The following is a 57,671-nucleotide window of genomic DNA, read 5'->3' on the forward strand; positions in this document are numbered from 1 at the left end:
AGTGAAGCGGTTGGAATGAAACAGAATTTGCCTGGCGGCAATAGCGCGGTGGTCCCACCTGACCCCATGCCGAACTCAGAAGTGAAACGCCGTAGCGCCGATGGTAGTGTGGGGTCTCCCCATGCGAGAGTAGGACACTGCCAGGCATCAAATTAAGCGTGCTGATATGGCTCAGTTGGTAGAGCGCACCCTTGGTAAGGGTGAGGTCCCCAGTTCGACTCTGGGTATCAGCACCACTTTATTTAAAGTGGGTTTAGACGTTCGGCAGAAAAAAGAATTTGCTTGGCGGCAATAGCGCGGTGGTCCCACCTGACCCCATGCCGAACTCAGAAGTGAAACGCCGTAGCGCCGATGGTAGTGTGGGGTCTCCCCATGCGAGAGTAGGACACTGCCAAGCATCAAATAAGCCAAGAGGCCATCCGAAAGGATGGCCTTTTTGCTTTTCAGTCCTTTTACTCTCTCTACTCATATCTTGGCGCAGATCGCGCAATGAAACATTTTCACCTTTCCGCTGAATGCTCGACAGCGACGGAAAAAAAAGCTATCTTCGGGCATCTAGAAGTCTAAACGTATAAATGGATGTGTGAGGGTTAAGCAATGCCGATTCGTGTTCCTGATGAGTTACCTGCGGTCAATTTCTTGCGCGGTGAGAATGTCTTCGTGATGACATCCTCGCGGGCAAAAACACAGGAAATCAGGCCACTGAAAGTGCTGATCCTCAACCTGATGCCAAAGAAGATCGAAACGGAAAACCAGTTTCTGCGCCTGTTGTCCAACTCGCCGCTGCAGATTGATATCCAGCTGCTGCGTATCGACAGCCGCGAATCGAAGAACACGCCGGCCGAGCATCTGAATAACTTCTACTGCGACTTCGAGGATATCCAGAACGAGAACTTCGATGGTCTGATCGTCACCGGCGCGCCGCTGGGGCTGGTCGATTTCTGCGATGTTGCCTATTGGCCACAGATCGAACGGGTGATCGACTGGGCCAAGCACCACGTTACCTCCACGCTGTTCGTGTGCTGGGCGGTACAGGCGGCGTTGAATATTCTGTATGGCATTCCCAAGATGACGCGCGAAGTGAAGCTCTCCGGCGTTTACCCGCACCAAACGCTACAGCAGCATGCGTTGCTGACGCGCGGCTTCGACGAAAGTTTCCTGGCGCCGCATTCACGCTATGCCGATTTCCCGACCGAGGTGATTCGCCAATATACCGACCTGGATATTCTGGCCGAATCCGAACAGGCGGGCGCCTACCTGTTCGCCAGCAGGGATAAGCGCCTGGCGTTCGTCACCGGCCATCCGGAGTATGATGCGCTGACCCTGGCGGGGGAGTATTGTCGCGACCACGAAGCTGGCCTCGATCCCTCCGTTCCGCTCAACTACTTCCCCGATGACAACCCCGCACTGACACCGAAAGCCACCTGGCGCAGCCATGGCCATCTGCTGTTTTCCAACTGGCTCAACTATTACGTCTACCAGATCACGCCGTACGATCTGCGTCATATGAATCCGACGCTCGACTGATCTTTTCTGCCTGCCGGCGGCTGAATCGAGGCCGCCGCTCCGTTGATCCTCTGCAAGATCCTCTTTTTATCCGACACTTATCCAATAAATTCTTTGTTCAACAAGGCGTTATCGCGTCCTCATCAAATTACTGGAAGCGATTTCCTTACCTGTCATTATTGCTATTTTATCTAACCAATTGATAATAAAGTGTTAATAAAATATTTAATAATAAAATGGAAATGGTTTTTGATTTTTATTTTTTGTTGAGTATTCTTAGAGCTATCGGGATGAGATCTGACCAGTTGAGGATCGTTTCATCCGCCCTGATCCACAGTGATTTCTGATGAAAATGCGCCGGTCGCGCGGGCGCAACGATGGGAAGGAGCAAGGTCATGACGCAACAGATAGCAGGCACGGAGTTAAGGTTTACGCAGGGTTTCGCCGCAGCGGAACGCCAGGTGTTGACCGATGAAGCGGTTGAATTCCTGGCGGAACTGGTGGGGAAATTCACGCCGCGGCGCAACGAGCTGCTGGCGGCGCGTGTCCGCTGGCAGCAAAATATCGATCGCGGCGAACTGCCGGGGTTTATTTCGGAAACCACTTCCATTCGTGAAGGTGACTGGCAGATCCGCGGCATTCCGCAAGATCTGCGTGACCGCCGGGTCGAGATCACCGGGCCGGTTGAGCGCAAGATGGTGATCAATGCGCTTAATGCCAACGTAAAAGTGTTCATGGCGGACTTCGAAGACTCGCTGGCGCCAAGCTGGGACAAAGTTATCGACGGCCAAATTAACCTGCACGATGCGGTTAACGGCACCATTTCCTACACCAATGAAGCCGGCAAAATCTACCAGCTGAAACCGAACCCGGCGGTATTGATCGCTCGCGTGCGCGGCCTGCATCTGCCGGAGAAGCACGTACTGTGGCGTGATGAAGCCATTCCCGGCGGCCTGTTCGATTTCGCGCTGTACTTCTACCACAACTATCGCCAACTGTTGGCCAAGGGCAGCGGCCCGTATTTCTACCTGCCGAAAACCCAGTCCTGGGAAGAAGCGGCCTGGTGGAGCGATGTCTTCAGCTTTACCGAGGATCGTTTCGATCTGTCGCGCGGCACCATCAAAGCGACCGTGCTGATCGAAACCCTGCCGGCGGTGTTCCAGATGGACGAAATCCTCTACCACCTGCGCGATCACATCGTGGGTCTGAACTGCGGCCGCTGGGATTACATCTTCAGCTACATCAAAACGCTGAAGAATCACGGCGATCGCGTGCTGCCGGATCGTCAGTCGGTGACCATGGAGAAACCTTTCCTCAGCGCCTATTCGCGCCTGCTGATCAAAACCTGTCATAAGCGCGGCGCGTTCGCCATGGGCGGCATGGCAGCGTTTATCCCGAGCAAAGACGCCGAGAAAAACGCCTGGGTGCTGAACAAGGTACGGGCGGACAAAGAGCTGGAGGCCAGCAACGGCCACGACGGCACCTGGGTGGCGCACCCGGGGCTGGCGGACACGGTGATGGAAGTGTTCGGCAAAGCGCTGGGCGATCGCCAAAACCAGCTGGAGGTGCTGCGTGAGCAAGACGCGCCGATCAGCGCCGCACAGCTGCTGGAACCGTGCGATGGCGAGCGTACCGAAGCGGGGATGCGCGCCAATATTCGCGTGGCGGTGCAGTACATCGAAGCCTGGATCTCCGGCAACGGCTGCGTGCCGATTTACGGTTTGATGGAAGATGCGGCCACGGCGGAAATCTCCCGTACGTCTATCTGGCAGTGGATCCACCACGAGAAGAGCCTGAGCGACGGGCGCCCGGTCACCAAGGCGCTGTTCCGCCAGATGCTGCAAGAAGAGATGTTGGTGGTGCGTGAAGAAGTGGGGGAAGCGCGCTTTAACGCCGGCCGGTACGAAGAGGCGGCGCGCCTGATGGAGCGCATCACCACGCAAGATGAGTTAATCGATTTCCTGACGCTGCCCGGCTATGAGCTGCTGGCCTGAATTTTCCCAATCAACCCTACACGACTGAAAGGATAAAAATTATGTCTACCTCTCGCTCTCAACAGATCCAGCAGCTGGAACAGGAATGGAAATCGGCCCGTTGGGAAGGCATCACCCGCCCTTATAGCGCCGAAGACGTGATCAACCTGCGCGGTTCGGTCAACCCGGAATGCACTCTGGCGCAAAACGGTGCCGCCAAACTGTGGGCGTTGCTGAACGGCAAGGCGCGCAAAGGCTACGTGAACTGCCTGGGCGCGCTGACCGGCGGCCAGGCGCTGCAGCAGGCCAAAGCCGGCGTCGAGGCTATCTACCTGTCCGGTTGGCAGGTGGCGGCGGACGCCAACAGCGCGGCGGCCATGTACCCTGACCAGTCGCTGTATCCGGTGGACTCGGTGCCGAAGGTGGTCGAGCGCATCAACAATACCTTCCGCCGCGCCGATCAGATCCAATGGGCGAACCAGATTGAGCCGGGCAGCAAAGGCTATACCGATTACTTCCTGCCGATCGTCGCCGATGCGGAAGCCGGCTTCGGCGGCGTGCTGAACGCCTTCGAGCTGATGAAAGCGATGATCACCGCCGGTGCCGCCGGGGTGCACTTTGAAGATCAGCTGGCGGCGGTGAAGAAATGCGGCCATATGGGCGGCAAAGTGCTGGTGCCGACGCAGGAAGCGATTCAGAAGCTGGTCGCCGCGCGCCTGGCGGCCGACGTGCTCGGCGTGCCGACGCTGGTGATCGCCCGCACCGACGCCGATGCGGCCGACCTGCTGACCTCCGATTGCGATCCGTATGACAGCGCCTTCGTCACCGGCGAGCGCACGGCGGAAGGCTTCTTCCGCACCCATGCGGGCGTCGAGCAGGCGATCAGCCGCGGCCTGGCTTACGCCCCCTACGCAGATATGGTGTGGTGCGAAACCTCAACGCCGGATCTGGATGCCGCTCAGCGCTTCGCCGACGCCATCCACGCCAAATACCCGGGCAAGCTGCTGGCCTACAACTGCTCGCCGTCGTTCAACTGGAAGAAGAACCTCGACGACCAGACCATCGCCCGCTTCCAGCAGGCGCTGTCGGACATGGGCTACAAGTATCAGTTCATTACGCTGGCGGGCATCCACAGCATGTGGTTCAACATGTTCGACCTGGCGCACGCCTATGCGCAGGGCGAGGGCATGAAACACTACGTCGAGAAGGTGCAGCAGGCGGAGTTCGCCGCGGTGGATCGCGGTTACACCTTCGCGTCGCACCAGCAAGAGGTGGGCACCGGCTACTTCGACAAGGTCACCACCATCATTCAGGGCGGCGCTTCTTCGGTCACTGCGCTGACCGGTTCGACGGAAGAACAGCAGTTCTGATGCGGCAAGCTTGAAGACGTTTCATCCGGAGCCTGCATGCGCAGGCTTCTTTTTCTGGCGGGGGTAAGGATGGCGGCAAAACTGGAGTTGTTGATCGCACAGACGATCCTGCAAGGCTTCGATGCGCAGTACGGCCGCTTTCTGGAAGTGACCGCCGGCGCGCAGCAGCGCTTCGAGCAGGCGGACTGGCCGGCGGTGCAGCGGGCGATGAAAAAGCGCATCCATCTGTATGACCATCACGTCGGCCTGGTGGTGGAGCAGCTCAAATGCATCACCGGGCAGAAATACTTCGACGCCGACTTCCCCAGCCGGGTCAAAGCAGTCTATATCGACCTGCTGCCGGACTACCCGCGCTTCGAGATCGCCGAAAGCTTCTTTAACTCGGTCTACTGCCGGCTGTTCAAGCACCGCGATCTGACGCCGGACAAGCTGTTCGTCTTCAGTTCGCAGCCGGAGCGGCGCTTTCGCGACATTCCGCGTCCGCTGGCGCGCGATTTCACCCCCAATGGCGATCTGCCGGCGATGCTGCGCAGCGTGCTGAGCGATCTGCCGCTGCGGCTGCCGTGGGAGGATTTGACGCGCGATATTCACTACATCACTCAGGCGCTGCAACGCGCCTTCAGCGCACAGCAGTTGGCGGGGGCAACCTTCCAGATCGCCAACGAACTGTTCTATCGCAACAAGGCCGCCTGGCTGGTCGGCAAGCTGCGTCTGGCCGACGGCGTTTATCCGTTCTTGCTGCCTATCCACCACAGCGAGTCGGGCGCGCTGTTTATCGACGCCTGCCTGACCGGTAAGGCCGAGGCCAGCATCGTCTTCGGCTTCGCCCGATCTTATTTCATGGTCTATGCGCCGCTGCCGGCGGCGATGGTGGAGTGGCTGCGCGAGATCCTACCGGGCAAAACCACCGCCGAGCTGTACATGGCGATCGGCTGCCAGAAGCACGGCAAAACTGAATGCTATCGCGAATACCTGACCTTTATGGCGCAGTCGCAGGAGCAGTTCATTATCGCGCCGGGGGTGAAGGGCATGGTGATGCTGGTGTTCACCCTGCCATCCTTCGATCGGGTGTTTAAAGTGATTAAAGACGAATTCGCCCCGCAAAAAGAGGTGACGCAGGCGCAGGTGATGGCCTGCTATCAGCTGGTGAAAGAGCATGATCGCGTCGGGCGCATGGCGGATACCCAGGAGTACGAGAATTTCGTCGTCGACAAGGCGCGTCTCAGCCCGGCGCTGTTGGCGGAGCTGCAGCGCGAAGTGCCGGGCAAGCTGGAAGATCTCGGCGATCGCATCGTGATCAAACATCTGTATATGGAACGGCGCATGACGCCGCTGAACCTGTATCTGGAGCAGGCCAACGACCAGCAGATGCGCGATGCGATCGAAGAGTACGGCAATGCCATCAAGCAGCTGGCCGCCGCCAATATCTTCCCCGGCGACATGCTGTTCAAGAACTTCGGCGTGACGCGCCACGGGCGGGTGGTGTTCTACGACTACGACGAAATTTGCTACATGACTGAGGTCAACTTCCGCGACATTCCGCCGCCGCGCTATCCGGAGGACGAGCTGGCCAGCGAGCCGTGGTACAGCATCGCGCCCAACGACGTGTTCCCGGAGGAGTTCCGCCACTTCCTGTGCGGCGATCGGCGCATTCGGCAGGTGTTTGAAGAATTGCACAGCGATCTGTTTACCGCGGAGTATTGGCGCGGGTTACAGCAGCGCATCCGCGAGGGGCACGTGGAAGACGTGTTCGCTTACCGCAAGAAGCAGCGGTTCAGCCAGCGCAGCGGGGCGGCGCTGCCGGCCGCCACCGCTGCGATGTAAATCAGGCCTGGGCGCCCGCGACGGCGGCGCGCGCCAGTTCGGTGATGCGCGCGTAGTCGCCGCTTTCCAGCGCGTCCGCCGGCACCAGCCAGGAGCCGCCGATGCACAGCACGCTTTTCAGCGCCAGATAGCTGCGGTAGTTGTCCGGCGAGATGCCGCCGGTCGGGCAGAAGCGCACCTGCGGGAACGGGCCGCCGATCGCCTGCAGCGCTTTTACGCCGCCGTTGGCTTCCGCCGGGAAGAATTTAAACTCGCGCAGGCCGTAATCCATGCCCAGCATCAGTTCGGAAACGGTGCTGATGCCCGGAATAAGCGGAATGGACCCGGCGGTGGCTGCCTTGAGCAGCTCGTCGGTCAGCCCCGGGCTGATGGCGAACTGCGCGCCGGCCTCGGTCACTTCACGCAGCTGCTGCGGATTGATCACGGTACCGGCGCCGATGATCGCTTCCGGCACTTCTTGGGCGATGGCGCGAATGGCGTCCATGGCGCAGGCGGTGCGCAGCGTCACTTCCAGCACCCGCACGCCGCCGGCGACCAGCGCTTTCGCCAACGGCACCGCATGTTCCAGCTTGTTGATCACGATCACCGGCACCACCGGCCCCGCCGTCAGGATCTGCTCGGCGCTTGTTTTCCACTTGTTCATGATGACGTTCTCCTTTGTGGCCGCCGCCAGGCGGCGATGCGGCCAGGCTATCGATTAAAATGTGATGCAGCAGGCGCCCTGCTCGGCGCCGGACAGCTGGCTGCGCAGCGCGCCGAACAGCTCGCGGCCGCAGCCGATGTGTTCTGCGCTCAGATCGGGTTGGCACGGCGTGCGTTGGGCCAGTTCGTCGGCGTCGACCAGTACCTGCAGCTCGCCGCTGCGGCCGTTGACGCGGATCGGATCGCCGTCGCGCACTTTCGCCAGCAGGCCGCCGGTATAGGCTTCCGGGGTGACGTGGATGGCGGAAGGCACCTTGCCGGAGGCGCCTGACAGGCGGCCGTCGGTCACCAGCGCCACTTTGAAGCCGCGATCCATCAGCACGCCTAGCGGCGGCATCAGCTTGTGCAACTCCGGCATGCCGTTGGCCTGCGGCCCCTGGAAACGCACCACCACCACGCAATCGCGATCCAGCTTGCCGGCTTCAAACGCCGGCACGATGTCGTGCTGGCTGTCGAACACCACCGCCGGCGCTTCGATGATCTGGTTGTCGGCGGGCACCGCCGAGGTTTTCATCACCGCACGGCCCAGATTGCCGGCCATCACTTTGGTGCCGCCGTGATGTTCAAACGGCTGAGCGACGCTGGCGATCACGCTGGCGTCGAGCGAACCGGTTACGCCTTCACGCCACACCAGCTGGCCATTATCCAGCCAGGGTTCCTGGGTGTAGCGGTGCAGGCCGAAACCGGCCACGGTGTGCACGTCTTCGTGCAGCAGCCCGTGTTGCAACAGCTCACGCACCACCAGCGGCACGCCGCCGGCGGCCTGGAACTGGTTGATGTCGGCCGGGCCGTTCGGGTAGATGCGACACAGCAGCGGCACCGCCTCCGACAGCTCCGAGAAATCGTCCCAGGTGATGATGATGCCCGCTGCGCGCGCCATCGCCACCAGATGCATGGTCAGGTTGGTGGAGCCGCCGGTGGCCAGCAGCGAGACGATGCCGTTCACCACCACTTTCTCGTCCACCAGGCGGCCGATCGGCAGGTAGTTGCCGGCGGTGTCGGTCAGTCGCGTCACCTGGCGCGCAGCGGCGTCGTTCAGCGCGTCGCGCAGCGGCGTATCCGGATGCACGAAAGAGGCGCCCGGCAGGTGCAGGCCCATCACTTCCATCACCATCTGGTTGGTGTTGGCGGTGCCGTAGAAGGTGCAGGTGCCGATGCCGTGATAGGAGGCGGCCTCGGCTTCCAGCAGCGCCAGACGATCGGCCTTGCCCTCGGCGTACAGCTGGCGCACGCGCACCTTTTCCTTGTTCGGCAGGCCGCTGCTCATCGGGCCGGCCGGCACGAACAGCGCGGGCAGGTGGCCGAAGGAGAGGGCGGCCATCACCAGCCCCGGCACGATCTTGTCGCAGATGCCGAGGAACAGCGCGCCGTCGAACATATTGTGCGACAGGCCGACGGCGGCTGACATGGCGATCACGTCACGGCTCATCAGCGACAGCTCCATGCCGTCCTGCCCCTGTGTCACGCCGTCGCACATCGCCGGCACGCCGCCGGCCACCTGGCCCACGGCGCCCACCGCCTTCAGCGCCTGCTTCAGCCGCTGCGGGTAGTGTTCGTACGGCTGGTGGGCCGACAGCATGTCGTTGTAGGCGGTGATGATGGCGATATCGCTGCGCACCATGTTTTTCAGCGCCGTCTTGTCATCGGGCTGACAGGCGGCGAAGCCGTGGGCCAGGTTGCCGCAGGCCAGCTGCGCGCGGTGGACGGTTTGGGAACGGGCCGCCTCGATGCGCGCCAGATAGGCGGCGCGGCTGGCCTGGGAACGGTGGATGATGCGCTGCGTGACACGGGACAAGGTTGGGTTAATCATGCCTTCCTCACATTGCTGTTGTTATAGTCGCCGCCTGTGGCGGTGCCCCCGGGGATGATTTGCAGCCCTGGTGTGCAAGGCCGGGGGCGATTTAGGATTTAAAACATCGTGAATGCAATCATGCCGATAGCGCCGCCGACGCTGCCCAGAATCGTTTCCATCACCGTCCAGGTTTTCAGCGTTTGCAGTTCGTTGGCGCCGGTGAATTTGCCGAACAGCCAAAAACCGGCGTCGTTGACGTGGCTCAGCACGATGGAGCCGCCGGCGATGCAGATAGCCAGCGCGGCCAGCTGCCCGCCGTTCAGCCCGAGCTGGCTGGTGACCGGCAGCACCAGGCCGACGGTGGTCAGACAGGCGACGGTGGCCGAGCCCTGAATCACCCGCACCATGGCGGAGAGCGCAAAGGCGGCCACGGCGATCGGCAGGCCGGCGCCGATCATCGCGTCACCCAGCGCCGGCCCTACGCCGGAATCCACCAGGATCTGTTTGAACACCCCGCCGGCGCCGGTCATTAGCAGGATGATCCCGGCCGGTTGCACCGCGGCGGAGCAGATGGCCAGCGTCTGTTCGTTGCTCATGCCGCGCGGCTTCGCCAGGCCGTAAATCACGATCAGGCAGGCCAGCAGAATGGCGGTGAACGGGTGGCCGATAAACTCCAGCCACTGCTGCAGCTGCGAGCCGGGGGTGACCAGCCGCGCGCCGATGGTCTTCATGCCGACCAGCACCAGCGGGCACAGCACCAGCGCCAGGCTGAAGCCGAACGACGGCAAATTGCCCTTGGTCAACGTCGGCTCGTTCTCTTCCGGCGGCATCGGCCAGTTGACGAAGCGGCTGATAAAGCTGCCGTACAGCGGGCCGGCGATCAGCATGCCGATCACCGCCGCCACCAGGCCGATGGCGATCATCCAGCCGAAGTCGGCCTTCATCTGCGAAGCCAGCAGCATCGGCACCGGCCCCGGCAGCAGGAAGGAGGCGGCGGCGGCCACGCCGGCGAACAGCGGAATGGCCAGCTTGACGATATTGCCGTCGGTGCGGCGCGCCACGGCGAACACGATGCCGATCAGCAGCACCACCGCCACGTCGAAGAACAGCGGCAGCGCGCAGATCAGGCCGGCGATGCCGAGCGCGTAGTGCGCCTTGCTTTGTCCGAATCGTTTCAGCAATTGCGCCGCAATTTGATCGAGCGCGCCGACCTCATGCAGGATCTTGCCGAACATCGCCCCGAGCGCCACCACGATCGCCAGGAAGCCCAGCGTGTCGCCCATGCCTTTTTGCATGGTGTCGGCAATATGGTCCAGCGGCATGCCGGAGAAGATGCCGGCGGCGATGGATACCAGCATCAGCGCGACGAAGGCGTGCATGCGCGCCTTCATCACCAGGAATAACAGCAGTAAAACCGAGCCGACTGCGGTACCGACCAGCGTTACGGTACTCACGCGCACACGTCCTGCGGCAGGAAGCTCTGGATATGGCGCACGGTATCGGCGATCACCGCGTCCAGCGGCTGGTTGATGTCGATCGCCATCACGTCGTTCTCGTCGGCGCCCGGCTGCTCCAGCGCGGCGAACTGGGTGACCAGCATCTGCGGTTTGAAGAAGTGGCCGTTACGCGCCGCCAGGCGGGATTCGATCACCGGGAACTCGCCGTGCAGATAGATGAACGACAGGTTGCCGTTGCCGGCGCGCAGGCGGTCGCGATACTGCTTTTTCAGCGCCGAGCAGACGATGATCGACACGTTGTTGGTGCGCTGCATGGCGAAGGCGGCGTCGTTGAGCGCGGCCAGCCACGGGGCGCGATCGTCGTCGTTCAACGCTTCGCCGGCGGCCATCTTCAGGATGTTGCTGCGCGGATGCAGGAAGTCGCCGTCGAGGAAGCCGGCGGAGAGTTGGCGGGCCGCGGCGGCAGCGACGGCGGACTTGCCGCTGCCGGAAACGCCCATAACGACGTAAATGCGATTTTGATTGTTGGTCATGGCTTGGCTCCAAAACACCGGGTGACGTTACCTTCGTTCAGCTTGTTTGTTACCGGTAACATGTTATCGGTAACATTGTCGAAGGAAGTTTGAGCGGTTGCAATGGGCTTTCGCCGTGAGGATCGCTAACTGTGATCGGCTTCAAGCTTTTTTCCCGTGCGCTACACAGGATGCCGATAGCCTGTTACATGCTGACAACAGAGCAAGGAATCAGGAGAGAGGGCGCGCAGGGGCGCCCCTCGGAGGGGGGGGATCAGCGCACGCCGCCGTAGGCCAGGCTGATCTCTTTGGCCGCGTGGATCACCAGCGCCCCCAGCTCGATCACGCGATCGTCGGTGATGCGCGACACCGGGCCGGAGATGGAGATGGCGGCGAAGGCTTCGCGGTGCTCGTCGAAGATGCAGGCCGCCACGCAGCGCAGGCCGAGCGCGTGCTCTTCGTCGTCAAAGGAGAAGCCCTGTTTGCGGATCTGCGCCAGCCCCTCTTTCAGGTTGTGCGGCGTCAGGGTGTGCGGTGTGTAGGTGTGCATGCCTTTCTTGTGCAGCAGTTTGGTTACCTGATCGTCCGGCAGGGTGGCGAGGAACGCCTTGCCGGCGCCGGAGGCGTGCATCGGCAGTTTGCCGCCGATTGGCGCCGACATGCGCATCAGCGCCGTACACTGCACCTGATCGATGATGATCGCCTGGTACTCGCTGGTATCCAGCACCGCCAGGTTGACGGTTTCGCCGGACTCTTCCATCAGGCGGCGCAGCGTCGGGTGCACCATCGCCAGCAGGTTGCGGCTTTGCAGGAAGCTGCTGCCGACCACAAAGGCGTGCGAGCCGATGGTCCACAGGCCGAGATCGCCGACCTGGCGCACGAATCCCTGCTGCTGCATGGTGGTGAGCAGGCGGTGAGTGGTGGAGTTCGGCAGGCCGGCCTGCTGGGCCAGATCGGTCAGCGCCACGTTGCCCTGGGCTTCCGAAATGTACTCCAACAGCTTCAGGCCACGGGTCAACGATTGTACCTGGCCGGTCGCCGCACTGGCGGCCGGGGCTGCTGCGCGGGGCTTCTTGCCGCGTTTGGCGGGAGCAGGGGTGGCCATGGGTAAGATTCCTTTTTCCGTATGATGGAATTCATTTTCGTTTTTTGTCGATGAATTGCAAGTCGCCGTCAGCTCATCGGAGGTGTTGGCGCACAACCTGAAAAACTCTCAATTGTCGTCTGGCCCTTTGTCCTTACAAGCTGTGCTAGGATGACTCGTTGGTTTTTGCGGCAGTTGAGCAATGGGCTGGATGGCAATGGAAGGGGTTACAGTGACGAATCGAGTAGAACAACTGCGCCGCCAGTTAGCGCAGCGCATTTTGGTGTTGGACGGCGGCATGGGCACCATGATCCAGAGCTATCGTCTGGATGAGCGCGATTTCCGCGGTGAGCGTTTCGCCGACTGGCGCAGCGATCTGAAAGGCAATAACGATCTGCTGGTGCTGACCAAGCCGGAAGTGATCGCCGCCATTCATTACGCCTATCTCGAGGCGGGCGCCGATATCCTTGAAACCAATACCTTCAACTCCACCTCCATCGCCATGGCCGACTACCACATGGAGTCGCTGTCCGCCGAGATTAACTATCAGGCCGCCTGCCTGGCGCGCACCTGCGCCGACGAATGGACGGCGCGCACGCCGGAAAAACCGCGCTACGTAGCCGGGGTGTTGGGGCCGACCAACCGCACCGCGTCCATCTCGCCGAACGTCAACGATCCGGCGTTCCGCAACATCTCGTTCGACGAGCTGGTGACGGCTTACCGCGAATCGACCCGTGCGCTGGTGGAGGGCGGCGTCGATCTGATCATGATCGAAACCATCTTCGACACCCTGAATGCCAAGGCCGCCGCCTTTGCGGTGGAAACCGAATTCGAAGCGCTGGGGGTGGAACTGCCGATCATGATTTCCGGCACCATCACCGACGCCTCTGGCCGCACCCTGTCCGGCCAGACCACCGAGGCGTTTTACAATTCGCTGCGCCACGTCAAGCCGCTGACCTTCGGCCTGAACTGCGCTCTGGGCCCGGACGAACTGCGTCAGTACGTCGCCGAGCTGGCGCGCATCTCGGAGACCTACGTCACCGCGCACCCGAACGCCGGTTTGCCGAACGCCTTCGGCGAGTACGATCTGGATGCGGCCGAGATGGCGCGCCAGGTCGGGGAGTGGGCGCAGGCCGGCTTCCTCAATATCATCGGCGGCTGCTGCGGCACCACGCCGGAACATATCGCCGCGATGGCCAAGGCGGTCGAGGGCGTGCCGCCGCGTCGGCTGCCGGAGATCCCGGTCGCCTGCCGCCTGGCGGGCCTGGAGCCGCTGACCATCGATGCCAACACCCTGTTCGTCAACGTCGGCGAGCGCACCAACGTCACCGGTTCGGCACGATTCAAACGGCTGATCAAAGAAGAGAAATACAACGAGGCGCTCGACGTGGCGCGCCAGCAGGTCGAGAGCGGCGCGCAGATCATCGACATCAACATGGACGAGGGGATGCTCGACGCCGAAGCGGCGATGGTGCGCTTCCTTAACCTGATCGCCGGCGAGCCGGATATCGCCCGGGTGCCGATCATGATCGACTCCTCCAAGTGGTCCGTTATCGAGAAAGGCCTGAAATGCATCCAGGGCAAGGGCATCGTCAACTCGATCTCGATGAAGGAGGGCGAAGAGGCCTTTATCCATCACGCCAAACTGGTGCGCCGTTATGGCGCCGCGGTGGTGGTGATGGCGTTCGACGAAGTGGGGCAGGCGGACACCCGCGAGCGCAAGTTCGAGATCTGCCGCCGCGCCTATAACATTCTGACCGAGCGCGTCGGCTTCCCGCCGGAAGACATCATTTTCGACCCGAACATTTTCGCTGTCGCTACCGGTATCGAAGAGCACAACAACTACGCCGTCGACTTTATCGAAGCCTGTGCCGACATCAAAACCCACCTGCCGCACGCGATGATCTCCGGCGGCGTGTCCAACGTGTCGTTCTCGTTCCGCGGCAACGATCCGGTGCGTGAAGCGATCCACGCGGTGTTCCTGTATCACGCCATTCGCAACGGCATGGACATGGGCATCGTCAACGCCGGGCAACTGGCGATTTATGACGATTTAAGCGCCGAGCTGCGCGACGCGGTGGAGGACGTGATCCTCAACCGTCGCGAGGACGGCACCGAACGCCTGCTGGAGCTGGCGGAAAAGTACCGTGGCAGCAAAGATAATGACGTGGCGGTGCAGCAGGCGGAGTGGCGCGGCTGGCCGGTGGAGAAACGGCTGGAGTATTCGCTGGTGAAGGGCATCACCGAGTTTATCGAGCTGGACACCGAAGAAGCGCGGCAGCAGGCCGAACGCCCGATCGAAGTGATCGAAGGGCCGCTGATGGCGGGGATGAACGTGGTCGGCGATCTGTTCGGCGAGGGCAAGATGTTCCTGCCGCAGGTGGTGAAATCCGCCCGCGTGATGAAGCAGGCGGTGGCCTACCTGGAACCCTACATCGAGGCCAGCAAGCAGCAGGGCACCTCCGCGGGCAAAATCCTGTTGGCGACGGTGAAGGGCGACGTGCACGACATCGGCAAGAACATCGTCGGCGTGGTATTGCAGTGTAACAACTATGAAATCGTCGATCTGGGCGTGATGGTGCCGACGGAGAAAATCCTGCGCACCGCGCGCGAGGAGAACGTGGACATCATCGGCCTGTCGGGGCTGATCACGCCATCGCTGGACGAGATGGTCAACGTGGCCAAAGAGATGGAGCGCCAGGGCTTTACGCTGCCGCTGCTGATCGGCGGCGCCACCACCTCCAAGGCGCACACCGCGGTGAAGATCGAACAAAACTACAGCGGCCCGACCACCTACGTGCAGAATGCTTCGCGCACCGTGGGCGTGGTGTCGGCGCTGCTGTCCGCCACCCAGCGCGACGAGTTTGTGGCGCGCACCCGCAAAGAGTATGAAACGGTGCGCATTCAGCATGCGCGCAAAAAGCCGCGCACGCCGCCGGTCGATTTGCAGAAGGCGCGCGCCAACGCCATGGCGCTGGACTGGGCCGATTATCAGCCGCCGGCGCCGCGGCAGCTCGGCGTGTTCCCGGTGGCGGCCGGCATCGAGACGCTGCGCCACTATATCGACTGGACGCCGTTCTTCATGACCTGGTCGCTGGCGGGCAAATACCCGCGCATCCTGGAAGACGAGGTGGTGGGGGAAGAGGCCAAGCGCCTGTTCCACGACGCCAATCAGATGCTGGATCGGCTGGCCGCCGAGCGCAGCCTCAACCCGCGCGGCGTTTACGGTCTGTTCCCGGCCAACCGCGTCGGCGATGACGTGGAGGTGTACCGCGACGAACGGCGTGACGAGGTGCTGGCGGTGAGCCGCCATCTGCGCCAGCAGACGGAAAAAACCGACTTCCCGAACTACTGCCTGGCGGACTTTGTGGCGCCGAAAAGCAGCGGCAAGGCCGACTACTTCGGCGCCTTCGCGGTGACCGGCGGGCTGGAGGAGGACGCGCTGGCGGCGGCGTACGACGCGCAGCACGACGATTACAACAAAATCATGGTCAAGGCGCTGGCGGATCGCCTGGCGGAGGCCTTCGCCGAATACCTGCATGAGCAGGTGCGCAAGCTGCACTGGGGCTATGCCGCCGACGAGAGCCTGAGCAACGAGGAGCTGATCCGCGAAAACTATCAGGGCATCCGGCCGGCGCCGGGCTACCCGGCCTGCCCGGAACACACCGAAAAAGCGACCATCTGGCAGCTGCTGGACGTCAACCGCCACACCGGCATGGAGCTGACGGAGTCCTTCGCCATGTGGCCGGGGGCGGCGGTGTCCGGCTGGTACTTCAGCCATCCTGAAAGCAAGTACTTCGCGGTGGCGCAGATCCAGCGCGATCAGGTGGAAGACTACGCGGCGCGTAAAGGGATGAGCGTGAGCGAGGTCGAACGCTGGCTGGCGCCTAACCTAGGCTACGACGCCGACTGATTTCCTCTTTAAGGGCGCAGCGATGCGCCCTTGTCATTTACTGCGCTTCCACGTCGATGTGCAGCGCATCGTAACGCCAATACTCCAGATCGCAATCGATCACCCGGTCGTGCTGATCGCGGTTCACCCGCGTAATGAACAGCGCCGGGCTGCCGTAGGTCACCTTCAGCATGGCGGCGGCCTGCTGCGGCAGCAGGGTGGGCAGCATGTCGAAACGCACCCGGCCGTAGTGAATGCCGTAGCGCACGGCGTACAGCGCGGTCAGCGACTGGGTCAGATCTTCGTCCAGTATGCCGGGGAAGTAGGCCGGGTTGAGGTAGTGCTCGCAGTACAGCACCGCGCGCCCGTCGATGTAGCGCAGCCGGCGAATGCGATAGGCCTCGGCGCCGGGGGGCAGCGCCAGGCGGCCGGCCAGCGGCGCGTCGAGCGTGACTACCGCGCTGTCGATCGCCTCGGTATGGGCGGCGCGCCCCTGTTGCTGCGCCATGGCGTGAAAATGGCTGCGCTGCAGCGGGTTGTAGATCAGACGCGGGGGCGAAATGAACCAGCCGCGCCGCACCTGGCGATAGATGACCCCCTGCGCCTCCAGTTGGCCGAGCGCCTCCTGCAAGGTAATGCGGGTGGTGGCGAACTGTTCGCTCAGGGCGCGTTCGGAGGGCAGCTTGCCGCCCACGGCAAACTCGCCTGCGGTGATGCGGGCGTTCAGCGTTTGGCAGATGGTGGCTACGGTCGTCGGTGCTTCACTCATACAGCGGGTGTCCCGTTTCAGTGCGTTTGGCCTCCCTTAAGGTAGACCAGCGTCGCGTTTTCGCCGTTGCAATGGGTGATAAAACCGTCGCTTTTTTAAGCTGACATATAATTATCACATTCGTCCGTTAGATTGGTTTGGTCCTTGCTGGACTAGTCCAGCTCTCCCCACACTACCACCTGGAGCATCAGTTATGAAACGTTTGTGCGCTTCTGTGTTAACCAGTGCCATCGTGTTATCCAGCCAGATGAGCTGGGCCGCGGATACCGATCTGGCGGCGCTGGAGCAGGCCGCGAAGAAAGAAGGCGAAGTCAACAGCGTCGGCATGCCGGACAGCTGGGCCAACTGGAAAGGCACCTGGCAAGATCTGTTGAGCAAATATGGCCTGAAGCATGTCGATACCGACATGAGCTCCGCACAGGAGATCGCCAAATTCGATGCGGAAAAGAACAACGCCACGGCGGACATCGGTGACGTCGGCGCGGCCTTCGGCCCGGTGGCGGTGCAGAAGGGCGTGACGCAGCCGTACAAACCCTCTACCTGGGATCAGGTGCCGGAGTGGGCGAAAGACCAAGACGGCCACTGGGCGCTGGCTTACACCGGCACCATCGCCTTCATCATTGATAAGCAGCAGGTGAAAGACATCCCGCACAGCTGGGCCGATCTGCTGAAGGGCAGCTATCAGGTCACCATCGGCGACGTTGGCACGGGTGCTCAGCCAGCGAGCGGCGTGCTGGCGGCCACCTACGCCATGGGTGGCAACGAGAAAAACCTTAAGCCGGGCCTGGAATTCTTCGGCAAACTGGCCAAGGCCGGCCGTCTGAGCCTGACCAATCCGGTGCTTGCGCCATTGGAAAAAGGTGAAGTGCAGGTCGGCGTAGTGTGGGACTTTAACGGCCTGAACTACCGTGAACAGCTCGACAAAACCCGCTATGAAGTGCTGATCCCGTCGGACGGCTCGATCATCTCCGGCTACACCACCATCATCAACAAATACGCCAAGCACCCGAACGCCGCCAAGCTGGCGCGCGAATACATCTTCTCCGACGCCGGCCAGATCAACCTGGCGCGTGGCTATGCGCGCCCGATCCGCGCCGAACATCTGACGCTGCCGGACGACGTCAAGGCCAAGCTGCTGCCGGCCGAGCAGTATAAGAACGCGCACCCGATCGCCGATCCGGCGGCCTGGGAACAGAGCGCCAAAACGCTACCGCGTCTGTGGCAGGAAAACGTCATCATGCACATGCAACAGTGAGTGAACTTACTATGAAAACTATCCTTGTAGTTCTGGATGGACTCAACTACCGGGTGGCGCACGACGTCATGGGTTATCTGCAGGCCGAATGCGCGGCAGGACGCGGACGGCTGTATTCTTTGGAGTGCGAGTTGCCCTCTATCTCCCGGCCGCTGTATGAATGCATCCTTACCGGCGTCACGCCGGTGGCGAGCGGCGTGGTGCACAACCACGTCTCGCGCCTTTCTCATCAACAAAGCGTGTTTCATTACGCGCGCGCCGCCGGGCTGACCACCGCCGCTGCTGCCTACCATTGGTTCAGCGAATTGTATAACCGCACGCCGTTCGACGCCGCGCGCGACCGCCATACCGACGCCCCCGAGCTGCCGATTCAACACGGGCATTTCTATTACGACGACGGCTACCCCGACAGCCATCTGTTCGACGACGCCGAAAGCCTGCGCCTGCGGCATCAGCCGGATTTCCTGCTGATCCATCCGATGAACATCGACGACGCCGGGCACCGCTTCGGCCTCTCTTCGCCTCAGTACCGCAATGCGGCGCGGCGCGCCGACGGTTCGCTGTCGCGCTATCTGCCCGAGTGGCTGGCGGCCGGTTATCAGGTGCTGGTCACTGCCGACCACGGCATGAACGACGATCGCAGCCACGGCGGCGTGTTGCCGGAAGAGCGCCAGGTGCCGCTGTTCGTGTTCGGCTCGGGCTTCAGCCTGGACGACGCCGATCCGCAGCAAACCGAGCTGTGCGGCACGATCTGCGATCTGCTGCAGGCGCCGCACGACAAGCCGCGCTGCCGGGCGCTGCTGTCGCAGGATGCGCGATGAACGGCAAAACCAACTGGATCGCCGCGCTGTGCCTGCTGCCGTTTATCGTGCTGTTCGGCGCGTTTCAGATCGCTCCGTTGGTGTGGATCGCCGTTCACAGCTTTTTCAGCGAGACCGGCGGCTGGGGATGGGGCAACTATGTCGATATCTTCACCTCGCCGTTCTACCTGCAGGCGTTTCAGTTCTCGCTGGAGATCTCGCTGTGGTCGAGCATCTACGGCTTGCTGATTGCGTTAGTGGGCAGTTACTCGCTGCGCCAGCTCGGCCAGACCCGATTTCATGATTTCGTGATGTCGTTCACCAACATGACCAGCAACTTCGCCGGGGTGCCGTTGGCGTTCGCCTTCGTCATTCTGCTGGGGTTGAACGGCTGCCTGACGTTGCTGCTGCGCAAATACGGTCTGATGGAGAGCTTCAACCTCTATTCGAAGAGCGGCCTGATCGTGCTGTATACCTATTTCCAGATCCCGCTGGGGGTGCTGCTGCTGTATCCGGCGTTCGACGCGCTGCGCGCCGACTGGCGCGAGTCGGCGGCGCTGCTCGGCGCCGGCCCCTGGCGCTACTGGCGGCATATCGGCCTGCCGGTGCTGGCGCCGGCGCTGATGGGCACCTTCGTCATTCTGCTGGCCAACGCGCTGGGCGCCTATGCTACGGTCTACGCGCTGACCACCGGCAACTTCAACGTGATCCCGATCCGTATCTCGGCGCTGGTGGCGGGGGACATCTCCCTCGATCCGAACCTGGCCAGCGCGCTGGCGATGCTGCTGGTGGTGATGATGGCGTTTATCACGGTGATCCACCAATGGATGCTGCGCAGGAGCTACCTCAATGCGCGCTCATAATCGGATGGAGAATGCTCATGTCGCGTGCTGAACGCCTGTACCATCGCACGGTGACCGGCCTGATGCTGCTGATCCTGCTGCTGCCGCTGGCGGCGACGCTGATTTATGCGCTGGCCACCCAGTGGGGCGCCACCATTTTGCCGGACGGCTTTACCCTGAAGTGGCTGACGGCGCTGTGGAGCGACCCGCGCTTTTTGCAGGCGCTGTGGCACTCGCTGTTGATCTGCTTCGGCACGCTGCTGCTGTCGGTGGTGGTGATCCTGTCGGCGATGTTTGTGATCGCTTACTACTTTCCCAAGCTGGACGCGGTGATGAACGTGCTGATTCTGCTGCCGTTCGCCGTGCCGCCGGTGGTGTCGGCGGTGGGGCTGATGCAGCTGTTCGCCGCCGATCCGCTGCCGCTGCTCGGCACCCCGTGGATTTTGGTGGGCTGCTATTTCACCATCGCGCTGCCGTTTATCTACCGCGCCATCAGCAACAACATGCAGGCGATCAACCTGCGCGATCTGATGGACGCCGCGCACCTGCTCGGCGCCAGCACCTGGCAGGCGGCGCTGCTGGTGGTGCTGCCGAACCTGCGCAAGGGCGGAACGATCGCCGTGCTGCTGTCGTTCTCGTTCCTGATCGGCGAGTTCGTGTTCGCCAACCTGCTGGTGGGCAGCCAGTATGAAACGCTGCAGGTCTACCTGTACAACATGCGCAACGGCAGCGGGCACTTCACCAGCGCGCTGGTCATCTCCTATTTCGCCGTGGTGCTGCTCGTCACCTGGCTGGCGAACCTGCTGAATAAAAACAAGGGTTAACCTGATGGCTTATCTCAACGTCACCCGCCTGAACAAACACTATGGCCAGACGCAGGTGTTTCAGGATATCGATTTCACCGCCGAAGAGGGGGAGTTCGTCACCCTGCTGGGGCCGAGCGGCTGCGGCAAATCGACGCTGCTGCGCTGTCTGGCAGGCCTGACCCCGGTCGACAGCGGGCAAATCTTGTTGCAGGGTCAGGATCTGGTGCCGCTGGCGCCGCAAAAGCGCGGCATCGGCATGGTGTTCCAAAGCTATGCGCTGTTTCCCAATATGACGGTGGAAGGCAACGTGGCCTTCGGGCTGAAAATGCAGAAGCTGGCGGCCGGGCAGATCGGCCAGCGGGTGCAGGAGGTGCTGGCGCTGGTGGAGCTGAGCGATCTGGCGAAGCGCTATCCGCATCAGCTGTCGGGCGGCCAGTGTCAGCGCGTGGCGCTGGCGCGATCGCTGGTCACTCGCCCGCGGCTGCTGCTGCTCGATGAACCGCTGTCGGCGCTGGACGCGCGCATCCGCAAACACCTGCGCGAGCAGATCCGGCGCATTCAACGCGAGCTGAACCTGACGGCGATCTTCGTCACCCACGATCAGGAAGAGGCGCTGACCTTATCGGATCGCATCGTGCTGATGAACAAGGGGCAGATCGTGCAGAGCGGCGATGCGGAAACCCTGTATACCCAGCCGGCGGACGCCTTCGCCGCCGGGTTTATCGGCAACTATAACCTGCTGACCGCCGAACAGGCCGCCCAGCTGACCGGGCGCAGCTATGTCGGCAAGGTGGCGATCCGGCCCGAATCGATCGGCCTGTTGCCGGCCGGGCAGGGGATCGGCGGGGTGATCCTGGGCCACAGTTTGCTCGGGAATGTGGTACGCTATCGGATTCAGGTTCGCGGTGTAGAATTGCTGGTTGACGTGCTCAACCGGTCGGTGGCCGACCTGCGGCCCGACGGCGAGCAAATTGGGCTACACTTGGAACCTGTTGTATTGCGGGAAGTTGCATGACTTCGCAGCGCGGCGCCGGGGCCTTTCCGCCGCCGCATTAACCCTTCTCTTCTGCGGTCTGCCGCCCGCCCGCTGTCCTGCCAGACCTACGCCCGGCAGGCGGGACCGCGCGCTGTACCCGTCATCTTTTGGCCTACCGGCTGCGGCTAAGGCGAACAGAACCGTTCCGTCTTTCCGCACCGCCTGACAGGTATCGGGTACCAGCCTCCTTTGGCCGGGCGTTAATGGAGCGTATCTTCCGTGCTTACCCTTCTTCACCTGCTTTCCTCCGTGGCGCTGTTGGTGTGGGGTACCCACATCGTGCGCACCGGGATCATGCGGGTTTACGGCGCCAATCTGCGGCGCGTGTTGAGCGACAGCGTTGAGAAAAAGCCGCTGGCGTTCGTTTCCGGCATCGGCGTGACCGCGCTGGTGCAGAGCAGCAACGCCACGGCGCTGCTGGTGACCTCTTTCGTTGCGCAGGGGCTGGTGGGGCTGGCGCCTGCACTGGTGATCATGCTCGGCGCCGACGTCGGCACCGCGCTGATGGCGCGCGTGCTGACCTTCGATCTTTCCTGGCTGTCGCCGCTGCTGATCCTGATCGGCGTCTTCCTGTTCCTCAGCCGCAAGCAGATGCGGATCGGCCAGATCGGGCGCGTCCTGATCGGCCTTGGGCTGATCGTGCTGGCGCTGGAGCTGATCGTGGCCGCCGCCACGCCGATCACCCAGGCGGCTGGGGTGAAAGTGCTGTTCTCGTCGCTGACCGGCGACGTGATGCTGGACGCCCTGACCGGCGCGCTGTTCGCCATCGTCAGCTATTCCAGCCTGGCGGCGGTGCTGCTGACCGCCACCCTGACCGCGTCCGGCGTGATTTCGCTGAAGGTGGCGCTCTGCCTGGTGATCGGCGCCAACCTCGGCAGCGGCCTGTTGGCGATGATCAACGCCAGCGGCCAGAACGCCGCCGGGCGGCGCGTGGCGCTCGGCAGCCTGCTGTTCAAGCTGGTGGGCTGTGTGCTGGTGCTGCCGTTCGTTTCCTATCTGGCGGATGTGATGGCTCAGCTGCCGGGCGGCAGCGAAGAGCTGGTGATCTACTTCCACGTGTTCTACAACCTGATCCGCTGCCTGGTGATGATCCCGCTGGCCGGGCCGATGGCGACGCTGTGCGAGCGGCTGATCGTCGACGTGGCGGCCGACGATCCGCGCATGCGTCCGCGCCATCTGGACGCCAGCGCGCTGGACACGCCGACGCTGGCGTTGGCCAATGCGGCGCGCGAAACGTTGCGCATGGGCGACGTGGTGGAACACATGATGATCCTGCAGCGCGAAGTGCTGCACGGCAAGCAAGGGGTGGATAAAGAAGTGCGGCGCCTCGACGATGACGTCGACGTGCTGTACACCGCCATCAAGCTGTATCTGGCGCAGATCCAGAAGGAAGATCTGGGCGAGGAAGACTCGCGCCGCTGGGCGGAGATCATCGAAATGGCGCTTAACCTGGAACAGGCGGGCGACATCATCGAGCGCATGGCCGGCGACGTGGGCGCCAAGTCGCACGCCGCGCGCCGCGCCTTCTCGGCGGAAGGATTGGCGGAACTGGATGGGCTGCACGAGCGGCTGATCGGCAACCTGCGCCTGGGGCTGTCGGTGTTCCTGTCCGGCGACGTCACCAGCGCCAAGCGCCTGCGCCGTTCTAAGCATCGCTTCCGCATTCTGGATCGCCGCTACGCGCACGCGCACGTCGATCGTTTGCATCAGCAAAACGTGCAGAGCATCGAGACCAGTTCGTTGCATTTGGGATTGTTGGGGGACATGAAGCGTTTGAACTCGCTGTTCTGCGCCGTGGCTTACAACGTGTTGGATCAGGATGCCAAGGACGACGATCGCGACTGGGAAGACACCCCGAGCACGCTGTAAAAAAAATGCCCCCGGTTTTCACCGGGGGCATTGCGTAGGGGAGGCGCGTTATTTGCCGCTGAACACGCCGGCTTTGGCGTCCGCCTGCTGAGTCGAAGCATGGCCGCTGACGAACGGCACGTTGCCGTCGACGCTTTGTTTCGCCGCGCCGCCTAACAGCCCGCCTACCGTGGCCGCCGCATCGACGCGGCCGCCGCCCTGATAGCGTTGGCCGCTGACGTCCTGCTGGCTGACCTTGCTGCCGCCCAGTTCCACCTTGCCCTGCCGGCTGCGGATCTCGCCGCCGGTCAGTTGGGTTTGGCCGCCGACCTGCAGCGCCACGCCGTGCTTACCGGTAATCGCCGACTGCTCGCCGACCGCGTTGTTGTTCACCACGTCGGCATTGACCTTGAGCTGCCCCTGGCGACCGGCCGGCCCGGTGATGCTGTCTTTCACCGCGCCGCCGACGGTGCGTGCACCGCGATCCCACAGCGGGCCCTGCGGCTTCTCGCCGGCCGGCGTTGCCGGCAGCGTCACTTTGCCGTCGGCCTTGCTGAAACTGACCGCGCCGGTGGTGTCCTGCTGCGGATCGAGGCGACGCGCCACGCTGTTGTACTTGTCGGTGGTGGCGTCGGCCACTTTGTTCACCCCGGCGTCCAGTTTCTCTTTCACTTTCCCTGCGTAGCGCGGCGTGCCCACCTTCGACAGCTTGGAGGTGATGCTGCTGCCCGGATCGTTGCTGTGGCTCAGCCCGGCATCCACCTCCACCTTCACGCCTTTCTCGACGTCCTTGCGGCTTTCAACGCGCAGATCGCCGCCCACCTTGCCCTGTACGCTGTCGGCATCGACGCGCGCCCCGGCGAGGCGGGTATCCTTGCCGCTGTTGAGCGCCACGTCGCCCGCGGTGATGCCGGTGTTGGCGTGGGTGGTTTTATCCTGCTGTTCCACGCCGACCTTCAGACCGGCGCCCAGCGTATGGGTGTCTTTGCCGGTGTTCGGATCGACCTTGCCGTTGGCGTCCTTGTTGAACGTTTGGCCGCCTTTGGCGTTGGCTTTGATGCCCAGGCTCCAGTTGTCCTTGTGCTGCTCGTTCTTGGCGGACTCCAGCAGGATGCCGCCGTTTTTCGCCTCGAGCGCGGCGCTGCCGCCGCTGACCCTGGCGCCCTGCAGATGCAGCGCGTTATCGCCTTTGCCGTTGGCGGACAGGGTGACCTTGCCGTCTGAGGCGATAGTGGCGCCCTGGCGTTCGGTCGCGGACTCATTCACCTTGGCGATGTCGAAGGCGCCGCCGGCGGAGAGGCTGCCGCCGGTTTTTTCCTTGCTGTCGCTGCTGCCGGCGCCCAGATCGATATTGCCGGACAGTTGGCTTTCCTTACGCGTTTGGGTCGATTCCGCCGCCTGCAGCGCAACCTTGTTGCTCGCGCTCAGGGTGACGTCGCCCTGGCTCTTGACGTTGGTGCCCTGCAGCGTCAGATCGCGGCCCGCCTTCAGCTCCACGCCCTGTTGGCCGCTGACGTTGCCGACCTGCGCGGTGCTGCTGTTGCTTTCGCCGTTGTTGGTGCCGCCGCCGAAGCCGGCGCCGAAGTTTTTGCTGTCGGCGGTGAAACCGCCCTTGGCGGAGGCTTTGACGTTGAAACCGCTGTGGTTTTCGCTCTGCTTATCGCTGGCCTGATCAAAGCGGATATCGCCGCCGGCGTTGACGGCGGTTTTACCGCTGCCGCCGTTCAGCGCGGTGCCCTGATAGACCGCATCTTGTTTCACGTTGACGTTGATGCCGTTGGACGCGTCGATCGTGCCGGTCACCGCCTGGCTGGCGTTGCTGCTGCTGCGCTGGGTGCCGCCTTCGCCCTTGGCGTCTACGGTCAGATCGCTGCCGGTGGAGGTGTAGACGCGCACGCCGGCGCTGCCGCGGGTATCGCGTTTCTGCTCTTCCTGGCGGTTCGTCGCGGCTTCGCTGCGGTGGCTGTCCGCCGTCAGCGTGACCGCGCCTTTGCTCGCCTGATACTGCGTGCCCTGATCGCGCACTTCGCCTTTGGCGTTGATGTCGATGCTGCCGGCTTTCACCGAGCTGACCACCGCCTGCGAGCTGCTGCTGCGTTTTTCGCTGCTGCCGCCCTGCGCGCCGATATCCAGGCCGACGTTAGGCGCGCCGATGCCGCCGATGTCGTTGATGACGCCGGTGGCGTCCAGCTTGGCCGCCTTGCCGACCGCGCGCTCGACCGGGCGGGTCACGGCGCTGTAATCGACGTTGGCGCCGATGTTCACGCCGACGTCGGTTTTGGTGGTGGTGCTGCTGGCGGTGTCGGCGGCGGCCAAATGATCGACGCCCGCGGCGTTCTCTTTGTAGGCGCCGCCGACGCTGTGCTGCGCGCCTTGCTGGGTCAGCTTGTCACGGGCGTTGACAGTCAGGTTGCCTTTGACGTCGCTGCCGGAGGTGACCGCCTTGCTGCTCTGCGCCTGCGTTTTGCTGTTCTCGTAGCCGGCTTCCACGCCGCTGCCGAGCTTGTCGATGCCGCCGGTGTAATAGAAACCACCGCCGATCTTGGTCTGCTCGGTGTTCGAGGTGGTTTTATCGTCGGCCGCCAGGAACGAAACCTTGTTGCCGCTGACGCTGGCGTCGCCTTTGTCGGCGACCAGTTTGGAGCCGCTGAAGGTCACGTCCTTCTCCGCCTCGAGCTTCACGCTGCCGCCGCTGAGGGTGGCGCCGTGGTTCTCGGTGCGGGTGGTTTTCTCGCTGTCGCGGGTGTGTTCGATGCGCAAACCGGCGCGGTATTGCTTGTCGCCGGCTTCTTTGGCGTAGCCGTTGACGGTAAGCGCGGTCTTCTGCTCATCGATTTTTTGCTGCTGTTCGGCGGCCTTGACGTTGATGTTGCCGGTCTGCGACGTCACGCTCAGCTCGCCGCCGCTGGTGACCTGACTGCCGATCACGTCGGTATCCTTACGGCTGACCAGCTTCAGGTTGGTGTCAGACTTCAACTCGCTGGCGGTGCTGTTCTGGTAGCGGTTGTCGGCCTTGTGCGAACTGCTGGTGATGTTGAAGGCGGTGCCGGTGCGCGCATCGATTTTGTCTACGGTGGTGCTCAGCGCGTTGTCGATGCGCAGGCCGCCCTGGGTGGCGGTGACCAGGCCGCCTTCCTTGCCGCGCGCCTTGCTGCCGGTGATGGTGACGCCCTGCTGGCCGTTCAGGCGCAGGGTGCCGTCGCTGGTCAGCTCGGAGGCGTGGCTGATCTCGCGGCGGTTGCTGTTGTTTTTGTTGTCGCCGCCGCCGATGCCGCCCCAGGAGGTTTTGTCATCGCGTACCGCTTTGGCGTTGGCGGTTTTCTGCACCCCGACCTGGATCTGGCTGTCTGCGTCGATCGTCAGATCGCGCTGGGCGTGGACCTTGGCGCCCTGGGTAGTGACATTGCGGCCGGCTTTCAAGGTCAGTTCGCCCTGGCTACGCAGTTCGCTGGCCTTCAGGCTCTCGCTTTCGTCGCTGCTGCTCCAACTGCCGGTGCGCAGGCTGGAGGTGTGGTTGCGCTGATAGCCGCGCTCGGTGGACTTATCCTTCTCCACCAGCCCGGCGAGGTGCACGTCGCGCGCCGCTTTGACGCTCAGCGCCCGATCGGCGCTGACGTTGGCGCCCAACAGGTTCACGTCTTCCCGGGTACTGACGAGTGTGGCGTTGCCGCCGGCGGCGACGGTGCTGCCCGCCTGCTGCTGCTGCTCGCGCTCACGGGTGACGTCGTATTGCCAGGAGTAGAACCAGCGGTCGTCGGTGTGGCCCTGGGTCTGTTTCAACTGCTGGCCGTCGAGCGTCAGCTTGCCGCCCTGCAGCGTGATGTCTTCGCCGCGAATATCGGTGGCGGTGAGGTGCGCGTGGTTATCCGCCACCAGGCTGATGTTCTTGCCTTTCAGCTCGGTGCGGGTCAGCTTCTGGCTGCTGCTGCGGTCGTTGACGTAGATGCCGCCGCGGTAGTTCTGGTAGTTGTCGCCGCCGTTGCGGTTGCTGCTGGCGTCGTCAACGCGGCTTTCGCTGCGAATATCGTAGGCTTTTACCTTGAGCTCGTCGCCGGCGGCCAGCGTGCCGGCCAGCTTCACGCCGCTGCCCTGCGCGGTGTTGATGATGTTGATGCGCCCGGCCTGCATGCTGCCGAGGTAGTAGCTGTCCAGCGCCGTGGTCGGCTGTACGCTGGCCAGCACCTTGCCGTCGCGCGCCACCCGGTTATGGCCGCTGATGGCGTTGATCGCCGCCGGCGTCACGCTGCCGTTGCGATGGGTGAAGTCTTGCACGATCACGTCGCCGCGGCTGTCTATCTTCGGCGCGATCAGATCCAGCACGCCGCCGGCGTTCAGGACGCCGTTGAGGCTCAGGGTATTGCGGTTGTCCAGGGTGCTGTAGCCCTGCAGCAGGCCGTTCTCCACCAGCGGGTTGCCGACCACCAGCGAGGAGCGGCTGGTGTTGATGAACCCGCAGCCCTGGCAGCTGATGCCGTTCGGGTTGGCCAGCACGTAGTCGGCCGCCATGCCGAAGATCTCTTGCTGGCCGTGCAGCAGCGACGGGTTGCGGCCGATCACTTCATTGAGGATCACGTTGGCTTCGCGCCCGCCCAGATTGGGGTTGGCGCCCAGTTGGCCGGCCAGCTGCGACAGCCCCGCTTCGCGAGAGTTGTTCAGCACGGCGCCGGGCTGGTTGACGTTAAAGTCCTGGTATTGGTTGTGCGACAGCCCGTTGCCGTTCGGCGTGACGATGTCGACCACCTGCGCGCCGGTCGCGGCGGTGGAAACGCCGGGGCCGTTGGCGCCGTTGGCCGCCACGATCTCCGCGGCGTAGGCGCCGGCGGAAGCGGCGAGAATAATCGCCAGCGCGGCGGCCAGTTTGCCCGCTGCTGAAAGCCTGAAGTTATTATTTTTCATCCATGTTTCTCCGTATATTGCCGTGGGGTCCTGCAAAACTGCTGATTAAAAGGTGTAAGAAAAGCGCGCCAGTACCTGAACGGGATCTTCCGGCGTGGCGTGATTCGACAAGATCCAGCCGCGGCTGACCTCGAGATCGACCAGCGCCTGCCGATAGCGCAACGTGGCGCCGCTGCTCAGGCCGGCGCTGCTGCGCCACCCCGAGCTGTCCTGGCGCGGCAAAATGCGGCCGACGTCGGCGCCGAGGCGCGGCGTCAGCGTGGTGGCACCCAGATTGAAGCTGCGCGACAGCGTGTTCTGCAGATACCAGCCGTTGTCGCCTGACTGGGTGCTGCGGCTGAAGCCGCGCACGGCGCTGCGATCGGTAAGGCTCAGCCACTCCACGCCGGGCAGCGGGTCGCGGCTGTACTGGCCGTAGAACAGGTTGTTGAGCTGATAGGTGGCGTCACCCAGGTGAAGGCGCTGGCTGAGGTTGGCGAACAGCTTGCCTTTGGTGAACTGGCTGTCGAGGTGCACCGAGCTTGGGTGGCGACCGGCCCCCAGCCACGGCAGGCCCTGTTCGACGCTGAGGTTGGCGCTGAACACCCCGTTGGGCAGAATTTGCAGGTGGCTGGCGCTCAGTTCGGCCAGGGTCAGGGTGGGGCTGCTGACCTCGAGGCGCACGCTTTCGAAGTAGTTGTCGATGCGCTTGTAGGTCAACTGACCGCTCAGGCTGTCTATCTGATCGCGATCGCGGTAAAACACGTAGTCGCTGCGCAGCCCGTACTGCTGGGTCTGGCCGTGCAGTTTGACCAGGTTGTGCGGCAGCTGCTGGTGGTTCTCGTAGGACGAGAAGCTGGCGAACCCGCTGAAGGTGAACGCGCCGTACGGCAGCGAATAGAGCAGGGTATAGGCGCGGTTATAGCGATGAGCCGGGTTTTCCAGCGTGCTGTTGGCGTTCAGGCTGACAAAGTCCGACAGGCCGAACGGGCTGTCCAGCGTGGCGGTGGCGCGCGCCAGCCACTGGCCGGTGCTTTTTTGGCCGTAATTATCCGTGCCGACGGTCATCAGCCAGGGCTTGGCATGCTGATTGCGCAAACGAATGACCGAACCGCCAACCTGGCGGCCGGGCAATATATCCAGCTTGGTGGTATTCGATTGCAAACGGTTGGCCTGATCCAATCCCTGGTCGAGCTCGGTTAATTTCAACGGCTTGCCTTCCAGCCCTGGAAATAATAAACGGCTGTTGACCCAGCGATCGCCGCCTTCTATTTTCTCGATAAATCCTTCGGTGACGCTTAATCCCAATTCTCCCTGTGAATTAGGGCGAACAATTTGCACGCGCGCGGTGATATAGCCTTTTTGCACATAAAGGCGCGTTAATTCACGGGTCAGGCGATTGATATCGTTGCTGCTGATGCAGTTTTCCGGCAGCGCGCTCAGGGCGGATAAATCGGCCGGCGAGAGCAGGGTGACGCCCTGCAGATAAACGCCGGCGATCGGCAGGCACTGCGCGGACTGCGGCAGGGCGGGCGCGGCCGGTTCCGGCTCCGCCAGCAAGCGTTGCTGTTTCAGCTGCTGGTAGCGGCGTTGCTCAATCAACTGGTTGACTTCACGCGTGCTGTCTTGCAGCGCGCGGCGCGACTCCCCCATCGACATATCCCGCATCATGTGGGCGTCCGGCAGGGTTTCGGCGGAAAGGGCCGTGCTGACCAACAGCGTCAAAGCGGTGATTTTTTTTATCATTGTAATCCATTATGAGAGGCCGCCGGGGCAGCCAGCCCAATCCATGAGGTTAACCACGGGCGGCCGACGGCCGGCCCGAAATAATGAGCGACATGCACATTGCGAGGTATCTTGATTTGCCGCGGCAAATAAGACGGTGGGTATATATCTAAATAATAATTAGGCTGCTTCTTTTATGGCGGGCAACCCTGGTGACTTAATTAATTAAAAAAAGTAGAACGTCTCTTCCTCTTGCCAACATTATCGGCATGGCTAGGAAGAATCTGAATTTTTATTTTTCACGGATGATAGGGGATGAGGGGAATTATGACAATCCGACCAGTGGGAAATACGAAATTTCTCAGGAAAGAAAAGGGACGCAATTGTTTGCGTCCCTACAGGCGGTTTATTTTTTCTTGATGGGGCGGCCGGACCAATAGCCCGCCAGCAGCGAACCGGAAAGGTTGTGCCAGACCGAGAACAGCGCACCCGGCAGCGCGGCCAGCGGCGAGAAGTAGATTTTGCCCAGCGTGGCCGCCAGCCCGGAGTTCTGCATGCCGACTTCGATCGCCAGCGTGCGGCAGGTGGATTCGTCGAAGCCGAACAGCTTGCCGCCCCAATAGCCGCTCAACAGACCGATGCCGTTGTGCAGGATCACCGCGACGATCACCACCAGACCGACCGAGGCGATATGGCTTTGGCTGCCCGCCACCACCGCGCTGATGATCGCCAGGATGCACACCATCGACAGCGCCGCCAGCAGCGGCTCGATGCGTTTCACCGTTTTGGTCAGGGTATGGTGGACGATCAGGCCCAGGCCGATCGGGATCACCACGATCTGCAGAATGCTCAGCAGCATGCCCATGATATCGACGCTGATTTCGGCGTCGACGTACAAACGGGTCAGCAGCGGCGTGGCGAACACGCCCACCAGCGTCGAGACCGCCGAGATGGTCACCGACAGCGCCACGTCGCCCTTGGCCAGGTAGATCATCACGTTGGAGGCGGTGCCGCTGGCCACGCTGCCCACCAGCACCATGCCGGCGGACAGATCCGGCGGCATGCGGAACAGCATCGCCAGGATCCAGGCCGCCAGCGGCATGATCAGATAGTGCAGGAAGATGCCGGCCGCCACCGGGCCGGGGCGCGCCAGCACGCGTTTGAAGTCGTCCAGCCGCAGCGTAACGCCCATGGCGAACATGATCAGCATCAGCAGCGGGCTGACGTAGGGGCCGATGCCGGTAAAGGTGGTCGGCGTGTAATAGGCGGCGACGGACAGCAGTATCGCCCACAGGGGGAATAAACGCGTGAGTAATGCCAACATGCAGGTTTTCCTTAGCCAGATTGAGAACGGTGGGTGTGGTTGTGTTTTTTGCGGGTTCAACATGCTGAACCCCTGCCGGTTTTGAACGGATTTTTTAGACGCAGGGGCGCAGCGTGCTGCGCCCGCAATCGGGGATAATGACTTATTCGAACAGGTTGTGATGCAGGGTGCGCACCACCTGTTCGGCTTCTTCGCCCGGTACCAGGAAGCACAGGTTATAGCTGCTGGCGCCGTAGCAGATCAGGCGGATATTGAACGGATCGAGCACGCCGAACACCTCTTTGCCTACGCCGCAGGCGCGCGACAGCTGGTTGCCGATGATCGCCACCAGCGCCAGGTTTTCTTCCACTTCCACCCGGCACAGCGACGACAGCTCGGTCAGCAGCGAGGTGGTCAGCAGGCTGCCGCCAACGGAGGTGGCGCCGGTGGTGTCCATGGTCAGCGCAATGCTGACCTCCGAGGTGGTGATCAGATCGACGGAGACGTTGTGGCGCGCCAGAATGTTGAACACCTCCGCCAGGAAGCCGCGCGCGTGCAGCATGTTCAGGCTGTGCAGCGTCAGCAGCGTTTGCTTGCGACGCAGCGCCAGCGCGCGGAACAGCGGCGGATTCTCGGTGGTGTTGCACACCAGCGTGCCGCCGGCCGCCGGATCCTTGCTGGAGCCGACGAACACCGGAATGTCGCTGCGCACCGCCGGCAACAGGGTGGCCGGATGCAGCACCTTGGCGCCGAAGGTGGCCATTTCCGCCGCCTCTTCGAAACCGATTTTGTCGATGCGCTTGGCCGCCGGCACCACGCGCGGATCGGTGGTGTAGATGCCCGGCACGTCGGTCCAGATATCTACCCGGCCAACGCCGAGCGCCTCGCCGAGCAGCGCGGCGGTATAGTCGCTGCCGCCGCGGCCGAGCGTGGTGGTGCGGCCTTTCGGCTCGCTGCCGATAAAGCCCTGGGTGACCACCAGCGCTTCCTGCAGGCGCGGTTGCAACTGCGCCCGGGCCAGTTCGCTGAGCGCGGCGCTGTCCGGCACGGCGCGGCCGAAGTGATCGTCGGTGCGCATCACTTTGCGCACGTCGAACCATTCGGCCTGCACGTTGCGGGCGCGCAGGATTTCAACGAACAGCAGGGTGGACATCAGCTCCCCATGGCTGACCAGTTCGTCGGTCAACGCCGTCGAGGTGGCCAGCGACGCGGCTTCCGACAGCATGGCGATGTTTTCCAGCAGGCGGTCGATCTCTTCGCGGATCACCGCCGGCGCCGTGAGGCGATCGAGGATGGCGTACTGGATGCGGCGGATCTCATCAAGCCGGTAGTTGCGCTTGTCGGCCTCGCAACCCTCGGCCAGGGCGACCAACAGGTTGGTGACGCCCGCCGAGGCGGACAACACCACCAGGCGGACCTGCGGGTTGGCCAGCACGACGTCGGCGCTGCGGTTCATGGCTTCAAAGTCGGCGACGCTGGTGCCGCCGAATTTGGCTACCACGGTGGAATTCTGGGGTGCTGCTTGGTTCATCTAGAAACCTCGTGTCAGGGATGCCCGTTTGGGGGCACTGTAATTCCATAGCCTTGGCACAAGGGGAGAGCGGTAAACAGGGGGCAGGCGTAGAGGTCAGGCTACGATACACCCAGAAGCGCCCCACCTTGTCGATCGCCCTGCGGGCGATCCCCTGGTGACAACCCAGGGGATTCAGCCCCTGTAGTCGATAGGATAATGGCCGGCCATTACCCTACCTCGGCGTCGCTCCCCCTCGGGTGCCGTCAACGGAGAAACGGCTCCTCTGACACTCTACCTGGGCGACGCGCCTCTTCTGGCTTGCGCACCGGGTGCGCAAGTAGGCTGTTAGGAATAGCCGGTTATCGCCATTCTGTCAACGTACAGACGGTGAGGGATTTTCATCTTGCACCAGCGCGATAAGCGTACAGGGCATTGCGGGCGTGGAACCGGCGCCAATCGGTTGCAGAGAACCGTCTTCCTTTTGGCTGAATAACGGAATAACGCCCTGATGTTTCTCCAAATACTCCAGCCAACCGAAATTTTCGTTCAATTTGGTCGCTTTGATGGTGGCTCCCCTGGCGAGCAGGCTGCTCAGGCGGCCGTAGGTGGCTTCCTGATTAAATAAAATTTCATGCCGGCGGAAACGCGAGCTTTCCGCGCTGGCGCCGCGCCCTTTCAGCGGCGCTCCCGAACGGATGGCAAACACGTGATCCTCGCCGAAGAGATGACCGAAGTGGTAGATCGCCAGCGCGTTCTGGTGGCGATTGGGCGACAGCGCCAGCACCTGGGCGATATTGCTCAGATCGAGATAGTTCTCGGCGTGTTCGGAGTAGGCGTGGCCATAGTAGGCCGGGATGCCTTCCATGCGCGCCTGGCGGTAGTATTCCCAGCTGCTGTCGGTGACGATCACCGGCACGTTCAGCTTGATCAGCGCCTGCGCCAGCATGCGCGCCACGCTGTTGGCGCCGACGATCAGCACGCCGCGCGGCTTTTGCTGCTGCACCCGCAGCCAGCGCGCCATCATCCCGCTGGTCAGGCTTTGCAGCACCACGGTGCCGATGATGATGGCGAACACCACGGTCACCAGCCGGTCGGCGCCCTGGTAGCCGCTGCGCTGCAGCGTCAGCGCGAACAGCGAGCTGACCGCCGCGGCGACGATGCCGCGCGGGGCGATCCAGCACAGCAACAGCCGATCGCGCCAGTGCAGGGAAGAGCGCCAGGTCGACACCGCGATGCACAGCGGCCGGGCGATGAACTGCACCACCAGCAGCAGCAGGAGCAGCGGCCAACCCATGTTCCACAGCGCCTGGATATCGAGCCGCGCCGCCAGAATGATGAACAGCGCCGAGATCAGGATCGCCGACAGCTCCTCTTTGAACGCCAGAATATCGCTGGTGTCCACGTCGCGCATGTTGGCCAGCCAGATGCCCATCACCGTGACGGTCAGCAGGCCGGATTCGTCAGCGATGGCGTTGGAAACACCGAAGGCGGTCAGCATGATCGCCAGCACCGCCAGGTTCTGCAGGTAGCGCGGCAGCCAGACGCGGCGCAGCGCCAGGCCGAGCAGGTAGCCGAACAGCGCGCCGGCGATCAGGCCGACGGCGGCGGTCATGCCCAGCGTCCAAAACAGATGGGTATAGGACTCCGCATTCTGTTTCAGCACGATGAATTCGAACACCAGCAGGGTGAAGATGGCGCCGACCGGATCGATGACGATCCCTTCCCAGCGCAGCACCTGGTTAATGTTGGCGTTCGGCCGCACCACGCGCATCAGCGGGGCGATCACCGTCGGCCCGGTCACCACCGTCACCGCGCCGATCAGCGCCGCCAGCTCCGGCGGGAAATCCAGCAGCCACCAGCTGGCGAGGCTGATGACCAGAAAGGTGACCAGCATGCCGACGGTGACCAGATTGCGCACCACGCCGCCGAGGCCGCGTATCTCCTCGAAACGCAGCGTCAGCGCCCCTTCGAACAGGATGATCGCCACTGACAGCGACACCAGCGGAAACAGCAGATCGCCGAACAGCAGATCCGGCTGCACCAGATGCACCGTCGGGCCGAGCACGATGCCGAACAGCAACAGCGGCAAAATGGCCGGCAGGCGCAGCAGCCAGGCCAGCCACTGCGCCAGCAGCGACGCCAGGCCGATAAGCACCAACATGAGCGGGGCAGATAATTCCATAAACGAGATCCCTTTCAAATGACGAAATAAGCAACGATGACACAGCCTGATGACAATTCGGCAACCCCGATAACAGGCCGTTAGCCAAAAGTATAGAGTGAAAGCTGAAACGAGGCGGCACTGCGTTGACAGTTAGCGCCTATCGCAAGAAAAGAGATCATAATCACAGTCGAACAGGCTACAATCGGACAACGCGTCATTTTTATTCTCAAGCCTAAGAGTGTTGCTATGAAAAATATCAATCCTAGTCAAACCGCTGCTTGGCAAGCCCTGCAGCAACATTATGCACAGATGAAAGACGTACGGATCGCTGACTTGTTCGCCCAGGACAGCGATCGTTTCTCCAGGTTCTCCGCGACCTTCAACGACCAAATGTTGGTGGACTATTCCAAGAACCGTATCACGCAGGAAACCCTGGAGAAGCTGCAGGCGCTGGCGAAAGAAACCGATCTGCAAGGCGCCATCAAATCGATGTTCGCCGGTGAGAAAATCAACCGCACCGAAGATCGCGCGGTGCTGCACATTGCCCTGCGCAACCGCAGCAACAGCCCGATCCTGGTCGACGGCAAAGACGTGATGCCGGAAGTGAACGCGGTGCTGGCCAAGATCAAACAGTTCTGCGCGCGCGTCATCGGCGGCGAGTGGAAAGGCTACACCGGCAAACCGATCACCGACGTGGTGAACATCGGCATCGGCGGTTCGGATCTCGGCCCTTACATGGTGACCGAAGCGCTGCGCCCGTATAAAAACCACCTGAACATGCACTTCGTCTCCAACGTCGACGGCACCCATATCGCCGAAACGCTGCAGCCGCTGAACCCGGAAACCACGCTGTTCCTGGTGGCCTCCAAAACCTTCACCACTCAGGAAACCATGACCAACGCCCACAGCGCGCGCGACTGGTTCCTGAGCAGCGCCGCCGATCAACAACACGTGGCCAAGCACTTCGCCGCGCTGTCCACCAACGGTAAAGCGGTGGCCGAGTTCGGCATCGATACCGACAACATGTTCGAGTTCTGGGACTGGGTAGGGGGCCGTTACTCCCTGTGGTCGGCGATCGGCCTGTCGATCGCGCTGTCCATCGGTTATGACAACTTCGAGCAGCTGCTGAGCGGCGCGCACGCCATGGACAAGCACTTCGCCGAAACGCCGGCGGAGAAGAACCTGCCGGTGCTGCTGGCGCTGATCGGTATCTGGTACAACAACTTCTTCGGCGCCGAAACCGAAGCCATTCTGCCGTACGATCAGTACATGCACCGTTTTGCCGCTTACTTCCAGCAGGGCAACATGGAATCCAACGGCAAGTACGTCGATCGCAACGGCAATCCGGTGGATTATCAGACCGGCCCTATCATCTGGGGCGAGCCGGGCACCAACGGCCAGCATGCGTTCTACCAGCTGATCCACCAGGGCACCAAGCTGGTGCCTTGCGACTTCATCGCGCCGGCCATCAGCCATAATCCGCTGGGCGATCATCACGCCAAACTGCTGTCCAACTTCTTCGCTCAGACCGAAGCGCTGGCGTTCGGCAAGTCGCTGGACGTGGTGGAGGCCGAGTTCGCGGCGCAGGGTAAAACCCCTGAGCAGGTCAAGCACGTGGCGCCGTTCAAAGTGTTTGAAGGCAACCGCCCGACCAACTCGATCCTGCTGCGCGAAATCACCCCGTTCAGCCTGGGCAGCCTGATCGCGCTGTACGAGCACAAGATCTTCACCCAGGGCGCGATCCTGAACATCTTCACCTTCGATCAGTGGGGCGTAGAGCTGGGCAAACAGCTGGCTAACCGCATCCTGCCGGAGCTGGCGGGCAGCGAGAAAATCAGCAGCCACGACAGCTCGACCAATGCGCTGATCAACCGCTTCAAGGAATGGCGCTAAGCGCCTGAGCTGAAGCCAATAAAAAACCCGCCGCGGCGGGTTTTTTTACGTCTGCAAAAAATTACAGGTTGATCGGCACTTCGAAGCTGACGCCGGCGCCCACGTCGTCGGCGGTGCTGTGATCGTTGTCGGTGTACCACAGGCTGGTATCGAACTTAACCTGTGACGGGAAGGTGTAACCCCAGCCGACCTGAATGCCCTTCAGCGTATCGGATTTCGGGAAGGCCTGGTTGATGCTTTGGCTCAGCGGGTTCACCTTGGCGTAAACCACGCGGGTGCTCCAACGCTGGCTGTCGTCCAGCACCAGCTCTATGCGGCCGGACAACATCTGGCCGTCGCCGCCCATCGCATGGCCCAGCGGGTAACCTTGCTGGTAGTAGCCGCCTTTATAGGTATAGTGTGTGTACACATAGTTTTTGCGGCTCATATCCGAACGGGTGTCTGACCCTTCGATATACCAGTTGATGGTCGTCGGGCCCCATTCCGGGTGGCCTTCCAGTCCGAGCAGATAGGTGTTTTGCGATGGCAGATAGCCTGCCTCATCTTCACCCACCAATTGACCATACAGGCTGACTGGCAGGCCGATCAGCGGCTGCATTTTCAGTTTGAAGTCGAAACCGGCGAGCTGGTTGCCTGGATCGTTGCCTTTACCTGAATCATCGTTATCTTTACCGGTAAAGCCGTCCCAGAACGAACTCCACGACTGCGGTCGGCCTTCACCACCCCACATCATGATGCGTGAAGCGCCCAGCTCCAGGAAGTCGGTCGGCATCATGGTCAGGCGGCCACCGATCAGCTTGGTGTCCGGCACGGCAGCGTACTGCGACAGCTGGCCGGCGGACAACTGGTATTGCCAGCGGCCGATCCACGACAGCCACGGGGTTTCAAACGGCGATTGGTCGGCGCGCTGCAGCATAAAGCCAGCCACCGGGCGCGCGGCGTCGGAACGGATCAGGCTGCCGTCGTAGCCAGGGCCCCACCACTGGGAAACCTCGCCGAAGGAGAGCCATTGGTTCCAGATTTTCACCGCGCCGTAGGAGCCGTTCATGTTGAATTTGGAGCCGTCGCTGACGCGCTGATCGCCTTCCACCGAGCCCTGCAGACGCACGTCCCAGAACTCGCCGTTGGCGCCGGCGCCGATGGTCAGGCGATCGTCGGCGTATTCGTTTTGGCCGAAGCCCTGCGGGGTGCCGGGTTTATCGGTCGAGGCGTAACCGCTGACGCGAATGTTGGCTTTCAGGGCATCGACGCGGCGTTGTACGCGGTCGATAACGTTTTTCTCGGTGTTGGTCACCGGCTTGGCCTGCGCGATAACGGAGCTGATCTCTTCCTGGCTCAGCGGCCAGGTGGACAGGCTGACGTTGATGACGCCGCGGTCAGACAGCCAGGCGAGATCGTTACGCAGATCGTTGTCAGGGGCTACCAGGCCGGCGGCGTGGCCGGACAATGCACAGGTAAACAGGCCCGCAGCGACCAGTCCGTTAAGTTTAGCGCGCATAAAGAATTCCCTTGTTAATTCGAGGTTATTGGTTTTATGTAAAGATCTCTGTGTCCCATGATAGTTGACATTTCGATTTGCTACAAATCTATAGGTCAGAAACATCTTATTATAACGTGATGAATTAAATGGGGTTTAAAGTGCTTTCGCGAGGGGCGGAATTTTTAGGACAATGCCTATATTGGCATGGTTGAATCATATACGCGGTATTCAGAGAGAGGTTTTATGGCAAAAACGTCGCGTTCGATAATGATAGCGAAGGGGCTGCAGCGGGTGCTGAACGTGGGCTTGCTGCTGCTGGCGGCCATCCTGGTGGTGTTTCTGGTCAAGGAAACCCTCCACCTGGCGAAGGTGTTATTTATCAACAGCGAAGAGTCGTCCTCTTACCTGTTGATTGAAGGCATTGTGATTTATTTCCTGTACTTTGAATTTATCGCCTTGATCGTCAAGTATTTTGAGTCGGGTTATCATTTCCCGCTGCGCTATTTTATTTACATTGGCATTACCGCGATTATTCGTTTGATTATCGTGGACCACAAAAACCCCATCGATACCCTGATCTACGCCGCGGCGATATTGGTGCTGGTGGTGACGCTTTATCTGGCCAACACCGATCGGCTGAAACGGGAGTAGCGATAAAAATGGCGGCCCAAGGCCGCCGAAGACACAGGATATCATTACCCGTCGTCTTTCAAGCTACAGCGTTGTTGACTGCACTCGCTGTAACTTGAAATCCATAGGGTAAAAGATAAGGAAAGACATCAAACGCACTGCAGTGGCACAAATTACCCCTTCACGCCGCCGGCCGTCAGGCCGCCCACCAGCCAGCGCTGCGCCAGCAGGAACACGGCGGTGATCGGTATCGCCGACAGCACCGCGGCGGCGGCGAAGTCGCCCCACAGGTAGTTCTGCGGGTTGAGATATTGCTGCATTCCCACCGCCAGCGTGTAGCTGTTCACATCGCGCAGCAGCAGCGATGCCACCGGCACTTCGGTGATGGCGGCGATAAACGACAGAATGAACACCACCGCCAGAATCGGCACCGACAGCGGCAGCAACACCAGACGGAACGCCTGCCACGGCGTGGCGCCGTCCAGCGCCGCCGCCTCTTCCAGCGAGTTGTCGATGGTTTCGAAATAGCCCTTGATGGTCCAGACGTGCAGCGCGATGCCGCCCATGTAGGCGAAGATCACGCCGCCGTGGGTATTCAGGCCGATAAACGGAATGTACTGGCCCAGGCGATCGAACAGGGCGTACAGCGCCACCAGCGACAGCACCGCCGGGAACATCTGGAAGATCAGCATGCTTTTCAGCAACGTGCTCTTGCCGCGAAAGCGCATGCGGGCAAAGGCGTAGGCGCAGGTGGTAGACAGCGTCACGATGCCGATGGCGGTGATCGCCGCGATCTTGATGGAGTTCCACAGCCACAGCAGCACCGGGAACGGCGGCGGCGTCACGCTGCCGTCGGCGTGGGTGACGCTAAAGCCGAGCGCCAGCCGCCAGTGATCCCAGGAGAGGGTTTCCGGTATCAGGCTGCCGGTGGCGAAGTTGCCGGAGCGCAGCGAGATGGCGACCACCATCAGCAGCGGGAACATGATCAGGGCGATAAAGCACAGCATCAAAATATGGGTGATCCACAGGCGCAGGCGCTGGGATTTGGGTTGAACCATGGCCATCGTCATTCTCCCTAATCGAAGTTCATCTTGCTGGCTTTCAAATTCAGGATCGCCAGCGCGCCCACCAACAGGAAGATCAGCGTGGCGATGGCGGCCGCCAGCCCGAAGTCTTGCCCGCCGCCGCCTTCGAAGGCGATGCGGTAGGTGTAGCTGACCAGCAGATCGGTATAGCCGGCCGGCGTCGTGGTGCCGATCATGTCCGGGCCGCCGTTGGTCAGCAGCTGGATCAGCACGAAGTTGTTAAAGTTGAAGGCGAAGCTGGCGATCATCAGCGGCGTCAGCGGCTTGATCAGCAGCGGTAAGGTGATGCGGAAGAAGTTTTGCCACGGGTTGGCGCCGTCCATCGCCGAGGCCTCGTACAGATCGTCCGGGATCGCCTTCAGCAGCCCCATGCACAGGATCATCATGTACGGGTAGCCGAGCCAGGTGTTGACGATCAGGATCATGCTCTTGGCGGTGAGCGGATCGCTGAACCAGGCCGGTTTGATGCCGAACAGATGGCTGAGCATCATGTTGATCTCGCCGAAGCTCTGGTTGAACAAACCTTTGAAGATCAGGATCGAGATGAATGACGGCACCGCATAGGGCAGGATCAGCAGCACACGGTAGATCGCCTTGCCTTTCAGCGCCTCCCACTGCACCACGCAGGCCAACACCATGCCGACCGCCACGGTGAGGATCACCGTCATCACCGAGAACACGATGGTCCAGATGAAGATCGACACGAACGGCTTTTTGATGCCCTCGTCTTGTAGCACCCGCAGGAAGTTTTTCCAGCCGGTGGTGACGGTATAGCCCGGGCTCAGGGTTTCCTGCGCCCAGCCGCCGTCGGCGTTGATCGCCTGATAGAAGCCGGTGTCGCCGTTCGGCCGGTAGCGCACCTGGGTCTGGTTATTGGTCAGCGTGCTGCCGTCTTGGTCCAGCGCATACAGCGGGCGGGTGCCGGAGAACTGGCGCAGGGAGCTCATGCGCAATTCACCGCCGTCGGGCAGTTGCGCCACCAGCTGGCTCAGCGCCTGCCGGTTCTGGGTGATCACCCGCAGCGTGGCGCGCTCGCCCTGCGGCGCGGCGCTCTGCGCCGTCAGTTTCAGGGTTTGCGGCGCGGCGGCGTCGAGGCGGAAAGGCTCGGAGATCAGCGGTGCTTCGCCGTCCGGCGGCGTCAGCTGCAGGCGCCACTGCTGGTTTTCCGCCGGGTAGAGGCCGAAGGTAAAGGTTTTGCCGCTCTGGAACTGGCGCTGCATCAGCACCGATTGCGCGCGCTCGAAGGTCAGCTGGTTGGTGCTGCTGTAGTTGGTGAAGGCGATGGCGATGGTGCAAATCAGCGGGAACAGGACGAACAGCCCCATGCCGGCGACGCCGGGATACACATAGCGCCAGGCGTAGGCGCGGCGGTTGGCGAAGACGTAAAGCCCGGCGCTGACCAGGATCAGCGTCAGGATAGCGAACAGGTATTCACCCTGTGCATACATCAACACAATCAGGTAGCAGGTCACCAGGCTGAACAGGCCGACCACCAGCCATTTCAGCGCGTCGCTTTGCCACCACTTCGATTTTTTACGCGCAGGCGTCCCGGCGTGAGCGAATTGCATAGGGCGTTCCTTTCTGTGAAGCAACGGCGGGGCACCGTGGCACCCCGCACGACGTCGTTACTTGGTGATGCGGGTCTGCACGTCGTCCAGTGCGGCTTTCACCGTCTGACGGCCGCTGACGGCGTTGATCACCGCGCTGCGTTCGGCGTACCAGAAGGCGCTCATCTGCGGGATGTTCGGCATGATTTCCCCGTTTTGCGAGTTCTGCATGGTGGCGGCGATCTTCGGATCTTTGGCCAGCGTTTCCTGGTAGGACTTCAGTGCCACCGCGCCCAGCGGCTTGTCTTTGTTGACGTCCGCCAGCCCTTCGTTGGTCAGCAGGTAGTTCTCGAGGAACTCGGTCGCCAGCTCTTTATTCGGGCTGGCGGCGTTGATGCCGGCGGTCAGCACGCCGACGAACGGCTTGGACGGTTTGCCTTTGAAGGTCGGCAGCAGCGTCACGCCGTAGTTGATTTTGCTCTGCTCGATGTTGTTCCAGGCCCACGGCCCGTTGATGGTCATCGCGGTCTGGCCTTTGTTGAACGCGGCTTCGGCGATCGAGTAATCGGTATCGGCGTTGATGTGCTTGTTTTTCACCAGATCGACGATGAACTGCAGACCGGCCTGCGAACCGGCGTTGGCGACGCCGACATCCTTGATGTTGTATTTACCGTTTTCATACTTGAAGGCATAACCGCCGTCGGCGGCGATGATAGGCCAGGTGAAGTAGGGTTCCTGCAGGTTCCACATGATGGCGCTCTTGCCGTTGGCGCGCAGCTGCTTGTCCAGCGCCGGGATCTCTTCCCAGGTCTTCGGCGGCTGTTTGACCAGGTCTTTGTTGTAAATCAGCGACAGCGCCTCGACGGCGATCGGGTAGCCAATCAGCTTGCCGTCATAACGCACGGCGTCCCAGGTGAACGGAAACAGCTTGTCCTGGAAGGCTTTGGACGGGTGGATTTCGGCCAGCAGGCCGGACTGCGCATAGCCGCCGAAGCGGTCGTGGGCCCAGAAAATGATGTCAGGGCCGTCGCCGGTGGCGGCCACCTGCGGGTATTTTTCTTCCAGCTTGTCCGGGTGTTCGACGGTAACCTTGATGCCGGTGTCTTTTTCGAATTTCTTGCCGACTTCGGCCAGGCCGTTATAGCCCTTGTCGCCATTGATCCAGATAACCAGTTTGCCTTCCTCGATCTTGGCGAAGGCGGAAGAAGAGAGCACCAGGGTGGCCAGTGCCGAGAGCGCCAGCGTGCGGGCGAGGGTAATGCTGCGAGTCATAATCCAGTCCTTCTTTTTGTGGGCACATAAATCAAGGAGTGACGTTTCGCGGTAATAGTGGGTCACAACGCGACATATTCTCATCCTCCCCCCCTCTACGCCCCTGAGATGAGGAGTGTGATCCAGTTAACGTTGCGCTCTATTCTGTGGCGTCAGGCACAAAATAGGGGGGCGATTTTTGCCAGACGGATCACAGATTTGCCTTAAGCGCGGAACTTCTCATCGCCGCGGTCGTTCTCTCATCCTCCCGCCTCCTCCCCCATGAAAAATCCTGTTACGGATGATTACCCTTTCCGGCGACTCCCGCACTATCGGCCCATTGATTTTTAACGCCACGCGCAGCAGGGATACCGGATTTATGTCGTCAATGCCTATCGCCACTCAGCCCACCCTGTACCGGATCCATCCGGCCAGTTTCCGTGACGGAAACGGGGACGGCGTGGGCGACGCGCACGGCATGCTGGCGGCGCTGCCGTACCTGAAAGCGCTGTCGATCGACGGCCTGTTGCTGCCGCAGACGCTGGCGCCGGAGGCCGAGGCGACGGTGACGGCCGAAGGGCTGACGCTGTGGTATGGCGATGAAGCCAACCGCGTTCGCAATGCCGTTGCGCCACAGCGGTTCGTCCACGGCGCGCTGGCGCTGGACGTGATGCCGTTCAGCGCGGAGAAGCTGGTGGCGGTGCTGCACGCCCGCCGCGCCACGTTGGCGGACAGCCTGTGGAGCACCGGCGACGCCGATCAGCCAAGAGTGGTCAGCCGCTGGGGGCAGGGCGACCTGCGTTCCGCCGCCGCCTTTTTGACGCTGTTGGCGATGTTGCCGGCGCCGATCTGCCTGTACCAGGGCGAGGAGCTGGGGCTGCCGCATGCCGCCGGGCTGCAGGATCCGCGCGGCGCGCAAACGCCGATGCCGTGGCATGAAGCCCCCGAACAGGTCACCGCCGGCGAAATCAGCTGGTATCAACAGGTGGCGATCGAACACCGCGCATTGGCCATCAGCCGCCAACAGCACGACAGCCACTCCACCTTACGTTACTGCCAGGCGCTGTTGGCCCTGCGCCGTTCGCCGCTCATCCAGCGCGGCGAATTGAACGCGATCAGCCAGCGGGACGGCGTGGTGCGCTTACTTATTACCCATCAGGATCAATGCCTTGAAGCGCTGATAAACCTGCAGCCTTATACTCAGGCGGCCGCGCCGTCTGAAGCGACCTTGCCGTTGGCATGGCAGCACGGCGCGCAGCAAGAGGGTCATCAATGGGTTTTGGCGGGCTTTGCCTCCGCCATTTTCACACGACATGTTAACTGCGAAAGCAGGGGAGTAACGCATGGCTAGCGTGACACTGCGCAGCGTTTATAAGGCCTTCGGTGAGGCCGTGATTTCCAAAGACGTCAATCTGACCATCGAAGACGGCGAGTTTGTGGTGTTTGTCGGGCCGTCGGGCTGCGGTAAATCGACGCTGCTGCGCATGATCGCCGGGCTGGAGGACATCACCTCCGGCGACCTGCTGATCGGCGAGAAACGCATGAATGAGGTGCCGCCTTCCGAGCGCGGCATCGGCATGGTGTTCCAGTCCTACGCGCTGTATCCGCACCTGTCGGTGGCGGACAACATGTCGTTCGGCCTGAAGCTGGCCGGCGCCAGGAAAGCGGAAATCAATCAACGGGTGAATCAGGTTTCCGAGGTGCTGCAGCTGGCGCACCTGCTCGATCGGCGGCCGAAGGCGCTGTCCGGCGGGCAGCGTCAGCGCGTGGCGATCGGCCGCACGCTGGTGGCCGAGCCGGACGTGTTCCTGCTCGACGAACCGCTGTCCAACCTCGACGCCGCGCTGCGGGTGCAGATGCGCATCGAGATTTCCCGTCTGCACAAGCGCCTGCAGCGCACCATGATTTACGTCACCCACGATCAGGTCGAAGCGATGACGCTGGCCGACAAGATCGTGGTGCTCGACGCCGGTCGCGTGGCGCAGGTCGGCAAGCCGCTGGAGCTGTATCACTACCCGGCCAACCGCTTCGTCGCCGGGTTTATCGGCTCGCCGAAGATGAACTTCCTGCCGGTCAAGGTGACCGCGGCGCAGCCGCAACAGGTGCAGGTCGAACTGCCCAACCGCCAGCTGGTCTGGCTGCCGGTGGAAGGCGAGGGCGTTCAGCCCGGCGCCAACCTGTCACTGGGCATTCGCCCTGAACATCTGCTGCCCGGCGAAGCCTCAGAAGTGCGGCTTACCGGCGACGTACAGGTGGTGGAGCAGCTCGGCAACGAGACGCAAATCCACATCCAAATCCCGGCCATCCGTCAAAACCTGGTGTACCGCCAGAATGACGTGGTGCTGGTAGAAGAAGGTGCCACATTCGCCATCGGCCTGCCGCCTCATCGTTGCCACCTGTTCCGTGAAGACGGTACGGCATGTAAACGGCTGCACCAGGAGCCGGGCGTTTAAAGCATCAAAGTCGGTATAACAGGAGAATAATGATGACTACTCTGCGCAAACTTCCTCTGGCACTGGCTGTCGCCGCCGGTGTTCTCTCTACCCAGGCGCTGGCCGTGGATTTTCACGGTTACGCCCGTTCCGGCATCGGCTGGACCGGAAGCGGCGGTGAGCAACAGTGCTTCAAGGCCACCGGCGCCGCGAGCAAATACCGTCTCGGCAACGAATGCGAAACCTACGCCGAACTGAAACTGGGGCAGGAAGTGTGGAAAGAAGGCGACAAGAGCTTCTATTTCGACACCAACCTGGCCTATTCGGTCTCGCAACGTTCCGACTGGGAAGACGTGACCCCGGGCTTCCGCGAAGTCAACGTGCAGGGTAAAAACCTGATCGACTGGTTGCCGGGCTCCACGCTGTGGGCCGGTAAGCGCTTCTATCAGCGTCATGACGTTCACATGATCGACTTCTACTACTGGGATATCTCCGGCCCGGGCGCCGGTCTGGAAAACATCGATCTGGGCTTCGGCAAGCTGTCCGCCGCCGTGACCCGCAACTCCGAATCCGGCGGCTCTTACGGCTACCTGGATAACGAATGGAAACAGCGCCCAACCGTCAACGACACCTTCGACCTGCGTCTGGCCGGCCTGGAGCTGAACCCGGGCGGCACCCTGGAACTGGGCGTGGACTACGGCCGCGCCAATGCGCAGGATAACTATCGCCTGGCCGACGGCGCCAGCAAAGACGGCTGGATGTTCACCGCGGAACACACGCAGAGCATCCTGAACGGTTACAACAAGTTCGTGCTGCAGTACGCCACCGACTCGATGACCTCGCAGAACAACGGCCGCAACGAAGGCGCCACCATCGATAACAACGGCAAGATGATCCGCGTGCTGGATCACGGCGCCATCGACTTCAACGATCAATGGGCGCTGATGTACGTCGCCATGTTCCAGGACATCGACCGCGACAACAACAACGGCACCACCTGGTACACCGTGGGCGTGCGCCCGATGTACAAATGGACGCCGATCATGAGCACCCTGCTGGAAGCCGGCTATGACAACGTGAAATCCCAGCGCACCGGCGATCGCAACGGCCAGTATAAAGTGACCCTGGCGCAGCAGTGGCAGGCGGGCAACAGCATCTGGTCGCGTCCGGCCATCCGCCTGTTCGCCACCTACGCCAAGTGGGATGAGAAGTGGGGCTACGCCACCGGTGACGACACCGGGTATAACACCGGCACCGCTTACAACGACACCAGCATGCATACCTTCAGCCGCGGCAAGGATGACGAAGTCACCTTCGGCGCCCAGATGGAAATTTGGTGGTAACGACGACAGGGCGGGGAGGGCCATCGGCTCTCCCCCAACCGCATTCGCCGCGGCCAGATCTCTTGCCTGATCAGCCGCGGCGCTGAAAGAGGATATAACGATGAAAAAGAATCTGCTGTCACTCTGCCTGTCGCTGGCGCTGACCGTCGGCGCGCCTTTGGCGGCCAACGCCGACACGCCGGCCAACGTTTCCGTCGCGCCGGCCATCAGCGCCGCCACGCTGCAAAGCCTGCCGTGGCAGCCGCTGCAGCCGCCGGTGTCGCAAGAGGTGAAGCTCGACGCCGTCAGCCCGCAGCTCAATCAGGGCGAAATTCAGGGGGCGATCGCCGCCTATACGCTGCCGGCCGATCGCGGTTCGCTGGAAGTGACGCTGAGCAGCCTCGCCAAAAACAATTCGCTGTACGCGCCGAGCGTGCTGGTGCTGGATGAGCATCTGCGCCCGGCGGCGTATTACTCGAGCAGCTATTTCCCGTATCAGCCGCCGGGGGCGATGTCCTCCGATCGCCTCGAAGGCACGCTGAAACTGACGCCGGCGCTCGGTCAAAAACAGATTTACCTGCTGGTGTACACCACCCGCCAGGACTTGGCGAAAACCACGCAGCTGACCAACCCGGCCAAGGCCTACGCGCAGGGCGTGGGCAACGCGGTGCCGGATATCCCGGATCCGATCGCCGGCCACGCGACGACCGGCACGCTGAAGCTTAAGGTGACCGCGGAACAGGGCACCGGCAACGTGATGATCGGCATGCTGCAGCCTGCGCCGACCGTGGCGCCGGTGGTGGTGGGCTCGACCGCACCGGCCGCCGTGGCGGCGCCTGCGCCGGAGAAACCGGCGGAGCCGATGCTCAACGATACCGAAAGCTACTTCAATAGCGGCATCAAGCAGGCGGTGAAGGCGGGCGATATCGACAAGGCGCTGAAGCTGATGAATGAGGCCGAGAAACTGGGCTCGAGCACCGCGCGTAAAACGTTTATCAGCAGCGTTAAAGGCAAGGGGTAACACCCGGCGCTGCCGATGCTGGCTCGATGATTGGTGCGCTTTGGCGCACCTTTTTTCATCCGCGGGCCAGCGTTGCGCCGATCAACGCCAGCAGACGGGCGTTGTCCACCTGTTGCATGACGCGCACCGGCTTGCCCTGCGGCGCCGGCATGCCGACCGTCAGGCGCAGGCTGTCCGGCCGCCAGCGGCGTGAGCTGCCGCGCGTCAACGCCCCTTCCAGCGCCACATCCACATGAAACATCTCGGTGGTGACCAGCTGCGGCGCCAGCAGCCAGGCGATCACCAGCGCATCATGGATCCAGCAGCCCGGCAGGTGCCGCGTATGGCGCGAATAGTCGATCCACGGCTGCGTCGTGGCGCGCAAATAGCGGCACAGCGGGGTATCCGGCTGGGTCAACGCGGCCAGATCCGCCTGGGTCAGCATGGTCTGAGTGGTGACATCCAGCGGCGCCAGCGTGATAGCGGCGCCGCTGTTCAACACCAGCCGCGCCGCTTCCGGATCCAGGCCGAAATTGGTGTCCTTGATATATCCCTCAACGTTGAACACGCCGCCCATGATCACGATCTCTTTCACCGCCTGCGCCATCTGCGGGTAAAGCTGCATGGCGTGCGCAACGTTGGTCAACGGGCCGATCGCCGCCAGCGTGATCTCGCCGGGATGCCGGCAGATCAGTTCGCCGATGGCGATGGCGGCGTCCGGCGCGGGCGCGTTGGCCAGCGAGGGCGCGGGCAGGTCACGCCACAGCGCCGCCAGCTTAGGATCGGCGATCGGGCGATCCAGATGTGCGCGCCACGGCTCCGGCGGCTCGCTCAGGGCGCGCGCCGCGCCGAGGGCGACCGGCACCTGATAACCGCTCTGTGCCAGCAGGTCGGTAGCGACGGCGAAGCCCACTTCGCGCGGGGTGTTGCCGGCCACGATGCTGATCAACTCCAGCTGCAGCTGCGGTTTGGCTGCCAGCGCCAGGGCTAGCGCCAGGCCGTCGTCGACGTTGGCGCCGGGAACGCCGTTGCCGGGATCGCAATCAATGATTAAACGCATATAAGGTGTCCTGAAAAACCGCTAACAGCCGCACGAACGGCGGATGCGCAGTTGAAAAGCGAATTCATGCAGCTCGGCGGGCGCGGCGCCGGCGGCCAGCATGGCGATGGCCCGCTTGGCCATGGCGTCGATCGGCTGCTCGACCGCGCTGAGCGGCGGCACGCTGAATTCGGATTGTTGCGTGCCGTTAAAACAGATCAGCGCCAGATCGTCCGGCGCGCGCAGCCCATGCTCCGCCAGCGCCGACAGGCAGCCGAGCGCCTGCTGCTCGTTGGAGGTGAAAACGGCGCGCGGGCGCGGGCCTTGCACCAGGCGCTGGGTGGCCTGGTAACCGCCCTGGCGGGTGTAGGGCGCTTCGAAAATCCACGCGTCGCGTGGCGCGATGCCCGCCTCCAGCAGCGCATCGCGCCAGCCGTTCAGGCGATCCTGCGCGTTGAGCATGGTCAGCGGACCGATAAAAATGCCGATGTCGCGATAGCCGTGCTGCAGCAGATGGCGGGTCGCCTGGCAGGCGGCGTCGCGTTCGTCGACGCGAATGGCGCAGACGCCGGCCTGGCTGTCGATGGTGTCTATCATCACGCAGGGGGTGCCGGAAGCGCGGATCAGATCGAACCACGGGTGGCGATCGACGCTGGTGTACAGCAGGCCATCGACCTGGCGGCGCAGCAGGTTGTTGATAAGCTCATACTCGCGCTGACGATCGTCGCCGGCGTCGCCCAGCAGCAGCACGCGGCCGCGGCTGAAGGCTTCCTGCTGCAGCGCCCGCGCCAGAGTGGCGAAGAACGGGTTGGAAATATCCGGCACCACCAGCCCGTAGGTTTGCGTGCTGCCGGAGGCCAGCGCCCGCGCGATGTCGTTCGGCCGGTAGCCGGTCTGCTCGATCGCCGCCAGCACGCGCAGCCGGGTGGCTTCCGCCACCGGGCGCGGGCCGTTGTTGATCACATAGCTGACCACGGCGACGGAGGTGCCCGCTACGCGGGCCACGTCGGCGCGGGTAACGCGTCGCGCGGAGTGATTATCCAAATTAAGATCCTGTTCGCCTTCTCGCTACGCGGCATCCTGCGGCAGGTTGAGATCGCGGCCGCGGGTTTCGGGAGCAAAGAAGGTGGTGATTAAGCCGATGCCCGCCATTACAACAAAATAGGCGGCGACAGGCCACCAGTGACCGAAGCCGGAGAGCAGCGCGGTGGCGATCAGCGGCGCGGTACCGCCGGAGAGGATCGAGCCGAGCTCCTTGGCGAACGCCATCTTGGAGTAGCGGTTCTTCACGCCGAACAGTTCGACGCCGTAGGCCGCCTGCACGCCGAAGATCCCCAGCGATGCGATGCACATGCCGACCACGATCACCGAGATGACGATCGCCGGTTCACGGCTGTCGAGCAGCCAGAACGCCGGGAAGGCGTACAGCACCAGCAGCAGGCAGAACCAGCGGTAGGTGACGCGGCGGCCGAAGCGATCGGACAGCCAGCCGGCCAGCGGGATCACCAGAAAACCGCACAGCGAGGCGATCAGCACCGCCAGCGCCGGCACCGATTTATCGACCATCAGCACCTTGGCGACGTAGCCGACGATAAAGCCCTGGCACAGATAGGAGGGGCCGTTTTCGCCGATGCGCAGGCCGAGCATCACCCAGAACGCTTTGGTGCGCTGCAGGTAGCTGCGTGAGTCCGGCGCGGCCTGAGCGGCGTCCAGCATGCGCTGGTGGTTTTGTTGCAGCTCGCGCTCGAACACCGGCGTTTCGCGCACGTGACGGCGCAGGTACAGCGCCACCCCGGCGATCAGAATGCTGGCGAGGAACGGAATGCGCCAGCCCCAGCTCATCAGATCTTCCTTGTCGAGTTGCAGCACCAGCAGCCATACCAGCGACGCCAGCAGGGTGCCGCTGTTGGAGCCGATGGCGATGATCGAGGCCACCAGCCCGCGCCGCTTGGCCGGCGCGTATTCCGCCAGCATCACCGCGCCGCCGGACAGCTCCGCGCCGGCGCCGAATCCCTGCGCGAAGCGCAGGATCACCAGGCAGGTGGGCGCCCAGACGCCGATTTGCGCATAGGAGGGGATCAGGCCGATCAGCGTGGTGGAAATGCCCATCAGCGCCACGGTTGTGATCAGCACCACGCGGCGGCCTTTGCGATCGCCGATCCAGCCGAACACCAGCGCGCCGATCGGCCGCGCGACGAAACCGACGGAGTAGGTGGCGAAGCTGGCCAGCAGGGCGACCAGCGGCGTGGCCTCGGGGAAGAACACATCGCCGAACACCATGCCGGCCGCCAGGCCGTACAGCGCGAAGTCGACGTATTCCATGGCGGTGCCGAGCCAGCAGGAGAAGGTGGCGCGCCAAAATTGGCTGCGCCCCTCTTTGGTTGCCAGGCGTTCATCGGCCGCCAGCGCGGCGTCGGCGGTCTGTGGAGTGGCAAGCGTTGTTTCGCTCATGACGGTGCTATCCTCTTTTGTTCTGCGCCTGGAGGGGCGCGGTTAAAGATGGTTTCCCTGGTGCCGGCAACAAAGGTGTGCCGACAAATGATGTCGGACGCATGGCGATTCAACGCTGCGGTGTCAGAGTATCTACGCGAGTAGATAAAACAACGCGACAAAGATGAAACTTTGCAGGCGATCACAGAATCGTCATCGTGCCGGGGAACGAAGATAGAGAATACGGATGGCAAAAAGATGACAGAACCCCGGTTTTTCCGGCCGATAGGCCTGCCGTTTTCGCCACGAATCAGCCTGCCGCTTTCGCATTTCTGCGCTACAATGGGGGCCTGTTAACAGTTTGTATCGTCTGGCGCGCCGTACCGGCTGCGGTTCAGGCGAGGAGTAAAGCAATGTCTGGCATCAGGGATTCCATCCTGCCGCCGCTGGAGTGGTTGTCCGAACAGGATCCTCCGGCGCCCGCCGCCGTCAGCGACTGGCTGATGGAGTTAGGCTCCATGACCCGCCGATTTGAACGCCATTGCGCCCAGGTGCGCGTCGAACCGCAGCGCGAATGCTTCGTCACGCGCGAGGCGCTGGGCGACGAGGCGAAGCACCTGCCCGACAGCCCGCGCTACTGGCTGCGCGAAGTGGTGCTGCTGGGCGACGACCAGCCCTGGCTGCTGGGGCGCACGGTGATCCCGGAAAATACGCTGACCGGCCCCGACCAGGCGCTGGTGGATCTGGGCACGCTGCCGCTGGGGCGCTACCTGTTCAGCAGCGGCGAGCTGACCCGCGACTATATTCATATCGGCCGGCAGGACGCGCTGTGGGCGCGCCGTTCACGGCTGCGGCTGGCGGGCAAACCGCTGCTGCTGACCGAACTGTTTTTACCGGCTTCGCCGCTGTATTCAGCGGTTCCTGCATAAGAGAGGAGAGCAAGACCTTGGAGGGAAGCGTGACTCAAAGTAAATGGCGGGCTTACAGCCATTTGATGCGCATTGATAAACCGATCGGCACGCTTTTGCTGCTGTGGCCGACGCTGTGGGCGCTGTGGCTGGCCGGGAAAGGCGTGCCGCCGCTGTCGATTTTGCTGGTGTTCGTGCTCGGCGTGTTCCTGATGCGCGCCGCCGGCTGCGTGGTGAATGATTACGCCGATCGCGCGGTGGACGGCTACGTGAAACGCACCGCCGGGCGGCCGATGCCGAGCGGCCGGGTGAGCGCGAAAGAGGCCAAGGTGCTGTTCGTGGTGCTGGTGCTGATTTCGTTCTGCCTGGTGTTGACGCTGAATGCGATGACCATTTGGCTGTCGCTGGCGGCGCTGGCGCTGGCCTGGGCGTACCCGTTTATGAAGCGGGTGACCAACCTGCCGCAGTTCGTGCTGGGCGCCGCGTTCGGCTGGGGCATTCCGATGGGCTATGCGGCGGTCAGCGAATCGCTGCCGCTCAGCTGCTGGCTGCTGCTGCTGGCCAACATCTGCTGGACGGTGGCCTACGATACGCTGTATGCGATGGTCGACCGCGACGATGACCTGAAGATCGGCATCAAATCCACCGCTATCCTGTTCGGCCGTTATGACAAGCTGATCGTCGGGCTGTTGCAGTTCGCGACGCTGCTGCTGCTGGTGTGGGTCGGTTATCTGGCGCAGCTCGGCGGGGCGTTTTACTGGTCACTGCTGCTGGCGGGCGCGCTGTTCATTCACCAGCAGAAACAGATCGCCGGCCGCGAGCGCGAGGCCTGCTTCAAGGCCTTCCTGCAGAACAACTATGTGGGGCTGGTGGTGTTCATCGGCATCGCGCTGAGCTATCTGCCGACGTAACGCTTCCCTTCCGCAAGAAAAAAGGCACCCCGAGGGTGCCTTTTGTGTTTCCGCGCCGGGCGAAATCACTCGTCTTTCTCTTCTTCCGCATCGGATTGAGGCAGGGCGTTGGTCTCTTCCGGCATGTTGACGCTTTCGATGGTCAGCTTGATCTCCGGCGTGATCAGATCGCTCAGCATGTTGTACACCTCGAGGGTGTGCTCGCGGATCGCATCGCCGCTGTCGTTGATATAGCCTTCTTCGCGCAGCGTTGCCACCAGGGTGGAGAACACCGCCTTGTCGAAGAATTCCGGCGCGTTGATGCCGTGCAGCACCGACAGACGCTGCGCCATGATGCGGCTCTCTTTCTCCAGCGCGCCGCGGTTGATGCTCGGGTTGGCGCTGAGGATCGACATGGTGATGGCGTAGCGTTGCAGGGTTTCGCGCACCCCGGCGGCCAGCAGCTGCAGCGGGCGAATGCGCGCCGGGTTCAGCACCAGCTCGTCGCCTTTGTCGCAGATCAGCTGTTGACGGATCAGCTCGTCGATCACCGGCCGCAGCACCTCCGGCAGCTGTTCCTTGTCGTTATGCAGGAACAGCTCGGCTTTCAGCATCGGATAGATCATGCCGATTTGGCGCAGCAGCTCGGCGCGCGATACCCGGCGGTGATGCATCACGATGCTGGCGATCAGCGACGGCAGCACCAGCAGGTGGTGGATGTTGTTGCGGTAATAGGTCATCAGCACCGCCTGCTCGCGCGGCAGGATGATGATGTCGCCGATGCTGTCCTTCTCCACCTCGAACTTGTTCATGTTCAGTGCGTGATCCAGCAGCTCGTCCGGCGTTTGCGTCGGCACGGTGACGTCACGCGCGTAAGGCGCGTTGCGCATCAGCTGCAGGTAGCACTCGAGCTGTTCGATCAGCTGTTCGCGGGTCAGCGAACGCTGACGCGAGGCCAGCAGCGCGGTGGAACACAGGTTCATGGCGTTGGCCGCGGCGGCGTTGTTGATGCGCACCATGATCTGGCCGGCCAGATCGTTGACCGTCGGCGTCAGCCAGCTTGGGCGCTGGGCTTCGATCGGATCGATCGACTCGCGCCACTGCGGCACGTTCTGGTTGAGGTAAGCCGTCAACGGCAGCGGTTCGCCGAAGTTGACGTAACCCTGGCCCAGGTTGCGCAGCTTGCGCAGGCCGCGCAGCATCTGCGGCAGGCTCTCTTTTTCCTTGGTGGCGCCGCGCAGCTCTTTGGCATAGGTACCCACTTCCATCACGTGCTCGTAACCGATGTAAATCGGCACCAGCGTGATCGGACGGGTGCCGCCGCGCAGCATCGCCTGGATGGTCATCGACAGGGTGCCGGTCTTCGGCTCCAGCAGGCGCCCGGTGCGGGAACGGCCGCCTTCCACGAAGTATTCCACCGAGTAACCGCGGGTGAACAGCTCGCCGAGGTATTCGCGGAACACCGTCGAGTACAGCTTGTTGCCCTTGAAGGTGCGGCGGATGAAGAACGCGCCCAGGCGACGGAAGATCGGGCCGGCCGGCCAGAAGTTGAGGTTGATGCCGGCGGCGATGTGCGGCGGCACCAGGCCCTGGTGATACAGCACGTAGGACAGCAGCAGATAGTCCATGTGGCTGCGGTGGCAGGGCACGTAGACGATCTCGTGGCCGTCCTGCGCCAGCTGGCGCACGCGCTCGGCGTTGGTGACGTTGATGCCCTGATACAGCCGGTTCCAGGTCCAGCTCAGCACGCGGTCGGACAGGCGCACGGTTTCGTAGGAGAAATCGGCGGCGATCTCTTCCATCAGCGCGATGGCGTTTTGCTGGGCCTTCTCATGCGAGATCTTCTTGCTGCGCGCTTCGTCCTCGACCGCTTTTTCGATCGCTTTGGACGCCAACAGCTTGTTGAACAGATCCTGACGGGCCGGCAGGCTCGGGCCCACGGCGGCCAGGCGCTGACGCGAGAAGTGCATGCGCGCCACGCGCGCCAGTTTTTGCGCGATGGTTTTATCCGTTCCGTGTTCGGTGGCCATGCGGCGCAGCGAAACGGTGTTGGAGAAACGCACGAAGCTGTCGCGGCCGAGCCACAGCACGGCGAAGAATTTCTGCACGCCGTTCAACAGACGCAGGTGCGGCGTACCGTGGCCTTCGCGGCCCGGCGAGCGGCCGAACATCACCGAAACCGGCAGCATCTGAATGTCGAGATCCGGATTGCTGCGATGCAGATCCAGATAGTCGTGGAACAGCTTTACCGACTCTTCTTTCGGGGTGTAATAGCGGAACACGCGCGGGCCGTCGTGAATGAACACGTAGCTCGGCAGCACGGTGCCGTCGATCTCCAGCGAGTTGAGCGGATCGGGCAGATCCTGCGCCAGGCACTGGGTGCGCAGCGTCAGCAAATCCGCCTTGGAATTGTAAGGTAAAACATACAAAATCGGCCGTGAGGGATCCAACCCTAGCTCGGTAACCGGATCTGAAGGGATGACCTTACTTCTTACCAACAATTTAAGTGGTAAATTCAATATTTTATAATAAATTTTACGCCAACCTGACATAACAACGTGAAGCCTCTTGTTAGCAATGCGCCGCAAGCATACCAGAAACCGGGTAGCAGATCTGTGGTGTTCGAAAACCGAGAGCCGTCAGCGCGGACTGTTCTAGACTCTTTTTATTATGACCGACCTCTGAGAAAGGCACGAAAACATGGCAAACCAAGCAACCGGCCTGACCCGCATCATCAAGGCCGCCGGCTATTCCTATAAAGGGCTTTCCGCCGCCTGGCAACACGAAGCGGCGTTCCGCCAGGAACTGGTGGTCACCCTCCTGGCTATCATACTGGCTGTCTGGCTGGATGTGGGTGCGATAGCGCGCATTTTATTGATCGGATCGGTAGCGCTGGTGATGATCGTCGAGATCCTGAACAGCGCGATCGAGGCGGTGGTGGATCGCATCGGCAGCGAACATCACGAGCTGTCCGGCCGAGCCAAGGACATGGGATCGGCGGCGGTGTCGCTGGCGATCGTGCTGGCGCTGTTCGTTTGGGGCACGGTCTTATGGCAGCACTTCGGCTGACGAAAAGCGCCTACTGACTGATTTTTATTTAATCTTCGGTTCCCAATCCGCGCTTACCTGTATATACTCACAGCAAGACTGTATAAACAAACAGGGGGCGGAATGAAAGCACTAACTACCAGACAGCAAGAGGTCTACGACCTGATTCGCGAGCACATTTCGCAAACGGGCATGCCGCCAACGCGTGCCGAGATCGCGATGCGTCTGGGGTTCCGTTCGCCTAACGCCGCCGAAGAACACCTGAAGGCGCTGGCACGCAAAGGCGTGATCGAAATCGTCTCCGGTGCTTCGCGCGGTATCCGCCTGCTGATGGAAGAAGAAGAGGGGCTGCCGCTGATCGGCCGCGTCGCCGCCGGCGAGCCGCTGCTGGCGCAGCAGCACATCGAAGGGCACTACCAGGTGGATCCTTCCCTGTTTAAACCGAGCGCCGATTTCCTGCTGCGGGTGAACGGCATGTCGATGCGCGACATCGGCATTCTGGATGGCGATCTGCTGGCGGTACACAAAACGCAAGACGTGCGCAATGGCCAGGTCGTGGTGGCGCGCATCGAAGACGAAGTGACGGTCAAGCGCCTGAAAAAGCACGGCAACGTGGTTGAACTGCTGCCAGAGAACAACGAATTCCAACCGATCGTGGTCGATCTGCGTCAGCAGAATTTCACTATCGAAGGGCTGGCGGTCGGCGTGATCCGCAACGGCGACTGGATTTAATCGTCGCACCCTCAGTGCCGCCTCCTGTATCAATCGCCCCTGTTCTGGGGCGTTTTTGTTTCTGACCTTGCCATTCGCCACCGCTACGGGAACGTCTCATCATGCGCTTGATTTCCGCCTTTACCAGCGACACCGATAAAGCTCTGTGGCGCCTGGCCTTGCCGATGATTTTCTCCAATATTACCGTGCCGCTGCTCGGGCTGGTGGACACTGCGGTGATCGGCCACCTCGACAGCCCGATCTATCTGGGGGGCGTGGCGATCGGCGCGGTGGCGACCAGCTTCCTGTTCATGCTGCTGTTGTTCCTGCGCATGAGCACCACCGGCCTGGCGGCGCAGGCGCTGGGGGCACAGAACCCGCAGGCGCTGGCGCGCGCCTTTATGCAACCGCTGCTGTTGGCGCTGCTGGCCGGAGCGGCGATCGTCCTGCTGCGTTATCCGCTGATCGAACTGGCGCTGCGGATCGTCGGTGGCGATGGCGAAGTGCTGGAACAGGCGCGGCGTTTTCTTGAGATCCGCTGGCTCAGCGCCCCGGCGGCGCTGGCCAATCTGGTGCTGCTGGGCTGGCTGCTCGGCGTGCAGTACGTGCGGGCGCCGGTGATCCTGCTGATCGTCGGCAACCTGCTGAATATCGTACTGGATATCTGGCTGGTGATGGGCCTGGGCTGGAACGTGCGAGGGGCGGCGGCGGCCACCGCCATCGCCGAATACGCCACGCTGTTGCTCGGCCTGTGGCTGGCGTGGCGGGTGATGCGCCTGCGCGGTATTACCCTGCCGATGCTGCGCCAGGCCTGGCGCGGCGATCTGCGTCGCCTGCTGGCGCTCAACCGCGACATCATGCTGCGTTCACTGTTGCTGCAACTGTGCTTTGCGTCGCTGACCATTTTCGGCGCTCGCCTGGGGAGCGAGGTGGTGGCGGTCAATGCGGTATTGATGA

General features: G+C 62.2%; 41 protein-coding genes, 1 tRNA gene, 2 rRNA genes and 1 riboswitch (1 of these 45 running past the window's edge). Of the genes, 25 read left to right on the top strand and 19 right to left on the bottom strand.

From position 1 onward, the window contains the following. Nucleotides 1–30 precede the first annotated feature (30 nt). The 7 genes from rrf (REA38_RS19540) (at nucleotide 31) to aceK (ending at nucleotide 6,673) form a co-directional block, all read left to right on the top strand. Nucleotides 31–146 (top strand): 5S ribosomal RNA (gene rrf / locus REA38_RS19540). Between the two features lie 14 nt (nucleotides 147–160). Further along, nucleotides 161–236, top strand: a tRNA-Thr gene (locus REA38_RS19545). A 45-nt stretch (nucleotides 237–281) separates the two neighbouring features. Further along, a 5S ribosomal RNA gene (gene rrf / locus REA38_RS19550) occupies nucleotides 282–397 on the top strand. A 200-nt stretch (nucleotides 398–597) separates the two neighbouring features. After that, entirely contained in the window at nucleotides 598–1,527 is a 930-nt protein-coding gene (metA, locus tag REA38_RS19555) for a homoserine O-succinyltransferase (protein ID WP_103774528.1), read from the top strand. A gap of 374 nt (nucleotides 1,528–1,901) precedes the next feature. Then, complete coding sequence (gene aceB, locus REA38_RS19560) at nucleotides 1,902–3,500, top strand: malate synthase A (RefSeq protein ID WP_308886478.1); 1,599 nt, start codon at nucleotides 1,902–1,904, stop codon at nucleotides 3,498–3,500. Nucleotides 3,501–3,541: 41 nt separating this feature from the next. Then, complete coding sequence (gene aceA / locus REA38_RS19565; protein ID WP_004936630.1) at nucleotides 3,542–4,849, top strand: isocitrate lyase; 1,308 nt, start codon at nucleotides 3,542–3,544, stop codon at nucleotides 4,847–4,849. A 69-nt stretch (nucleotides 4,850–4,918) separates the two neighbouring features. Further along, nucleotides 4,919–6,673, top strand: a complete 1,755-nt coding sequence (aceK, locus tag REA38_RS19570; protein ID WP_033649688.1) for a bifunctional isocitrate dehydrogenase kinase/phosphatase — start codon at nucleotides 4,919–4,921, stop codon at nucleotides 6,671–6,673. Between the two features lies 1 nt (nucleotide 6,674). Here the strand turns inward: aceK and REA38_RS19575 are convergent, their stop codons facing one another. The 5 genes from REA38_RS19575 to iclR form a co-directional block, all read right to left on the bottom strand. Further along, nucleotides 6,675–7,316: a bifunctional 4-hydroxy-2-oxoglutarate aldolase/2-dehydro-3-deoxy-phosphogluconate aldolase gene (locus REA38_RS19575; RefSeq protein WP_033649689.1), complete on the bottom strand. Its 642-nt coding sequence runs from the start codon at nucleotides 7,314–7,316 to the stop codon at nucleotides 6,675–6,677. A 54-nt stretch (nucleotides 7,317–7,370) separates the two neighbouring features. Then, nucleotides 7,371–9,185, bottom strand: coding sequence for a phosphogluconate dehydratase (gene edd, locus REA38_RS19580; RefSeq protein ID WP_033649690.1), 1,815 nt, complete (start codon nucleotides 9,183–9,185; stop codon nucleotides 7,371–7,373). A 98-nt stretch (nucleotides 9,186–9,283) separates the two neighbouring features. Beyond that, on the bottom strand, nucleotides 9,284–10,621 hold the full coding sequence (gntU, locus tag REA38_RS19585; RefSeq protein WP_033649721.1) for a gluconate transporter: 1,338 nt from the start codon (nucleotides 10,619–10,621) through the stop codon (nucleotides 9,284–9,286). After that, the gene (gene gntK, locus REA38_RS19590) at nucleotides 10,618–11,157 is read right to left on the bottom strand and encodes a gluconokinase (protein WP_004936645.1); all 540 of its coding nucleotides are present in this window, start codon (nucleotides 11,155–11,157) and stop codon (nucleotides 10,618–10,620) included. The genes gntU and gntK overlap by 4 nt, the downstream gene beginning before the upstream one ends. Before the next feature lie 253 nt (nucleotides 11,158–11,410). Further along, nucleotides 11,411–12,241, bottom strand: a complete 831-nt coding sequence (gene iclR / locus REA38_RS19595; RefSeq protein WP_004936648.1) for a glyoxylate bypass operon transcriptional repressor IclR — start codon at nucleotides 12,239–12,241, stop codon at nucleotides 11,411–11,413. A gap of 196 nt (nucleotides 12,242–12,437) precedes the next feature. Between iclR and metH the strand changes: the two genes are divergently transcribed. Beyond that, on the top strand, nucleotides 12,438–16,133 hold the full coding sequence (metH, locus tag REA38_RS19600) for a methionine synthase (protein WP_172905116.1): 3,696 nt from the start codon (nucleotides 12,438–12,440) through the stop codon (nucleotides 16,131–16,133). A 37-nt stretch (nucleotides 16,134–16,170) separates the two neighbouring features. Here metH and REA38_RS19605 read toward each other — a convergent pair whose 3' ends face one another. After that, on the bottom strand, nucleotides 16,171–16,881 hold the full coding sequence (locus tag REA38_RS19605; protein ID WP_308886479.1) for a UTRA domain-containing protein: 711 nt from the start codon (nucleotides 16,879–16,881) through the stop codon (nucleotides 16,171–16,173). A 193-nt stretch (nucleotides 16,882–17,074) separates the two neighbouring features. Between REA38_RS19605 and REA38_RS19610 the strand changes: the two genes are divergently transcribed. From REA38_RS19610 to REA38_RS19635, 6 genes are all read left to right on the top strand, one after another. Continuing rightward, nucleotides 17,075–18,136: an ABC transporter substrate-binding protein gene (locus REA38_RS19610; protein ID WP_308886480.1), complete on the top strand. Its 1,062-nt coding sequence runs from the start codon at nucleotides 17,075–17,077 to the stop codon at nucleotides 18,134–18,136. Nucleotides 18,137–18,147: 11 nt separating this feature from the next. Further along, nucleotides 18,148–18,957: an alkaline phosphatase family protein gene (locus REA38_RS19615; RefSeq protein WP_308886481.1), complete on the top strand. Its 810-nt coding sequence runs from the start codon at nucleotides 18,148–18,150 to the stop codon at nucleotides 18,955–18,957. Beyond that, entirely contained in the window at nucleotides 18,954–19,799 is an 846-nt protein-coding gene (locus tag REA38_RS19620) for an ABC transporter permease subunit (RefSeq protein WP_308886482.1), read from the top strand. The genes REA38_RS19615 and REA38_RS19620 overlap by 4 nt, the downstream gene beginning before the upstream one ends. A gap of 17 nt (nucleotides 19,800–19,816) precedes the next feature. Further along, nucleotides 19,817–20,602, top strand: coding sequence for an ABC transporter permease (locus tag REA38_RS19625; RefSeq protein WP_308886483.1), 786 nt, complete (start codon nucleotides 19,817–19,819; stop codon nucleotides 20,600–20,602). A gap of 4 nt (nucleotides 20,603–20,606) precedes the next feature. Next, complete coding sequence (locus tag REA38_RS19630; RefSeq protein WP_033649699.1) at nucleotides 20,607–21,599, top strand: ABC transporter ATP-binding protein; 993 nt, start codon at nucleotides 20,607–20,609, stop codon at nucleotides 21,597–21,599. Nucleotides 21,600–21,839: 240 nt separating this feature from the next. Further along, nucleotides 21,840–23,489 (top strand): Na/Pi cotransporter family protein, encoded by a 1,650-nt coding sequence (locus tag REA38_RS19635; RefSeq protein WP_033636226.1) that lies wholly within the window; start codon nucleotides 21,840–21,842, stop codon nucleotides 23,487–23,489. Nucleotides 23,490–23,537: 48 nt separating this feature from the next. Here REA38_RS19635 and REA38_RS19640 read toward each other — a convergent pair whose 3' ends face one another. The 5 genes from REA38_RS19640 to REA38_RS19660 form a co-directional block, all read right to left on the bottom strand. Then, a complete protein-coding gene (locus REA38_RS19640; RefSeq protein ID WP_308886484.1) occupies nucleotides 23,538–28,364 on the bottom strand; it encodes a hemagglutinin repeat-containing protein in 4,827 nt (1,608 codons plus the stop codon). A gap of 45 nt (nucleotides 28,365–28,409) precedes the next feature. Next, on the bottom strand, nucleotides 28,410–30,089 hold the full coding sequence (locus tag REA38_RS19645; protein ID WP_033654724.1) for a ShlB/FhaC/HecB family hemolysin secretion/activation protein: 1,680 nt from the start codon (nucleotides 30,087–30,089) through the stop codon (nucleotides 28,410–28,412). A gap of 385 nt (nucleotides 30,090–30,474) precedes the next feature. After that, nucleotides 30,475–31,392, bottom strand: coding sequence for a ketopantoate/pantoate/pantothenate transporter PanS (gene panS, locus REA38_RS19650; protein WP_308886486.1), 918 nt, complete (start codon nucleotides 31,390–31,392; stop codon nucleotides 30,475–30,477). A 142-nt stretch (nucleotides 31,393–31,534) separates the two neighbouring features. Next, nucleotides 31,535–32,902: a lysine-sensitive aspartokinase 3 gene (gene lysC / locus REA38_RS19655; RefSeq protein ID WP_033649702.1), complete on the bottom strand. Its 1,368-nt coding sequence runs from the start codon at nucleotides 32,900–32,902 to the stop codon at nucleotides 31,535–31,537. 108 nt (nucleotides 32,903–33,010) lie between these two features. Next, a riboswitch (Lysine riboswitch) is annotated at nucleotides 33,011–33,205 on the bottom strand. A gap of 52 nt (nucleotides 33,206–33,257) precedes the next feature. Then, entirely contained in the window at nucleotides 33,258–35,066 is a 1,809-nt protein-coding gene (locus REA38_RS19660) for a sodium:proton antiporter (RefSeq protein ID WP_039569678.1), read from the bottom strand. Between the two features lie 228 nt (nucleotides 35,067–35,294). Between REA38_RS19660 and pgi the strand changes: the two genes are divergently transcribed. Next, nucleotides 35,295–36,941 (top strand): glucose-6-phosphate isomerase, encoded by a 1,647-nt coding sequence (pgi, locus tag REA38_RS19665; RefSeq protein WP_033636219.1) that lies wholly within the window; start codon nucleotides 35,295–35,297, stop codon nucleotides 36,939–36,941. Between the two features lie 61 nt (nucleotides 36,942–37,002). Here the strand turns inward: pgi and REA38_RS19670 are convergent, their stop codons facing one another. Further along, the gene (locus tag REA38_RS19670) at nucleotides 37,003–38,439 is read right to left on the bottom strand and encodes a capsule assembly Wzi family protein (RefSeq protein ID WP_308886487.1); all 1,437 of its coding nucleotides are present in this window, start codon (nucleotides 38,437–38,439) and stop codon (nucleotides 37,003–37,005) included. Between the two features lie 225 nt (nucleotides 38,440–38,664). Between REA38_RS19670 and psiE the strand changes: the two genes are divergently transcribed. Further along, nucleotides 38,665–39,072 carry a phosphate-starvation-inducible protein PsiE gene (gene psiE / locus REA38_RS19675; protein WP_033636217.1) on the top strand — a complete coding sequence of 136 codons (408 nt, stop codon included), beginning with the start codon at nucleotides 38,665–38,667 and terminating at the stop codon, nucleotides 39,070–39,072. A gap of 152 nt (nucleotides 39,073–39,224) precedes the next feature. Here the strand turns inward: psiE and malG are convergent, their stop codons facing one another. The 3 genes from malG to malE are packed head-to-tail and all read right to left on the bottom strand — an operon-like array spanning nucleotide 39,225 to nucleotide 42,955. Beyond that, on the bottom strand, nucleotides 39,225–40,115 hold the full coding sequence (malG, locus tag REA38_RS19680; RefSeq protein ID WP_004936696.1) for a maltose ABC transporter permease MalG: 891 nt from the start codon (nucleotides 40,113–40,115) through the stop codon (nucleotides 39,225–39,227). Nucleotides 40,116–40,126: 11 nt separating this feature from the next. Then, a complete protein-coding gene (malF, locus tag REA38_RS19685) occupies nucleotides 40,127–41,704 on the bottom strand; it encodes a maltose ABC transporter permease MalF (protein WP_041036905.1) in 1,578 nt (525 codons plus the stop codon). A 57-nt stretch (nucleotides 41,705–41,761) separates the two neighbouring features. Next, nucleotides 41,762–42,955, bottom strand: coding sequence for a maltose/maltodextrin ABC transporter substrate-binding protein MalE (gene malE / locus REA38_RS19690; protein ID WP_033636215.1), 1,194 nt, complete (start codon nucleotides 42,953–42,955; stop codon nucleotides 41,762–41,764). A 358-nt stretch (nucleotides 42,956–43,313) separates the two neighbouring features. On the opposite strand from malE, the gene REA38_RS19695 reads away from it, so the two are divergent. From REA38_RS19695 to malM, 4 genes are all read left to right on the top strand, one after another. Next, nucleotides 43,314–44,285 (top strand): alpha-amylase family glycosyl hydrolase, encoded by a 972-nt coding sequence (locus REA38_RS19695; RefSeq protein WP_033638605.1) that lies wholly within the window; start codon nucleotides 43,314–43,316, stop codon nucleotides 44,283–44,285. Further along, nucleotides 44,278–45,387 (top strand): maltose/maltodextrin ABC transporter ATP-binding protein MalK, encoded by a 1,110-nt coding sequence (malK, locus tag REA38_RS19700; RefSeq protein ID WP_033636214.1) that lies wholly within the window; start codon nucleotides 44,278–44,280, stop codon nucleotides 45,385–45,387. Before REA38_RS19695 ends, malK begins: the two co-directional genes overlap by 8 nt. A 32-nt stretch (nucleotides 45,388–45,419) precedes the next feature. Continuing rightward, nucleotides 45,420–46,709 carry a maltoporin gene (locus REA38_RS19705; protein ID WP_033649704.1) on the top strand — a complete coding sequence of 430 codons (1,290 nt, stop codon included), beginning with the start codon at nucleotides 45,420–45,422 and terminating at the stop codon, nucleotides 46,707–46,709. A gap of 100 nt (nucleotides 46,710–46,809) precedes the next feature. After that, the gene (malM, locus tag REA38_RS19710; protein ID WP_308886488.1) at nucleotides 46,810–47,709 is read left to right on the top strand and encodes a maltose operon protein MalM; all 900 of its coding nucleotides are present in this window, start codon (nucleotides 46,810–46,812) and stop codon (nucleotides 47,707–47,709) included. Between the two features lie 55 nt (nucleotides 47,710–47,764). Here malM and REA38_RS19715 read toward each other — a convergent pair whose 3' ends face one another. Genes REA38_RS19715 through REA38_RS19725 form a run of 3 tightly spaced genes read right to left on the bottom strand, consistent with a single transcriptional unit; the run spans nucleotide 47,765 to nucleotide 51,178 of the window. Continuing rightward, nucleotides 47,765–48,748 (bottom strand): nucleoside hydrolase, encoded by a 984-nt coding sequence (locus tag REA38_RS19715; RefSeq protein WP_197846537.1) that lies wholly within the window; start codon nucleotides 48,746–48,748, stop codon nucleotides 47,765–47,767. A gap of 21 nt (nucleotides 48,749–48,769) precedes the next feature. Further along, on the bottom strand, nucleotides 48,770–49,771 hold the full coding sequence (locus REA38_RS19720; RefSeq protein ID WP_033649706.1) for a LacI family DNA-binding transcriptional regulator: 1,002 nt from the start codon (nucleotides 49,769–49,771) through the stop codon (nucleotides 48,770–48,772). 24 nt (nucleotides 49,772–49,795) lie between these two features. Further along, complete coding sequence (locus REA38_RS19725; protein WP_033654718.1) at nucleotides 49,796–51,178, bottom strand: MFS transporter; 1,383 nt, start codon at nucleotides 51,176–51,178, stop codon at nucleotides 49,796–49,798. A 392-nt stretch (nucleotides 51,179–51,570) separates the two neighbouring features. Between REA38_RS19725 and ubiC the strand changes: the two genes are divergently transcribed. Both ubiC and ubiA read left to right on the top strand, forming a co-directional pair. Continuing rightward, nucleotides 51,571–52,086 (top strand): chorismate lyase, encoded by a 516-nt coding sequence (gene ubiC / locus REA38_RS19730; RefSeq protein WP_033636208.1) that lies wholly within the window; start codon nucleotides 51,571–51,573, stop codon nucleotides 52,084–52,086. Between the two features lie 17 nt (nucleotides 52,087–52,103). Continuing rightward, complete coding sequence (gene ubiA / locus REA38_RS19735; protein WP_033636207.1) at nucleotides 52,104–52,976, top strand: 4-hydroxybenzoate octaprenyltransferase; 873 nt, start codon at nucleotides 52,104–52,106, stop codon at nucleotides 52,974–52,976. Between the two features lie 65 nt (nucleotides 52,977–53,041). On the opposite strand, the gene plsB is transcribed toward ubiA, so the two are convergent. Next, nucleotides 53,042–55,507 (bottom strand): glycerol-3-phosphate 1-O-acyltransferase PlsB, encoded by a 2,466-nt coding sequence (gene plsB, locus REA38_RS19740; RefSeq protein ID WP_033649708.1) that lies wholly within the window; start codon nucleotides 55,505–55,507, stop codon nucleotides 53,042–53,044. A 148-nt stretch (nucleotides 55,508–55,655) separates the two neighbouring features. Here plsB and REA38_RS19745 point away from each other — a divergent pair, with 148 nt between their 5' ends. From REA38_RS19745 to dinF, 3 genes are all read left to right on the top strand, one after another. After that, the gene (locus tag REA38_RS19745) at nucleotides 55,656–56,024 is read left to right on the top strand and encodes a diacylglycerol kinase (RefSeq protein WP_015379225.1); all 369 of its coding nucleotides are present in this window, start codon (nucleotides 55,656–55,658) and stop codon (nucleotides 56,022–56,024) included. Nucleotides 56,025–56,126: 102 nt separating this feature from the next. Next, a complete protein-coding gene (gene lexA / locus REA38_RS19750) occupies nucleotides 56,127–56,735 on the top strand; it encodes a transcriptional repressor LexA (protein WP_004936736.1) in 609 nt (202 codons plus the stop codon). A gap of 101 nt (nucleotides 56,736–56,836) precedes the next feature. After that, nucleotides 56,837–57,671, top strand: the 5' portion of a protein-coding gene (gene dinF, locus REA38_RS19755) for an MATE family efflux transporter DinF (RefSeq protein WP_033636205.1). The gene runs 503 nt beyond the window's last position; 835 of the gene's 1,338 nt are visible here — the first part of the coding sequence; the start codon lies at nucleotides 56,837–56,839; its stop codon lies off the right edge, out of view.

The sequence above is a fragment of the Serratia sp. MF1(2023) genome, from assembly GCF_030954545.1.
GTDB classification, from domain to species: domain Bacteria; phylum Pseudomonadota; class Gammaproteobacteria; order Enterobacterales; family Enterobacteriaceae; genus Serratia; species Serratia sarumanii.

What these genes read in the sequence shown, in the direction of transcription:
- plsB (WP_033649708.1), bottom strand. Translation starts at nt 55,507, where the DNA reads ATGTCAGGTTGGCGTAAAATTTATTATAAAATATTGAATTTACCACTT.
- REA38_RS19575 (WP_033649689.1), bottom strand. Translation starts at nt 7,316, where the DNA reads ATGAACAAGTGGAAAACAAGCGCCGAGCAGATCCTGACGGCGGGGCCG.
- ubiC (WP_033636208.1), top strand. Translation starts at nt 51,571, where the DNA reads ATGTCTGGCATCAGGGATTCCATCCTGCCGCCGCTGGAGTGGTTGTCC.
- REA38_RS19615 (WP_308886481.1), top strand. Translation starts at nt 18,148, where the DNA reads ATGAAAACTATCCTTGTAGTTCTGGATGGACTCAACTACCGGGTGGCG.
- REA38_RS19630 (WP_033649699.1), top strand. Translation starts at nt 20,607, where the DNA reads ATGGCTTATCTCAACGTCACCCGCCTGAACAAACACTATGGCCAGACG.
- malG (WP_004936696.1), bottom strand. Translation starts at nt 40,115, where the DNA reads ATGGCCATGGTTCAACCCAAATCCCAGCGCCTGCGCCTGTGGATCACC.
- panS (WP_308886486.1), bottom strand. Translation starts at nt 31,392, where the DNA reads ATGTTGGCATTACTCACGCGTTTATTCCCCCTGTGGGCGATACTGCTG.
- REA38_RS19725 (WP_033654718.1), bottom strand. Translation starts at nt 51,178, where the DNA reads ATGAGCGAAACAACGCTTGCCACTCCACAGACCGCCGACGCCGCGCTG.
- REA38_RS19670 (WP_308886487.1), bottom strand. Translation starts at nt 38,439, where the DNA reads ATGCGCGCTAAACTTAACGGACTGGTCGCTGCGGGCCTGTTTACCTGT.
- lysC (WP_033649702.1), bottom strand. Translation starts at nt 32,902, where the DNA reads ATGAACCAAGCAGCACCCCAGAATTCCACCGTGGTAGCCAAATTCGGC.
- lexA (WP_004936736.1), top strand. Translation starts at nt 56,127, where the DNA reads ATGAAAGCACTAACTACCAGACAGCAAGAGGTCTACGACCTGATTCGC.
- REA38_RS19715 (WP_197846537.1), bottom strand. Translation starts at nt 48,748, where the DNA reads ATGCGTTTAATCATTGATTGCGATCCCGGCAACGGCGTTCCCGGCGCC.
- edd (WP_033649690.1), bottom strand. Translation starts at nt 9,185, where the DNA reads ATGATTAACCCAACCTTGTCCCGTGTCACGCAGCGCATCATCCACCGT.
- REA38_RS19705 (WP_033649704.1), top strand. Translation starts at nt 45,420, where the DNA reads ATGACTACTCTGCGCAAACTTCCTCTGGCACTGGCTGTCGCCGCCGGT.
- malF (WP_041036905.1), bottom strand. Translation starts at nt 41,704, where the DNA reads ATGCAATTCGCTCACGCCGGGACGCCTGCGCGTAAAAAATCGAAGTGG.
- REA38_RS19640 (WP_308886484.1), bottom strand. Translation starts at nt 28,364, where the DNA reads ATGAAAAATAATAACTTCAGGCTTTCAGCAGCGGGCAAACTGGCCGCC.
- aceB (WP_308886478.1), top strand. Translation starts at nt 1,902, where the DNA reads ATGACGCAACAGATAGCAGGCACGGAGTTAAGGTTTACGCAGGGTTTC.
- iclR (WP_004936648.1), bottom strand. Translation starts at nt 12,241, where the DNA reads ATGGCCACCCCTGCTCCCGCCAAACGCGGCAAGAAGCCCCGCGCAGCA.
- malE (WP_033636215.1), bottom strand. Translation starts at nt 42,955, where the DNA reads ATGACTCGCAGCATTACCCTCGCCCGCACGCTGGCGCTCTCGGCACTG.
- REA38_RS19645 (WP_033654724.1), bottom strand. Translation starts at nt 30,089, where the DNA reads ATGATAAAAAAAATCACCGCTTTGACGCTGTTGGTCAGCACGGCCCTT.
- REA38_RS19610 (WP_308886480.1), top strand. Translation starts at nt 17,075, where the DNA reads ATGAAACGTTTGTGCGCTTCTGTGTTAACCAGTGCCATCGTGTTATCC.
- malK (WP_033636214.1), top strand. Translation starts at nt 44,278, where the DNA reads ATGGCTAGCGTGACACTGCGCAGCGTTTATAAGGCCTTCGGTGAGGCC.
- pgi (WP_033636219.1), top strand. Translation starts at nt 35,295, where the DNA reads ATGAAAAATATCAATCCTAGTCAAACCGCTGCTTGGCAAGCCCTGCAG.
- malM (WP_308886488.1), top strand. Translation starts at nt 46,810, where the DNA reads ATGAAAAAGAATCTGCTGTCACTCTGCCTGTCGCTGGCGCTGACCGTC.
- psiE (WP_033636217.1), top strand. Translation starts at nt 38,665, where the DNA reads ATGGCAAAAACGTCGCGTTCGATAATGATAGCGAAGGGGCTGCAGCGG.
- REA38_RS19605 (WP_308886479.1), bottom strand. Translation starts at nt 16,881, where the DNA reads ATGAGTGAAGCACCGACGACCGTAGCCACCATCTGCCAAACGCTGAAC.
- REA38_RS19620 (WP_308886482.1), top strand. Translation starts at nt 18,954, where the DNA reads ATGAACGGCAAAACCAACTGGATCGCCGCGCTGTGCCTGCTGCCGTTT.
- aceA (WP_004936630.1), top strand. Translation starts at nt 3,542, where the DNA reads ATGTCTACCTCTCGCTCTCAACAGATCCAGCAGCTGGAACAGGAATGG.
- aceK (WP_033649688.1), top strand. Translation starts at nt 4,919, where the DNA reads ATGGCGGCAAAACTGGAGTTGTTGATCGCACAGACGATCCTGCAAGGC.
- metA (WP_103774528.1), top strand. Translation starts at nt 598, where the DNA reads ATGCCGATTCGTGTTCCTGATGAGTTACCTGCGGTCAATTTCTTGCGC.
- REA38_RS19695 (WP_033638605.1), top strand. Translation starts at nt 43,314, where the DNA reads ATGTCGTCAATGCCTATCGCCACTCAGCCCACCCTGTACCGGATCCAT.
- REA38_RS19625 (WP_308886483.1), top strand. Translation starts at nt 19,817, where the DNA reads ATGTCGCGTGCTGAACGCCTGTACCATCGCACGGTGACCGGCCTGATG.
- metH (WP_172905116.1), top strand. Translation starts at nt 12,438, where the DNA reads ATGGAAGGGGTTACAGTGACGAATCGAGTAGAACAACTGCGCCGCCAG.
- REA38_RS19745 (WP_015379225.1), top strand. Translation starts at nt 55,656, where the DNA reads ATGGCAAACCAAGCAACCGGCCTGACCCGCATCATCAAGGCCGCCGGC.
- REA38_RS19660 (WP_039569678.1), bottom strand. Translation starts at nt 35,066, where the DNA reads ATGGAATTATCTGCCCCGCTCATGTTGGTGCTTATCGGCCTGGCGTCG.
- gntK (WP_004936645.1), bottom strand. Translation starts at nt 11,157, where the DNA reads ATGACCAACAATCAAAATCGCATTTACGTCGTTATGGGCGTTTCCGGC.